This is a genomic window from Photobacterium arenosum, assembly GCF_014841115.1.
GTDB classification, from domain to species: domain Bacteria; phylum Pseudomonadota; class Gammaproteobacteria; order Enterobacterales; family Vibrionaceae; genus Photobacterium; species Photobacterium arenosum.
Map to the genome: position 1 here is coordinate 1 of NZ_JACYTP010000012.1, position 57,671 is coordinate 57,671.

Sequence of the window (57,671 nt, forward strand, 5' to 3'; positions counted from 1 at the left end):
CGCCAATAGAAACATTAGAGGATGGGAAATCAATCTGGGCAGAGAAGAATCTAGCTCAGATATAATCTGACAGGCACCGAGTTGAAAAGTGGGTAACTGTCAGATCAGGTCTGAATTAGTACACGTTATTATGGCAGTTGCGAATGCTTCTATGCTTGTCGCTTCATATAGCCAAACCAATAACGAAGAAACAGCACCTGTTAAAATTACAGATGCAACACCGAGCCATCTTCCAATAGTGTCTCTGCTGTACCCAAATATTGCATAGTCGTGCATTTGCTTGCTCCTATGAATTCATTAATCAATTTGTGATTACGGAAGCCATCCCATCCAATCGTTCTTTAGTCTTTTCCCAATTTGGCATGACTTGGCCCATTAGCCGGTAGAACCGCTCGCTGTGGTTATGCTCCGCAATGTGGCAAAGCTCATGCAGGATCACATAGTCAATACACTCACGAGGCGCTTTAACCAGGTGAGGGTTCAGGGTGATTCGGCCATTGGGTGAACAGCTGCCCCATTGCGTTTGCATGGTCAGTATGCGAAGCGGTGGCCGTTCTTCTACCCAAAGGGCTTGCTCCAGCATGGCATCGAGGCGCTTGGCGAAGGTTTCCTTAGCCCGCGCTTTGTACCAGTCTGTTAGTAGCTCTTTAACCTTGTCAGCGGACTTTGTTCTTACCGAAACTTCCAACTTGCCACGAAGTAGTTTCACGCCTTGAACCTGCTCAGGCGCTTCAATCACTTTCAGTAGGTACTGTTTCCCCAGGTAGTAATGGCTCTCACCGCTTATGTATTGCCGAAGTGTGGTGAATTCAAGCTGTTTACGGAAATCCCGAAGCTGCTCGTATATCCAACGTCCACGCTTTTTCACAGCAGATAACACGGCTTCGCTCTCAGCCCCCTCAGGAGCCGATGCGATTACCCGACAATCGGGATGAACTTTGATTAATACCTTGCCTGTGGCTTGCGGGCGCTTAACTCGCTCAAAAGTAATCTGCTCGTCACCGTAGCGGAAACTCATGGTCTGACTTTGAGGTTTAATCGGTACATTCATCTGGTTATACCCGTTCAAGCACCGTTTAATCCGACCCGAGTGATCTGAACAATCATCTCAACAATCTTCTTGGCCTGATCCATACCGCCACCAATGGCTTTGCACTTCTGGAACATTCGGGGCAGTAGCTTTTTACGAATGTCAGCTTCGATGTTCTGTGGGTTGATGGAGTTTTCCGCGACAGAGGTTTCTACAGCCTGGTCAATTTCAAAGGCAACTTTGACCCACTTATCCTGAACTTGCTGGTCCAACACAGCCAAAGCTTCAGGCAGAACTTTCTTGAAGACGCCAAAGTAAGCCTGGGCATGGCGATTACCGGCAAAAGCATCAGGTATGTCGTTCAGGCGTCTGTCTTGAACTTGCTCTTCGAATTCACGGAATAGCATGTACTGTTTCAGTGGGTGCTCGAATAGCTTTTCCGCATCTTCAATGGCCTGGCGCAGGAGCTTGGAGAACGCTTCCTGAGCATAAGGGTCATCCCGTAGCTCTTGTTCAATCATGCGTGTCACACGGGTTTTGATGATGTCGGTTTCGTTGCGGGTTTTATCTTCGCTCCAATCTTCCGGCTGTTGCTTTTGACCCATCTTACCCACTTCATACACGCCACCGGGTTCTTTAACCTCGACACCCACCACATGCTTATCCAGCAGCTTTTTCACTTGTTCGGCATATTCGTCGTAGTCAATCCTCTCACCGGCATCTTGCTGCACCAGTTGGCGCAGGCTGGAGAATTGCTTCACCGTTTCTTTGTAGTGACGACGATCCTGGTCACTAAAGCTCTTGTCTTCAAAGAAGGTGGCGGATTGCAGCGCTACCTTCAAGCAGCTGGCGAAGGCCGTCAGGGCTTCGTAGAAGTCTTCACGCACCTTTAGATGCACGTCAACCAGCTCTCCGCTCTCTCCCGGCGCTAAAGGCTTTTGCTCTTCAATCTTTGGAACCAGCACCTGGCGCAATTGTTCAATGTCGTTCTTGTTTTTGACGCCATCGAATATGGCCCATAGCTGCTTATAGAGCTGTGGTAGGCGCTTATACTCGGTACTCATTTGGTTGTATAGGCCTGCAATATCATTGATGTCGTAACCGCCCTGAGTGCAGGAGGCCAGATCCTGATATTTTTGGATGGTGGTATCCAGTTCCGCCAGAATGCCGCGATAGTCGATGAGCAGACCAAATTTCTTTTTCGGGTGCAGGCGGTTTACCCGTGCAATCGCCTGGATCAGGTTGTGCTCTTTCAGGGGTTTGTCGATATACAGCACAGCGTTTTTCGGTTCATCAAAGCCGGTGAGCAGCTTATCAACCACGATGAGTATCTTCAGTGAATCATCTTTGTCGAAGCGCTCGATAAGGTGTTTGGTGTAAGCCTGTTCATCCTGGCTGCCCACGTTGTCTTTCCACCACTGGGTCACTTCCGGTGTGGTGGCCTCATCCACAGCAGTGTTACCTTCACGGCTATCGGGTGGGCTCATCACAACGGCCGATTCAAACAAGCCTGCTTCGTCGAGATACTTTTTGTACTTGATGGCAGATGCTTTGCTGTCGCAGGCTAACTGGCCTTTCAAACCTTCGTCGATGTTCTTTACGAAATGGTTGGCAATATCTAGGGCAATCAAACGAATGCGATCATCCGCACCGTATACCTGGCCTTTCTTGGCAAACTTGCGCTTTAGGTCAGCCTTTTGCTCGTCTGAAAGCCCTTCGGTAATACGCTCAAACCAACTGTCGATGGCGCGTTCATTCATATCCAAGTCGGGAATGCGCTCTTCGTACAACAGCGGCGTCACCGTTTGGTCTTCCACAGCACGCTGCATGGTGTAAGCATGCACAATGGGGCCAAACTTATTGGTGGTTTTGTCGTCTTTTAATAGAGGTGTACCAGTGAAGGCGACAAAGGCGGCATTAGGCAGCGCCTGCTTCATACGGATATGGTTTTCACCACCCTGGCTGCGGTGGCCTTCATCAATCAGCACAATGATGTCAGAGCTGTTGTTCACACACTCCGGCATTTTGGTAGCGGTATTAAACTTCTGGATGAGCGAGAAGATAATCCGCTCAGTGCCTTTGCCAATCTGTTCGGCCAAGCGTTTGCCTGAGGTGGCCATCGCTGCTTCTTTGTCTTTCTTCCCGGCTAGCTCGCCGCCAGAGGCGAAGGTTTTGCTCAGCTGGGTTTCCAGGTCTACCCTGTCAGTCACCACCACAATACGGCATTGCTTCAGACTTTCGTGCAGGATCAGCGCCTTACTTAAAAACACCATAGTGAATGACTTACCAGAACCCGTGGTGTGCCAAATCACACCTCCTTCACGCCCCCCGGTGACGCTACGGGTATTGATGCGTTTAATCAGCCGCTTGATACCAAATACCTGCTGATAACGGGCGACGATCTTGCCTGCCTTTTTATCGAACAAGGTGAAGTAACGGGTCATCTCCAGCAACCGGGCAGGGCTTAACAAGCTAATCAGTAATTGATCTTGCCCAGTAACAGCCAGCTCCCCCGCAGCGGTAAGACTTTGGTACCAATCCAGGTCTTTTGCAGGGCGATGGTTGAACAAGTTCGTCAGCTGTTCATCTTTGAGCGTTTTGTTTTTGACGGCGTACATCTCGGCATCGGTGATGTCTTCTTCACGCCAGGCAGCCCAGAACTTAGCGGGTGTGCCACAGGTACCATAGCGGCCTTCGTTGCCGTTTATGGATAACAACATTTGGCTATAGGCGAACAGTAACGGGATTTCGTCATGGCGCTGGTTACGCAGGCTTTGCGAAATGCCTTCGTCAATGGTGGGGCCTTTTTTTGCATTGCCATCCGGGCGCTTGGCCTCTATCACCACTAGAGGAATACCATTCACGAAGCAGACAATGTCGGGTCTACGGCTTTCCACTCTACCAGAGCGAGTAACAGTAAACTCTTCAGTAAATACAAAGCTGTTATTGGTTGGGTTTTGCCAATCAATCAGTGCAACCGTCGGGCTAGCCTTTTTGCCATCCACAAACTCAGTGACCGAAATGCCATACAGCAGGTGGTTGTACAGGCGCTCATTGGCCGTTAACAGGCCTTCATTAAGCGCGGGGCTGCACACCTCGGCAATCAGGTTGTCGATAGCCTTTCCAGACAGCGGGTAGCTCTTACCGGCAAAGGTGAAAGTGCGCTTTTGCAGTTCACCACGCAGCACCTGGCGTAACACCACCTCATCGGCCTTGCCACCACGAGCGGCTAACGCGAGTTCAGGAGAGAGGAACGACCACCCGAGGTTGGTCAATAACGTCAGAGCCGGTAACTTGGCACTGTATTCTTCCTGAAATTTGGGTGTGTATTGTGTCATTCGTTATCTCTCTTCAACCCCTGGTACCCGAGGTGCAGCCTAATTAGCGTTGTTGGTGGTAGCTGCTTAAATCACTGTCTAAAGACCAAACAAAGACCTCTCGCGTTGAGAATCGACGAACGCATTTATTGAATTCTTCAATAATGCTTAAATCGCCAAAGCTAGTACCTTCACCGGTTTTTTGTGGAGACTTGTTTGCTCCTGCTTGATCTGGAAATTTATCTATCCAAGTTAACATCTCAGCGGAATTTGGAAATTCACTTGGTTGATAGGGGGCATCACCACTAAAAGCACCTTTTACAGCTTCGCAAAAACGCTGAGCAGTTTTACGTCTTGTTCCACCGTCACCGTTCTGGGCAATGTGATTACCAGTCTCAATAATTGTGGCCATGGGTAAAATGAAGGTCGCACCAAGTTCTGCATACTCTGCGAAAGATGCAGTAACTGTATCCTTATCCTGATTTTTGCCGGGAACGTTTAGTAGATTCAGGAAAACTGACGTATCTATGATGCAAATCGAACTCATTCATCATCTCCCTGCATTTGGCTCAACCAATCCATGGCATTTTGTTTCTTCTGCTGAGGCGTCATCGGAGACTTCACAAAACGATCTACAACGCCGTTAGTGACTAATTCACCTAGCGGACCTTGAGAAACTAAACCAGGGTAATCGTTTAGATCGGAAAGCCTGATAAGCTGGCTGTCACCAGTGGTTTTGCTGCGGTAGCAAAACACCACATCTCCAAGTGATGAATCTGGCAGGGCATCCATTAGGGCTGGATTGTGTGTTGATAGAAGTAAACGAACATTTCTCGCATCAGCTTGCTGCCTCATGGTTGCTAGCAGCTGTTTTGCCCTTGAAGGATGCACACCATTATCAACTTCTTCAATCACTACCGTTGATCCTTCAGGCGCGGAGAGCAAGGCTGCAGCAATAGCCAAAACTCTTAGGGTGCCGTCGGATAGAAGCTCTACTGACCACTTTCTGTCTTTATTGCCAAAGCTTTCTACCAACTCCAACGAAACCTGGCCCCGGCGATCTTCAAAAAAGTTGATATCCTTAACGTCCTGCTCAGGAAGGCTTTTAATGAAGTCGATAATGACGGGCTTCAGTGCTTCGTCTTTCCACAAGGTGAAAAGCACGCCTGAAAGATTCGCACAATCACCACGTAAGCGTTTTTCAGGGTAGCTGTCACCACGCATTAGTGAAGGCACAGGGTCAAGAAATAGGGTATTTGATAGTAGGTTTTGAAACTTTTCGGTAGTTTTTGGAATTTCTTGCTGCGCTTTCTTATGGCCAGCCTCAAACATAGCTGAAGACGCAAGTTGATTCAGAATAGCAATTTGGTCTGTGCTGCTTACCTGGGGTTTTTTCCCACCTCGTGCGAAGTTGTTATAAGCAACTCTTACATCAGTGCCTAAGCCAGATGATTTTTGTTCAATTTTATATAAAGGGAAATTTTCTTTTGGCGAGGTGATGGTTTCTTGCGAAATATGTAACTCATCGTCACGTAACGACACTTCAACCTCAAAGTGATTCCAGTTGTCGTCATCCGTTGTGCAACCCAAAGAAAACGCGGTTGCGCTCAAATGCCCTAAGTCCCTCACTTGGCCACGAAGGATCTGCTCAGAATCATCAACTCTGTGTTTCAATACAGATAATTTCTGGCCTTGTGCCAGCCAAGCTAAAAAGCGGAAAGCTTCCAGCGCATTACTTTTACCAGAAGCATTTGCCCCAATCATCAGCGTCAGCGGTGATAAGTGTAAAACCTGATCTTGATAGCTCTTGAAGTTTTGAATGTGTATCTGGGTTAGCATTATGCAACCTCCTTATCATCAACTTTTACTCTTCGTTTACCCGTCAACAGCTGCTGCATTAGGGCTTTTTTCTCTTGCTTTAACGCTTCCAGCTTTTGTTGAAGAGCAGAGATTTCCTGATCGGCGGTGGATAGCACAACAGCGATTCTTTGCTGCTCTTCTAGCGGTGGAAGTGGCACATGTATCAAGCTGAACTCTTTCCAACGTAGACTTCCTCGACGATCAACAGATGCATTAGTGGCTGCACCAAATATTTGCCGATAGTGATCAGTCTTTAAAACTGCATAAAGATAGGTGTTTTCTACCTTTTTCGGCTTTGCTCTAAAAATGACATAAATAGGGCTGACAATGCCAGTATCGTAGAGGTTCTGTAGCCCAATAGAGCCCTCTTCAATGTGGTTAGATGGAAAGCCAAAGCAACCACGGTGAATTAGCCTATAGCCAGAGGTATCATCACTGTAAACTTTCTTTTTGAAGTACTTGAGCGAGTCAACAAAGCCATCGTACTTGGAGCATGAGAGGACCGGGTAGTCAGCAGATTCTGTATTTTTCTCAGTCACCTGAGTGCAAACATCCTTTATCGCTGGATATTCCCAATCTTTAGGAATAATACCGTATCGAGTTTTCTTAAAATCGTAACTATTATCAGGCATACCTAAGCGTTTTTTACCGGTGAGTAGTTGCTGCATTAGGGCTTTTTTCTGCTGCTGGCTGTTGGCAAGCAGTTGTTCGGTAGTTGCGATGGCCTTATCCCAGGTGGAAAGGATTTGGGCGATTTTCTTTTGTTCGGGAAGTGGAGGGATATTAACCGGGTACTCCTGAAGCGAATGAGTATCCAGACGTCCAGTACCATGCCCTGCCGTACTCACAAGCTGGAGAATTTTGTGTTTCTCCGCTACCAACAAAAAGGATAAAAAGAGCCCATCCACATTTTTGGCGGGGACTAAGGCCTTCACGTCTTGATTAAAAGCCACTTCTCTTGTTGCGTAGCCAACAGGGAAATCTTTTAAAAGAGTCATACCTCTTACTAGTACTAGAGTTGCCCCTTTCGGCGCTTTTTTTGCTGCTTGAAATCCGGCTTCGGTTAAAGCGTCGATACTTGTTTCTAGGTAATGAGTTTTAAGGTCTTTTCCTGAAATCCACGGTTCAGTGCCACCCCAATAATCTGCATTTTGTTTACTGGGTGTACCGCCAGATGAAAATTTAGCAACATCGCCGATTTGCGATGGAGTCCATCCCTTAGGCACCATATCCCAACTCCTCCAGATACTTGACCATCTCGGTTTCCAGTTCGGTCAGTTGTACTTTGAGTTGTTCACGCTCAGCACGTACGGCCACTAGGTCGATTTCTTCCTCTTCTTCAAAGGTATCGACATAGCGTGGGATGTTCAGGTTGTAGTCGTTATCGACGATCTCTTTCAGGCTAGCAAGATAAGCGTATTTATCGACGTTTTCTCCCAATTTGTAGGTAGCAACGATCTTGGCAATATTCTCTTCACTAAGTTGGTTCTGATTTTTACCGGATTTAAACTCGCGTGATGCATCGATAAACAGGACGTTGTCATCTACTTTTTCTTTTTTGAAGATCAGAATTGCAGCGGGAATGCCTGTACCATAAAACAACTTCTCAGGTAGGCCAATCACCGCATCCAATAGGTTTTCATCAATCAGTTTTTGGCGGATTTTGCCTTCACTGGAGCCACGAAATAATACACCGTGAGGCACAACTACCCCCATGCGACCTGTCTTGGGTTTTAGCGTTTCAATCATATGTAGAATAAACGCATAGTCGCCTTTGGTTTTCGGCGGTACGCCACGGCGAAAGCGGCTGAACTTGTCGTGTTCGGCTTCGTCATGGCCCCATTTATCCAAGCTAAATGGCGGGTTGGCGGTCACGATGTCAAACAGCATAAGGTCGCCATTTTTATCCAGCAACTTGGGGTTGCGTATTGTGTCGCCCCATTCAATTTTGTGGTTGTCTTCGCTGTGCAGGAACATGTTCATTTTGGCCAGCGACCAGGTGGAGCCAATGGCTTCTTGTCCGTACAGGGCGTAGTTTTTACTATCGTGGTTTTTGCGAACTTTGCTGCCACACTTCATTAATAATGAGGCTGAACCACAAGCAGGGTCACAGATGCTGTCGCCCGGCTGCGGGCCTAACAACTCGGCGATCAGGTCACTGACTTCTGGCGGGGTATAAAACTCACCAGCTTTCTGGCCACCACTGGCCGCGAAGTTTTTGATCAGGTATTCGTAGGCGTTACCGATCACATCCAGCGTGCCGACACGGCTGGGCTTAAGGTTCAGTTCTGGCTTGGCAAAGTCTTCCAGCAGGTGACGCAGAATGGTGTTCTTTTGCTTTTCTTCACCCAGTTTGTCGGTGTTAAAGCTGATGTCTTGGAACACACTCTTGCCAGCGTCTTTGAGTTTGGTGCCGTTGGCTTCTTCAATGGCGTGCAATGCCTGGTCGATACGCTCACCATTACCGGGTTCGTGACGGCGTTCGTACAGGGAGTAGAAGCTGGCCGCTTTGGGCAGTACAAAGCGCTCGTTTTTCATCATCTCTTCGATAAGTTCTGGCTCGTCACCGTATTCGGCCTTGTAACCATCGTAGTGATCCTGCCATACGTCTGAGATGTACTTGAGGAACAGCATGGTCAGGATGAAGTCTTTATAGGTGTCGGCGCTGATGGTGCCGCGAAAGGTATCGCAGGCGTTCCAGAGGGCTTTGTTGATGTTGTCTTGGTTGATCTTGTCGTTAGTGCTCATGACTGTGTCGCTCATTATTTCGTGTCCTGATCATTACTGTCGCTCAGTTTCTTTGCTGCCGACTCTAGTTGTTTGATGCTTGTTTCTGGCGTAGGCAGGTTTTCCGGCATAGTACCGCCTAGCTCAGCAATGGTTTGGCGAACCTTCTGGCCGACTTCATAGTGGGTTTGGTTTGCCTGCTGTTTGTTCTGGACGTTATCGCGGCGGAGCTTTTCTTCTGCTTGGGTAGCACGGAATAGATTCGCGGCCAGTTCGGTAGAGCCCATATGGTCGAGAATCTTCTGGCTTTTCTTTAGTCCTTTTCGAGCGTGGATGGCTTTTTGGTCTAATCCACCATATAAGCCTTTGTAACCGTGGTTTTGGAATATTGCGAAATCGAGATTTGTCTCAACGCCAGCCTGTTGGGCCGCTTCGACGAGTTGTTTGTTATGTTCTTTAAGCTCATTACGCAGAAAAATCCGTTTCTGCTCTTCTTTAAGTTGTTGGAATGCCAGGTCGTCGGCCAGCTCTTGTCGGCGGGTCTGCACGGCAAAGTAGGTTTGGCCAGCAGCAATCACAGGTTTTGTTGGGTCACCATTTTGGACAACGAGATAGCAGGCATAGCGAGACAATTTAACATCTGGGACTTCTCGCTGTGCTCCTGAACCAATGGTGACCATTGCGAGGATGTCCTCGAAATGGTCTTCTATAGCGTGTTCGCTATTTAGACAAGCTTCTTTTGCTTTTGTGATGACAGGTTGAAAGTGCCGGTATTCGGAGTAGCCTAATAGTTTATAAATTGACCTGGCTGACCAGAACTCCACACTATTGTTATCAATTTGTTTAATTTGTTCGAATAGTTGATGCTGGTCATTCATGTGCTACCTCCTTGTTTTCGAATAGATCTTTAGCAATGGTATTCATCATACGTTCACCATTGCTGACTAATTTTTGTATTAATCTTTGTTCTTCGCGTAGGGTGTTGGCCACAGCAATAATTGCGCGCTGCTTCGCCAGGGGTGGGATAACCACGGGGGTATCTTCCAATACACTGCGACGAATGCTCTTTGTTAACGTGCCTTCGGCATTCTGCTCAAAATAACGCTGAGCTGGTGCCTGATTCAGTAACCACACGATAAACTCAGGTAGAATGTCTTTCTTTTTCAGGCTGATCACAAAAAAGTGCGGCGCAGCAACGGCCAGCTTGCCGGTGGCTGCTAGTGCCTGATTCACCTGTACGGCATAGTTATGACTACCACGAGCGGCCACTAAAATATCACCTATTGAGAGGTAGTTGGGTTCACGTTTGCCGGTTAGTTCTGTTTCCAAACAATCTGACCAGCGAATTCCTTCGGTTTGCGAAACATCTTTCATCTGAACTGCGACCACAGCAGAGCCTGTCACTTCAGGAATTTTTCCTCGAAATGGATAACCTGCATTGACAGCTGCTATTGCGCTTAGCTTCATAACTTATTCTTATTTCATTGCTGATGATGCAAAATAATCTGTTGTTCTCTGTTAAATGTCAATCTAAAGCGTCATAGGCGATGATGCAAAAAAAGTATTTGAGTGTATAGGGTGAGATTCAATGTGGAGGTCTTGCCGGTTTTCTCAGGCGAGACTGACGATCAAGGGATAAGAGTTATTGAATACCGAAAAGACCTCTTGGTGAATAATTTCCCTCTCATTTGTCCGAACGAACGCCAGTTTGATGCACTGAAATACCGTCAGATTCTAGTTCTGCACCGGGTGCGTCAGTCCACTTCTTGGAGGTCTTCAACATTCCCGCATAGAGCAGCTTCGGTAAGCTGGTTTCGTTGGCGAAGCCACACCTGATTTTGGTCAGCTTGCGGAATAGCCTTCCCTTTAGGCGAGACAGATCAAAACGGGAGGTGTTGATGACAAAAACAAAAAGCCCGCCAGGTCAGGACCTTAGCGGGCTTTGTGATATCCGAAGATGTCTTCGTATACGATTTGGTGGAGCTGGCGGGAGTTGAACCCGCGTCCAAAATCAGTCTAACCAATGGCGCTACATGCTTAGTTTGTCTTTAATCTCGCCAAAGCACTGCGAACAAACACGCTATGCTGAGACACACCTGAATTAAATTTAACGCTTCCGCTCCCAGGTCAAAGCTTCCACGCGATCTCGTTTGGGTTTGACTGCCCTGAATCCCCGTCCTACGAGCTAAGGCTAGGGAGGGCAGGCTCTGAGCAGGTTATTAAGCTGCTAGTGCGTAGTTTTCGTCGTTTGCGACTATTTTTTTGCGGCTTTTTAAAGAGGCAAACCGCACCTCTGCATGCTCCACGGGCCTTCTTGATCCTGTCGAATCCTGAATCAGCCCCAGTGAGGTGTTCAATACTAGCAGAAAATTCTGCCAGGTCAATGACTACCGCGAACTGTGCTTCATGATTCGCGCTTTATCGCGCTGCCAGTCGCGGTCTTTGGCGTCTGAACGTTTATCATGAAGCTTTTTACCTCTCGCGGTCCCTAACTTAAGTTTAACCCATGAACCCTTCCAGTACATGGAAAGTGCCACAATAGTTTCACCGTCGCGGTTCACTGCCCCGGTTAAGCGGTCCAGTTCGCGGCGGTTCAGCAGCAGCTTACGCACACGGGTCGGCTCAGCCACCACGTGGGTCGAGGCCGCATTCAGCGGCGTGAAGGTGGCGCCGGAAAGAAACGCCTCGCCGTTACGGATAAACACGTAGCTTTCGGAAATGTTGGCTTTACCCGCACGCAGGGACTTCACTTCCCAACCCTGGAGCGAAATGCCGGCTTCATATTCATCATGAATTGAAAATTCATGGCGGGCAGACTTATTCAGCGCAATGGTGTTGCTGCCCGGCTTGTTTGGTTTTTTCTTTGCCATAGCTTCTTATTATACGGATTCAAGTTGTTAGGGGAACGTTTTTCCCAGAGGCAATAGGCCATGGAGACACACTATCACTGAATCTTTGGCAGATCGCCGACTAATGGTATCATTACCAGCGATATTGGGTTAAGGAGAAACTATGCCTCAAATCAGTCGCTCTGCACTGGTCCCGTTCAGTGCCAAGCAAATGTTTGACCTGGTGAACGATGTTGAGTCTTATCCGGCATTTTTGCCGGGATGCTCTGGCACCAAAATTCTGGAAAGCTCTACTGAACATATGATGGCGGCAGTAGACGTTTCCAAGGCTGGGATCAAAAAAACCTTTGTGACTCGTAATCAGTTAGAAGGCATTCATAAGATCAGCATGCAACTGGTGGAAGGGCCGTTCCGTAAACTGGTGGGTGGCTGGCACTTTACCGAGCTGGATACCGATGCCTGTAAAGTGGAGCTGAAGCTGGATTTTGAATTCACCAATGCGCTGGTGGAAGCGGTGTTTGGCAAGGTGTTTCATGAGCTGACCAGCAATATGGTGAATGCCTTTACCCAGAGGGCCAGGGAAGTTTATGAGCTCTGAGCAGAATAATCTGATCCATGTTGAGGTGGTGTACGCGCTGCCTAATACTCAGCGGGTGATCAAGCTGGCGATTACCCCGGATACGCCCGTACAGGAGATCATTGAACGCTCCGGGGTGCTGGAAATGTATCCTGAGATCGACCTGAAAAAGAACAAGGTCGGGGTGTTCAGCCGTACGGTGAAGCTGGATGCCCGAGTGCATGAAGGGGATCGGATAGAGATTTATCGCCCCTTGCTGGCCGATCCGAAAGAGATCCGCCGCAAGCGCGCCGAGCAGGCCAAGCAGGAAGCCCTGGCAGCCAAGAAAGCCAAAGGCGACGCTGTACCGGAATCCGATGCGCCAGACGCAACAGACGAGTAGGACAGCAGAGCTGAGCCCTGATGCGGCCTCTTAAAAGCGCTTCATGTGCCGCCACAGTTCAATTTACTGTCGGATTTACAGCCGGATAAGAAAAAGAAAAGCTCGCCTTGGCGAGCTTTTTTGTGTTCTGGCGCTGAATCTGCAGGTTTCACCGCTTAATTTAACGGGTCGTTGAAGTTCGGCCCTGGCTGATAATCCCCTGTCATGCGGGTCAGCAAGCGGTTTTGATCAAAGGTCAAAATCAGATCTTTTTGTTCCGGCTCATCGTGGCCCGGTTTGTGATAGAACACATAATACCAGGTGTTCGGGTATTCAGGCTCTACCAGCATCGGCGAGCCAAGCACATAACGCACCTGTTCCTGATTCATGCCGTATCTGAGGTTATCGATATCTTTTTCATCAAGATAGTTGCCCTGATTGATATCAATACGGTAGACCAAGCGTTCAACCAAAGAGCAGCCGCCCAGCAGGCTGACGCTCAACGCTAACGCGGCAAAAGTTTTCCAGTTCATAGCATCCCGGCAAAATAATCAGTTCTGCTTGTGATGATAAGCAAGTTAGTGGCAGAAGTAAAAGCACTAGGTGGGTAACTCCCGCATAATGCAAAGATTAAGCGGGAGTTCAGACGCTGGAATACTCAGAAAGTTGCATCAGTGTTGCGATTAACCGCCAACTTTCTGCGCCGGATCATGCTGCTACCAGCAATTCCTTGGCATTGGCCAGTGTGCGCTCTGTGATCTCACTGCCGCCCAGCAGGCGGGCCAGCTCGCTGATCCGTGAGCTTTCATCCAGCGCTTTCATCTGGGTTTCGGTCTGGCCTTTGGCGGTCTTTTTAGCAACGAACATCTGCTGATGCCCGCAACCGGCAACCTGTGGCAAGTGGGTCACGCAGATCACCTGCGTCGATGTGCCCAATGTGCGCAGCATACGCCCCACAATCGCAGCCGTCGGGCCACTGATACCGACATCCACTTCATCGAAAATCAGGCTGGGCGTTTCCACTTTCTGGGCTGTGATCACCTGGATGGCCAGAGAGATACGTGACAGCTCACCGCCCGAGGCGACTTTGCCCAGTGGTTGCAGCGGCTGGCCCGGGTTGGTGGAGACCATGAAGGTAATAGTGTCAAAACCCAGCGGGGTCAGCATACGTTCCGGATCGCTGTGGATATCAATCTGGAAAATCGCTTTCTCCATGCTCAGCTCATGCATGCTGTGCGAGATTTTTTTGTTGAGCTCCTTGGCGTAACGCTGGCGGCTTTTGCTCAGTTTTTCCGCGCTGTCGAGAAAGCTCAGGCGCTTGGCTTCCACCGCATCGGCCAGGGCATCGAGTTTTTCGTCGCTGCCGTCCAGGTTTTCAAGCTCCAGCAGCAAATCCTGATGTTTCTGCCACAGTTCCGCAGGCATCACGTAGTGTTTACGGGCCAGCGACATGATTTTCGCCAGACGCTCTTCCAGATAGACCAGACGCTGCGGGTCCATATCCAGATCGTCCATATAGCCGCGCAGCTCCTGGCTGGCTTCCTGTACCTGAATAATGGCTTCTTCCAGCATGGGAGCCAGGGTGCTGAGCTTGCTGTCCATTTCGCCCAGCTCAAGCACTTGCTGACTGGCCTGCTGTAGTAGCTGCAGTGCATTGACCTCATCTCCTTCGTACAGCAAGGCGAGGGCATGCTGGCTGGTGAGCGCGAGATCGCCGGAATTGGACAGGCGCTTGTGCTCTTCTTCGATCTCAGCAAATTCGTCTTCACCCAGTGCCAGATCATTGAGCTCTTTGACCTGATACTGGATCAGCTGTTTTTGCGCTTCGTTATCAGCGCGGCTCTGGCTCAGACGATTCAGCTCATTTTTGGCATGGCGCCAGGCCTGATAATCACTGCTGACTTTTTCCATCAGAGCATGGTGACCGGCATAGTTGTCCAGCATTTCCTGCTGATGTTCCGGGCGCATCAGTAATTGGTGTGCATGCTGACCATGGATGTTGATCAGCAGCTGGCCCAGCGCTTTTTGCTGGGAGGCGGGCACCGGGCTGCCATTGATGAAGCCACGGGAGCGGCCTTCTTTGGTCACCACACGGCGAAGGATACACTCGTCGCCTTCAATCAGCTCGTTGTCTTCCAGCCAGCGGCGGGCCGCCTGATTGTTGCGCAGCGAGAAGGTTGCGTGAATTTCTGCTTTGTCTTCACCGGGACGGACCATGCTGGCTTCAGCACGGTCGCCCAGGCATAAGCCAAGGGCATCAATAGCTATAGATTTACCTGCACCGGTTTCACCTGTGATGGTTGTCATCCCAGATTTCATTTCAAACTCGAGATTTTTGACAATTGCAAAATTAGAGATCGTCATGTGTGCCAGCATCTGTGTTCACCTGTCTAAATCAACACCTGTTTATTTGCACAGTATATACTGTATCTACATACAGTAAAGTGGCGGTGAACGGATTTATGGTGAAAATTGTGATTAAGGTTAAGTTTCTGCTGACATTAAAAAAGCCAGCACAAGGCTGGCTTAACAAAGACGTAGGTTTGATTTCAGAACAGCTTGCTCGACCAGCCTAACTTGCCGCGCAGTATGTTGTAGTAGCTGTAGCTTTTCGGGTGGATCAGCTGCAGGTGATCCGGACTCTGATAGATGTGAATTTCATCGCCCGGGCTTACGGGCAGCGACACCTGTCCGTCGCAGCTCACTTCCAGTGTCCGTCCGTCGTCAGGGACAATCAGCTTGATCCTGCGGTTGCCGTCCACCACCAGCGGGCGGCATGACAGGGTATGGGGAAACATAGGCACCAGGGTGATGGCATTCAGGCTCGGCGAGAGGATCGGGCCGCCGCCGGACAGCGAATAGGCCGTGGAGCCGGTTGGGGTGGCGATGATCAGGCCGTCGGAGCGCTGCGAAAACGCAAAGCTTTCATCGATATAGACCTCGAACTCAATCATATGGGCGATCTTGTCCGGGTGCAGTACGGCTTCATTGAGCGCTGTATTGCGGCTTTTTATCTGGCCATGACGGTGAACTTCGGCTTCCAGCAGGAAACGCTGTTCGGTGACGAACTCGCCGTCCAGCACCTTTTCCAGCTCTTGCTCGAAGTTGTCCGGATCTAAATCAGTCAGGAAGCCCAGATTACCGCGGTTAACGCCGATCACCGAGATATCAAAGCGCGAGAGTACCCGTGCGGCGCCTAACATGTTACCGTCCCCCCCGACGACAATGGCCAGGCTGGCGCGGTCACCTATGGTGAGCAAATCGCACAGCGCTTCAGCGGGCACATCCAGATCATGGGCTAGACGATGATCAACCAGTACCTGGTAGCCTTTGGCGGTCAGCCAGTTGTACAGGCTGGTGTGGGTGTGAAGCGCGTCAGGATTTCTCGGCTTGCCAACCAGGGCGATGATTTCAAAAGGGCGCGTCATGTCCTTGATCCAACGGGTAAGAATGGGGCCAGTATAGCCTTAGCAATAAGGAAATGTCGCCCTTTGTCGTCGATATCGGGTTGAATCGTTGAACTTCATCCCCATAATATGCCCATCACGTTTTAATAGTGGCCGGCAAGTTGCGCCTTACGTAACCTATCGGCCATGCATATCACCCTTTTTGAGCTTAGCGGAGTAGCGAAAGCATGAGCAAGAAAGACGAAGTGTTGAACGAAGAAGAACTGCAGCAGGCGCAGGCGGAAGCAGCAGGCGCTGAAGCGGCCGCAGACAACGCGGAAGAGCTAACGCTGGACGAGTTGGCACTGTCCCGTATTGAAGAACTGGAAGCCGCGCTGGCTGTCAGTGAAGCCAAAGTGAAAGAGCAGCAGGATTCAGTACTGCGTGCCCGCGCTGATATTGAGAATATGCGCCGTCGTACCGAGCAGGAAATCGACAAAGCCCGTAAGTTTGCGCTGGAAAAATTTGCCGGTGAACTGCTGCCTGTGATCGACAACATGGAGCGTGCGCTGGAACTGGCTGATAAAACCGACGAGACATTAAAGCCAATGCTGGAAGGCGTTGAGCTGACCCTGAAAACCATGACGGACACGGTAGAGAAATTCGGTCTGAAAGCCATCAACCCTATGGGTGAAGCGTTCAATCCGGAATTCCACCAGGCGATGTCGATGCAGGAAAGCGCAGAGCATGCGCCTAACACCGTAATGATGGTGCTGCAGAAAGGGTATGAGCTGAACGGCCGTGTGGTTCGTCCGGCTATGGTGATGGTCGCTAAGGCTGCACCTGGCAGCAATGTCGACACTCAGGCCTGATGTGCCTGACGGGCAGGCCGAGTGATGAAAGCCCACTCTGGTGGGTTTTTATTTTTTACATTTTTTTTCGACCTGCCCCTTGAAAAGGTCTCTGATGGCCTTATTTAGTAGTCATACGATAGCGTAATTGAATTAATTGAGGGCCTTGGCCCCCATGCTCGATTCTGCATTACGCAGAACGAAGCCAGTAAACCAACGAATTTCGGAGAAAGCCAAATGGGTAAAATCATTGGTATTGACTTGGGTACAACCAACTCATGTGTAGCTGTACTGGATGGTGATAAGCCACGCGTTATTGAGAACGCAGAGGGTGATCGCACTACGCCTTCTATCATCGCTTATACACAGGATGGCGAAACACTGGTCGGTCAGCCTGCGAAACGTCAGGCGGTGACAAACCCAGAAAATACCCTGTATGCAATCAAGCGTCTGATTGGTCGCCGCTTCGAAGACGAAGAAGTACAGCGCGACATCGAAATCATGCCTTTCAAAATTGTGAAAGCAGACAACGGTGACGCTTGGGTGGAAGCGAAAGGTCAGAAAATGGCCGCGCCTCAGGTTTCAGCAGAAGTGCTGAAGAAAATGAAGAAAACCGCTGAAGACTACCTGGGCGAGAAAGTCACAGGCGCAGTGATTACTGTTCCTGCCTACTTCAACGATGCTCAGCGTCAGGCTACCAAAGATGCCGGCCGCATCGCGGGTCTGGAAGTGAAGCGTATCATCAACGAACCGACTGCTGCTGCTCTGGCTTATGGCCTGGACAAGCAAGGCGGTGACCGCACTATCGCGGTATACGACCTGGGTGGTGGTACCTTCGATATCTCTATCATCGAGATTGATGAAGTTGAAGGCGAGAAGACGTTTGAAGTACTGGCAACCAACGGTGACACACACCTGGGTGGCGAAGACTTTGATAACCGTCTGATCAACTATCTGGTTGACGAATTCAAGAAAGATCAGGCCATCGATCTGCGTAAAGATCCACTGGCGATGCAGCGTCTGAAAGAAGCGGCAGAAAAAGCGAAAATTGAGCTGTCTTCTGCTCAGCAGACTGACGTGAACCTGCCGTACATCACTGCAGATGCGACAGGTCCTAAGCACATGAACATCAAAGTGACCCGTGCCAAGCTGGAGTCACTGGTTGAAGATCTGGTACAGCGTTCTCTGGAGCCAATGAAAGTGGCACTGGCTGACGCCGACCTGTCTGTAGGCGAAATCACTGACGTTATCCTGGTGGGTGGTCAGACGCGTATGCCTATGGTTCAGGCTAAAGTGGCTGAGTTCTTCGGCAAAGAAGCACGTAAAGATGTCAACCCTGACGAAGCCGTTGCCGTAGGTGCTGCGGTTCAGGGTGGTGTACTGGCCGGTGAAGTTAAAGACGTTCTGCTGCTGGACGTGACCCCGCTGTCTCTGGGTATCGAAACCATGGGCGGTGTGATGACCAAGCTGATCGAGAAGAACACCACGATTCCGACCAAAGCGGAGCAAGTGTTCTCGACAGCAGAAGACAACCAGAACGCGGTAACTATCCATGTTCTGCAGGGTGAGCGTAAGCAGGCGAACTTTAACAAGTCCCTGGGTCAGTTCAACCTGGAAGGTATTCAGGCAGCACCTCGCGGTATGCCTCAGATTGAAGTTATCTTTGACCTGGATGCTGACGGTATCCTGCACGTGTCTGCAAAAGACAAGAGCACAGGTAAAGAGCAGAAGATCACTATCCAGGCATCTGGCGGTCTGAGCGACGACGAAATCGAGAAAATGGTACAGGAAGCAGAAGCTAACAAAGAAGCGGACAAGAAGTTCGAAGAGTTAGTCTCTGCCCGTAACCAGGCTGACCAGCTGGTACACGGTACCCGTAAGCAAATCGAAGAAGCGGGCGACGCACTGCCTGCGGATGAGAAAGAGAAGATCGAAGCCGCGGTTTCTGAACTGGAAGAAGCACGTAAAGGCGAAGATAAAGAAGCGATTGATGCCAAAGTACAGGCGCTGATCGCGGCTTCTCAGAAGCTGATGGAAATTGCCCAGCAGCAAGCTCAGGCCCAGCAAGCGGACAGCGGTGAGCAGACTCAGTCGAAAGACGACGATGTTGTAGACGCCGAGTTCGAAGAAGTAAAAGACGATAAAAAATAAGAGTGTGATCTCATAATCTTATTTGGGCACGGGCGTTTGGGGTTACTCTTACGCCCGTAGCTGTATAAGCAGGTGACAGTTTAATTATGTCAAAACGTGATTTTTACGAAGTGTTAGGCGTAGGCCGTGACGCCAATGAGCGTGACATCAAAAAGGCTTATAAACGTCTGGCGATGAAGTACCACCCGGACCGTAATCCGGGCGATGAAACAGCGGCGGACAAGTTCAAAGAAGTGAAAACCGCCTATGAAATTCTGACCGATCCTCAGAAGAAAGCGGCCTACGACCAGTATGGCCATGCAGCCTTTGAACAAGGCGGTATGGGCGGTGGCGGCGGCTTCGGCGGCGGTGCAGATTTCAGCGACATCTTTGGTGATGTGTTCGGCGATATCTTTGGTGGCGGTGGCCGTCGTGGTGGTGGTCAGCATCGTGCTCAGCGCGGCGCCGATTTACGCTACAACATGGAGCTGACGCTGGAGGAAGCGGTACGCGGCTGCAGCAAGGAAATTCGCGTTCCAACCCTGGTAAACTGTGATACCTGCGAAGGTTCAGGGGCGAAGAAAGGTTCCTCGCCAACGACCTGCGGAACGTGTCACGGTGCTGGCCAGGTGCAGATGCGTCAGGGCTTCTTCGCGGTACAGCAAACCTGTCCTCACTGTCATGGCCGCGGCAAGATCATTTCTGATCCTTGCGGTAAGTGTCATGGTCAGGGCCGGGTTCAGGAAACCAAAACCTTGTCGGTGAAGATTCCTGCCGGTGTGGATACGGGCGATCGTATTCGCCTGACCGGTGAAGGTGAAGCCGGAGAATTCGGCGCACCAGCCGGGGATCTCTACGTACAGGTGCATGTGCAGCAGCACGCGATTTTCGAGCGCGATGGCAACAACCTGTACTGCGAAGTGCCGGTCAGCTTTACCATGGCGGCACTGGGCGGCGAAGTGGAAGTACCGACACTCGACGGTCGTGTCAGCCTGAAAGTACCGACGGAAACGCAGACCGGACGCATGTTCCGTATGCGCGGTAAAGGCGTGAAGTCTGTCCGTGGCGGTGCAGTTGGCGATCTGATCTGTAAGCTGGTGGTTGAAACACCGGTGAACCTGAGCACTCGCCAGAAAGAACTGTTGCAGGAGTTTGAGAACACGCTGGCGGGCTCTGATGCCAAAAAGCACAAGCCACGTTCGGAAGGTTTCTTCGACGGCGTGAAAAAGTTCTTTGATGATCTGACCGGTTAACCTCTGAGTCATATACCTTAAAGGCCAGCATTATGCTGGCCTTTGTCGTTTCTGCCGCTGCCAGCTTGTGCCAGCCGCTTTACCAGCACTCAGACGGGACAGTGGTGCCATTGTGTAACAGCGCAATAGAGCCGCATTCCTGCGCCCCATCTTTGCTTTCGGCCCACAGCCGGTATGTGCCACTCTCCAGTGCAATCCGGTAGGAATAGAAGGGGTTGTCATAACGGCAGGCAGGACAGAGCGCGGCGGACAACTGCGCCGGATATGCCTGACCCTGAGAGCGCTGCTGTTCAATGGCGAGCTGCAACATAATGAGATCGGCCTGGGCCTGACGCAGATAGGCTTTTTGCTGGTGTGCCTGATAGGCCGGCAGGGCTGACATCGCCAGTATGCCAGCCAGGGTAACGACAATCAGCAGTTCGATCAGCGTCACTCCTTGCTGGTTTCTTGATTTCCTCATCTTTTTTTCCTTTCGATTCATGTCACTAAGTCGGTGCTTTGCAGCTGCGTCTTGCCGTTGTTTTGCCATCCTATTGCGCGGTGAAAAAGGTTCGGGAGCAGGTCAGGTGAGAAGTTGGGAGTCAGCGACAGAAAACATGCCACTCAGGCAAATGCGGTTACATTGTGTTGCGAGCGTCAGAGGGATGACGCTGATTGAAGCCATAGTGGTGTTATCTGTCATCATGTTGATAGCTACCGTGGCCACGCCTTCATTTTCCGACGTCTTTGCCACTCAGCGCCTGCACCGTTTGGTCAGTGAGCTGGAATGGTTGCTGGTCCTGGCCAAATCGGAAGCTGTGATGCGCGGCGAAGATGTATCGATTGGTTTAGAGACCGTCCCGCACCATACCGTTCTGCACCATACTATGACGACGTCGCAGCCCGGGTCTGACGACTGGATAATCCTTGCCAGGCTGGCAGATGGCGAGCCTGTGCTAAAACCGCTGTCCGCCACTGATTTTCCGCACCTGACACTGTCGCGGAGCTTTGCCAGTGATGTTCTGACAGTGGACAGCCTGACAGGACGCCCTCACGCCGCAGGCAGCTTTTTTGTCGGCCGGGACGGCAAGTCGCAGGTCAGGATCACTTTCAGCAATGTCACCGGCAGAATCTATGTCTGCAGCCTGAGCGCGGAGGCCGGTTATGCCCAGTGCTGAAAATCTTAGCAGGCAGGGCGGGTTCAGCCTGATAGAGCTGACGGTTGCGACAGCATTGAGCCTGATGGTGCTGTCATTACTGGTGCACTTGCTGATGGCCGGAAAACAGGCGGCACTGAGCCGTTCGTTGCAGCTGATCCTGGCTCAGGATGTGCAGGATGCGTGGCGCATGCTCTCGGGGGATGTGCGTCGGGCCGGTTTTCAGACCGCAGAGTCCGGGACACCGCTTTTACTGCCGGGGGCGGTTCTCACGGTACATGTTACGGCCGGACACTGCCTGGTGATGAGTTACGAGCTGGAAGGTCGTACTGTGGTGAAGGCCTACTACCGGCAAGACGGTGAATTAAGAGTGCGTTCGTCGCACGACACTTTTTCTACCCCGGAGCAGGCATGTCAGGGCGGGCAGGCACTGCTGGATTCGCGCTGGATGACAGTGACCGGCTGGCAGGTTCAGTCTGACACTTCTCCGGCGGCAGGTATTCAGGGTCAGCTACTGTCTGTCCGTCTTTCTGTCTCATCGCTGGATAGCTCCGCGCAGCTTGATGAAACGATGGCACTGAGGGTCAGGAATCCGTGATGAAATTTCAGCGAGCCGCTGTCAGGACTCAGCAAGGCATGAGCACTTTACTGATCAGCAGCCTGATGCTGTCCGTGGCCATGGTCTTTGTGATGACCAGCTACAGCACCAGCTTTTATCAGGTTAAACGCGCTCAGAATACCGTATTTTCACGTCAGGCATTCTGGCTGGCAGAAGGCGCTCTGGCTTGCGGGCTTGGCCTGATAGCTGAGCATTTTCAGCGCCAGCCGGTCAGTACCGATCCTCTGGCATTTTCTGACAGCGGGTCTGCGGTTTGCCTGTCAGCACAAGGCGACGGACATATAGCGGTGCGGATCGCACTTTTGGCAAACGGAAGCTATCGGGTGAGCGCCGAAGCCAGAGTGGATGGCAGGGCTAGGGTGAGGCTTCAGCAGATTGCTGTGGTGAGGGTGTGCAACTCAGGTGCTGAGCCGTTATCGGCCAGCGAAGAGCCAGAGTGCGTGGCTCTGGGCTCCTTGCCGCAAGCGCAAGAGCTGCTGGTTTATCAGATTCGCTGGCTGCGCGGGTCCTGGCGTGATGTCTGATGCCATAAAGCCGGTAGCGGACAAACAGCGGGGGTTCAGTTTGGTGGAAGTACTGGTGTCGCTGCTGCTGGTCAGTGTCGGTCTGGCCGGGCTGATGAAGCTGCACGCTTATCTCAACCTACAGGCAGATAATGCTCTGGTCATGCTTACTGCGGTGAATCTGGCGGAATCGCACTTAGAACATCTGCACCTTGAGAGCCTGCACTTAGCAAGTCTGCGCGCTGATCCGCAGCCGGGACAGCATACGCACACAGAGCAGCATGCTTTGCATAGTGTCACTATCCTTTTGGAGGCTGAGGTTGGTCATGACACTCAGCCCGGTGGCATCTCAACGGTGACAGTACAGGCAAGCTGGCAAGATCGCTGGCACCGGGAACATCAGGTGACTCTGGAGACCAGAATGCTGCTTGCCCTGCATTAAGTTTCAGCGGTAATTTTCTGCTGTGACTGAGTCTTGTCTGTCAGTGCGGACGGGCAGAATTTGCCGGTACGCGGTTAAGGTTATAGAAGGGTAGAATACGCAGGAATGAGCTTTGGGGTTATAATGCTCTAAAAGCTGTACAAGCTGAACATTCATTAAATATCAAGGCGTTATATTTATTTGGCTTGCCATGATCCTTTCGTGTGAAATGCTGTACAAGACAGAGCTGACAGCTAACTGAAAAGCTGTACATGGTAGTTTGTTACATCTGACACTGAAGCGGCCACAGCACGCCAGTCTCAATATTGAACAGCAAATAAAGTCAGTCTCATGGTGTATGCTTATGTGACTATGATCGCAAATTTATTACAAGGTGGCGTCCGGTGCTGAGCGTAAATAGTCAACTTGCCCTCTGGCAGTGTTTTGGTGGTGTACGGCATGCTTGTCTGGCGGCTGACAGGCGAGCGGCTTTGCTTGCCTGCCTGCTGTGCTTTGGTGGCGGACTGGGCCTGAGCACAGAGGCGGCTGCGACGCCCTGGGAGCAGTTTCGTGCCCCGACTGCAGGCAGTCCGCAGTCGATCGGCAGTTACAGCAATGGCTGTCTGGCCGGTGCGAAAGTCCTGCCCGAACAGGGAGAAGGCTATCAGAGGGTCAGATCGGAGCGCGGGCGCTTTTACGGTCATGAGAGCATGATTACTTTTTTGGAGCAATTGTCGGCGAAGGCGAAAAAATTGCAGTTGGGTAATTTGCTGGTCAGTGATATCGCCATGCCGCGCGGCGGTCGGTTTCGCTCAGGGCATGCCAGTCATCAGACCGGACTTGATGCCGATATCTGGCTGACGACATTAGAGCAACCGGCCTCTCAGCAGGCACTGCCTGAGCTGCAACCTTTACCTATGGTTGATCTCAAGGCATACCGCATTATCAAAGACAATTGGTCGGCCAGCCAGGCGAACCTGATCCAGCTGGCAGCGTCAGATGCTAACGTGGCGCGCATATTCGTCCACCCTGTTATAAAAGAACAGCTGTGTGACGCGCAATGGACAGATCGCAGCTGGCTGCGCAAGGTAAGACCCTGGTGGGGACATTACTACCATTTTCATGTCCGTCTGCATTGCCCGCAGGGAAGTCAGCAATGCAAGGAACAGTTACCGCCGCCTCCGGGCGATGGCTGCGGGGCAGAGTTGCTTTCCTGGCAACCCAAACCTGCAGCGGAAAAGAAAACGGCCAGCGCCAAGCCGGTTAAGAAACGGCCTGTGCTGAAACCGCTTCCGCCTGCGGGTTGCATGGCGATGCTGAATGCCCCTGCTCAGGATGCGGACAGAGACAAATACGCCAAAGAGCAGCGCGCACTCAGGGAGCAGTCTCAGTAGCGCAGTTACGCCATTCCCTGCAACACCACAAACTTCTCAAGCAATTGCTCCTCGGTCTCGACATGTGCGGGATCGAGGATAATGCAGTTATTGATCGGGCAGACTGACTGGCAGGTCGGTTTGTCGTAATGGCCTTGGCATTCAGTGCAGCGGTCAGGATCAATCTCATAGATCTCTGCCCCCATGCTGATGGCATCGTTCGGACATTCGGGATCGCACATGTCGCAGTTGATGCATTTGTCTGTAATCAATAAAGCCATAATTTTTTACGTCCGAGGAGGTTCTTGTCACAGGGTAAAGCGGGTGTGCGATCCTTTGCCGGTTAACTGCGCTTTGTGATGTTTCCCCAAAAAATGAAAGGAGTTAAAGCGGCAAAAAGTGTAGCACAGAAGTCAGGAACGCCCAATAAATTGGGGGAAACGGGTTTGTTATCGCCAAGAACGGGCTAATTTAGTGATTTAACGTTGTTTCTTCCTCAGCCGCAAATCAATAGTGTTCTGGCAATGTTGGTTTTTTATGCCATGGCTGACAAAGCGGCATCCGACATTATTGTTGAAATTGAGTGCATTATATCAATGGCCATTGTGAACAGTGGCTCCTGGATTGTGCGGGGGAGTGGTAAATGAAGGTGCGATTAGACCCCATAGCGTTGATTGTTGTTTCTATCTTACTGGGCTGGGGATGGACGGAGGTAACGACAGAGCCTGTATGCCAGCAGGAAATGGTGCAGCAGGGTGTGCGGTACACTATTCCTATCAAATGCTCAGATATTCCCAATGTGACGGTGAGTAGTTAGTCTGCCACCGTATTGCAGAGGAACAGCAATACGGTGGCGAACAGAAGCCTGTCAGACCGCGTTAGGGTTACGGGTGGTAGCGCCAGCGTTGAGATTGCGCATCAGTAACGCGAACGGTAGCGCCAGATCTTCCGGAACCGGAATAAACACAAAATGTCCGCTGCCTTTGGCATCTTCAATGGTTTCGGATTTACGGTTTTCCATGTGTTCCAGCGTAAAGGTGACATTACCGTTCGGTGTCATCAGCTCCAGGCTGTCACCCACCAGAAATTTATTTCTGACTTCGACTTCCGCCAGTGCACCGCGGCGCTTGCCGGTAAATTCACCCACGAACTGCTGGTTATCCGAAATAGAGTAACCATAGTCGTAATTCTGGTAAGCATCATGGGTGTGACGACGCAGGAAGCCTTCGGTGTAGCCACGGTGAGCCAGACTTTCCAGTGTCGACATCAGGCTTTCGTCAAACGGCTTGCCGGCCGCGGCATCATCAATCGCTTTACGGTACACCTGTGCCGTGCGGGCGCAGTAGTAGAAAGACTTGGTACGGCCTTCAATTTTCAGCGAATGTACGCCCATTTTGCTCAGGCGCTCAACATGCTGAACCGCGCGAAGATCTTTGGAGTTCATGATATAGGTGCCGTGCTCATCTTCAAACGCGGCCATTTTTTCATCCGGTTTGTGGCTTTCGCTCAGCAAAATGACCTGATCAGTCGGCTTGCCTTCACCCAGTGTGGGCGCGACGTCCTGCATTTGTACCGCGGAAGCGGCTTGTTGCACTTCTACAATCTGGCCGGCATCGTCTTCTTTGGCGGCTTCCGCCTTGTATTCCCAGCGGCAGGCGTTGGTACAGGTGCCCTGATTGGGATCCCGCTTATTCATATAGCCAGACAGCAGGCAGCGACCTGAGTAGGCCATGCAAAGTGCGCCGTGAACAAAGATCTCCAGTTCGGTTTGCGGGCATTTTTCACGGATTTCTTCGATTTCTTCCAGCGACAGCTCGCGGGAAAGAATCACCCGTTCAATCCCTTGCGTTGACCAGAATTTTACCGTCGCCCAGTTAACTGCATTGGCTTGCACCGACAAGTGGATAGGCATGTCAGGGAAGCTTTCTCTGACCATCATGATCAGGCCGGGATCAGACATGATTAAGGCGTCAGGGCCCATGTCGACAATCGGGGTCAGATCGCGGATAAAGGTTTTAAGCTTGGAGTTATGCGGCTGAATGTTGCACACCACGTAGAACTTTTTACCCTGGGCATGGGCTTCGTCGATACCTATCTTCAGGTTGTCGTGGTTGAACTCATTGTTGCGTACACGCAGGCTGTAACGGGGCTGGCCTGCATACACGGCATCGGCACCGTAGGCGAAGGCATAGCGCATGTTCTTCAGGCTGCCGGCAGGCGATAACAATTCAGGTTTAAACATAACTCGGGTTTCCCTTTTGGGTCAAAGTCTGATGTCAGATCAGGCCGCACTCCTGCTCACCGACAGGGCGAATTCATGGGAGGCGGAAAACAGAGGGCGAATTTTACTGTGAAGGCGGGGATCTGGCAAATATCCTGAATCTTGATAAGGGTATTAAGTAGCACAAAAGATGACAGCTGCTTAAAATGGATGTGAGCCATGTCTCATACTTTTTATGTTAGCGGTAAGAGTATTAGGGGTCTTAGCCGTTTAAGTTTACTTATTAACGGTGTTTTCTTATTGCATTGAGTTGGATATAAAAAAATGGATATAGCGTCGATCATTTCGTCTGTGTTTAGTATTTGGGTGGTGATGGCAATACTGGTAATTGTCATACTGCGTTCTTCTATTAAGTTTGTTCCGCAAAATACTGCTGTGGTCGTTGAACGATTCGGTAAATACCACAAAACCATGGAAGCGGGTCTGAATTTTATCGTGCCTATGATTGACCGGGTTGCCTACACCCAGACCCTGAAAGAGCAGGCGTACGATGTCCCGAGCCAGTCGGCCATTACCAAAGATAACATTTCCCTGATTGTTGACGGGGTGCTCTATATCAAGCTGATCGACCCTTACAAAGCCAGCTATGGCGTCGACAACTATATTTTCTCTGTCACCCAGCTGGCGCAGACCACCATGCGCAGTGAAGTGGGGAAAATGGACCTGGATAAGACGTTCGAAGAGCGTGAGAATCTCAATACGGCGATTGTGTCTGCCATCAACGATGCCGCCTTGCCATGGGGTGTTCAGGTACTGCGATATGAAATCAAAGATATTGAGCCGCCACGTTCAGTACTGGACGCCATGGAGCGCCAGATGAAAGCTGAGCGTGAAAAGCGGGCGGTTATTCTTGAATCTGAAGGTAAGCGCCAGAGCGAGATCAATATTGCCGAGGGTATGAAGCAGGCCCGGGTACTGGCAGCAGAAGCGGAAAGATCCGAGCAGGTTCTCAAAGCCGAAGGTGAAGCCCAGGCTATTCTGGCGGTCTCGAAAGCCGAAGCCGATGCGCTGGCGATTATCGGCCGGGTGGCATCTACCGAAGAAGGCCAGAAGGCAATCCAGCTGGATCTGGCGGGCAAGGCCATTCAGGCCAAAGAAGCGATTGCGAAAGAATCCTCTGTTGTTCTGCTGCCTGATGCTTCTTCTTCTGCGTCAAACATCGTGGCAGAAGCCATGACCATTATTCACCAGCTCAACCGTCAGCAGGGCAATTCGGCTAAAAGAACCGACCCGCAAGAGGAACAGTAATGATGACGGATTTTTTTGGACTGAGCCCGGCTCAGCTGACCATAGTGATCGGCCTTATCCTGCTGGCCGTCGAGGTCTGGATGCTGGGGCTGTCGACTATTGTTTTGCTGGCCCTTGGTGTGTCAGCCATCCTGACCGGTACGCTGGCACTGGTGGGTGTGGTACCTGAAACCATGACAGCCCTGGTGGCGGTCAGCGGTATCGGCGCGGGCGTATTGACGCTGCTGTTGTGGAAACCGCTGAAACGCTCGCAGAAAGCGGAAAAACCGAAACAAAATATCAGCAGTGATTTTATCGGCCTGACGTTCCGGCTTGATACCGCACTCAGCCATGAACAGCCGGGGACAGTAAAGTATTCCGGCATCAGCTGGAAACTGGTACTCAGCAGCGATTACACCGGTGAGCAGGTAGAAAAAGGCCGGGAAGTGGAAGTGGTGGCGGTGGATGTCGGTCGCTTTACTGTCAAGCCGGTGAATCACGCTTAAGCGAGTGTTTGTGAGGATTTCTTCCCTTGAAAAGGGGGAGGGACTGAACCGATTGCAGGAATCACAATGATTCCCTCCCTTTGGCAAGGGGAGGGTTAGGGTGGGGTTCGTGAAATGTGCACAGATTTGGCATTTGTGCTCGGTAACCCCCGCCTGGCCGCCCCCTTGAAAAGGCAATGCGTTGTCAGACGCGTTCTTCCATACCGCCCAGTTCTTCAAACAGGTTAGGCAGTATGGCGGACAGCTCACCGCACATTAATGACAGATCAGCATCCAGACGCTGCGCCATGTCTTCACGGTCGATGTCGTCATTTTGCTCTCTCAGCTCATCGGAAAATTTCAGGCGCTTGAGTGACAGATCGTCGCCCAGCACAAAATCGATGCGCTCCTGCCAGTTGATAGCCAGTTTGGTTACCACTTTATCGGCTTCGATATGGGCCAGAATTTCATCACAGCTCAGGTCCTGCTGCTTACAGCGGATCACGCCGCCGTCTTCCAGAATGGCTTTCAGCTCGGCTTCTTCACCTATGGTAAAACCGTTAGGGGACTCGCCGGAGCGCACCCATTCTGTCAGTGTCTGCGCGGCTGGTTTGGCCACAGTCACAGGCACAACCGGCAGGCTGCCGATGGATTTACGTAGCAAGCCAAGCAGATCTTCGGCTTTTTTGAAGCTGCCGGCATCAACCAGCAACAATCCCTGCGCAGGCATGATCAGCGCATAGGTGTGGCTCTGACGGCTGAAAGCGCGAGGCAGCAGATCCATCACGATCTCATCTTTCAGGGTGTCTTTTTCATTTTTCTTTAGTTTACGGCCCTGTTCTTTCTCCTGCATCTCCACTTTGGCATTCAGTGATTCTTTGATCACAGAGGCGGGTAGCATTTTTTCTTCTTTGCGGGCACAGATCAGAATGTTGTCCCCGGCAAGGTGAGTATACATATCACCGTGTTTGCCCAGTGCTGAAACCCAGCCGAATTTTTGAATATCCTGGCTACCACAAGGGGTAAAGCGGAATTCTTCCAGTTGCTTCTCAAGCTCTTCCGGTTTGAAGTCAATCTCGCGACTGAAGCGATAGGTAAGCAGGTTTTTAAACCACAGCATAGTTGTGACTGATCCTAGGTGTGTGCATTGGGCCGACAATCTTATACCCAAGTTGCCTCACTTTGCTAGGTTCAGTGAGGTTTGCAAGCAGCACGGACAGAGGCTGCCGTCGGTATTCCCGTGGCCTGGCGGTAGAAAATCGTGTCTGGCAGTCGCAATTTTTTCTGTTGATCTGACCGTGATAGCACTTGGCTGAGGTACAATCGGCCCTTATCTTTTCTCTGGATCTCTCAGTATTTACACTAACGGCATGAAAATACTTCACACCTCAGACTGGCACCTCGGGCATCAATTACATGGCTATCAGCGCGATTATGAGCACCAGCAGTTTCTAGACTGGCTGGCCGATACGCTGGAACGCGAACAGGTCGATGCCCTGCTGGTGGCCGGCGATATTTTCGACAGCGCCAATCCGCCAGCCAGTGCCTGGCGTATGCTGTACCGTTTTCTGGCCCGGTTAGCGAAAACCCTGCCAGAGCTGAACGTGGTGATGACGGGCGGCAATCATGATTCGCCCAGCAAGCTGGATGCGCCTCATGAACTGTTAAAAGCCTTTGACCTGCATCTGGTCGGTGGTATCAGCCGCGATGATCAGGGCCGGCTGGAGATGGACAGATTGCTGGTGCCGCTGACCAACCGCAGCGGCGCTACGACAGCCTGGGTGCTGGCGGTGCCGTTTCTGCGCAGCAGTGATCTGCGTACTGACGATCTCAGCGAAGATGACGATCGCCTGATCAAAGGTGTCGAAACGCTCTACCAGCAGGTGACCGACGCCGCCCGGAAGGTTCAGCAGCCAGGTCAGGCACTGATTGGCATGGGGCATGTCTATATGGCTTCCGGCCAGTTATCTGAAATGTCTGAGCGCCGGGTGCTGGGCGGTAACCAGCATGCATTGCCAGCCTCTGTCTTCCCTGATGATCTCTGCTATGCCGCGCTGGGCCATCTTCATCTTGCCCAGCGGGTCGCGAAAAAAGAGCACATACGGTATTGCGGCTCGCCGCTGCCTTTGTCGATGTCTGAACGCCACTACAAGCACCAGGTGGTATTGCTGGAGCTTGACGGGGAAAGCCTGTCGGGTATTACCCCGATCCCGGTACCCAGAGTGGTTGATATGCTCAGAGTTCCGGCTGAACCTCAGCCGCTGGATCAGGCTCTGAACGCCCTGAAAGCGTTAGCAAGCGGGGATGGTCCGAGGGAAACCCATCCTTATCTGGAAGTGCCGGTGCTGCTTGATAAACCTCAGGCGATGCTGCGGGAGAAAGTGCTGCAGGCGCTGGAGGGGAAAGCAGTCCGGCTGGCGAAGATAACCACCCATTATCGTCAGCAGCAAGACGCGCCTTCGCTTGAACATCAGCGCTTGTCTGAAGTGAGTCCGCAGCAGGTTTTTGCCCTGAGCTGGCAACAGAAATATGACGGACAGCCACCCAGTGCGATGTGTGAGGCATTCGAGACATTACTCACGCGCATTGACGACGAAGAAGATAAATAACGGCAGACAGAGACGATGAAAATTCTGGCTTTGAGGGGCGAAAATCTCGCCAGCTTACAAACACAGTTTGAGATTGATTTTGCCAACGGGCGTCTGGGCGAGGCCGGTTTGTTTGCCATTACCGGCAAAACCGGGGCAGGCAAATCAAGCTTACTGGATGCGATTTGTCTGGCGTTATACGACCGCATTCCGCGTTTACAGTCGAACAAAAAAAATGATGCGGAAATCGGACGCGGCGACGACGAGAACCGTATCAGAGCCAACGATGTCCGCAGTATTCTGTCGCGGGGCAAAGCGGAAGCGTTTTCCGAGGTCGACTTTCAGGCCAATGACGGCTCCCGCTGGCGGGCACACTGGCAGGTCCGCCGGGCCAGAGGCAATGCGGAAGGGCGTGTGCAGCCTTCTGAGCAATGGCTGGAAAACCTGGAGTCCGGGCAGCGGTTTGCGGGTAAAAAACAAGAAGTGCAGCTGGAAATCGAGCGTCTGATCGGCCTGACCTTTGAGCAGTTCCGCCGGGCCGTGATGTTGCCGCAGGGCGAGTTCGCGGCATTTCTGAAAGCGGCTTCTGATGAGCGCGCGTCTTTGCTCGAGCGCATGACAGGCGGTGAAATTTACGGCCGGCTGTCGGTGGCCGCTTACGAAAGAGCCAGAGAAGAGAAACTGAAACTGCAACAGCTGCAGGAAAAGCTGGGTGATATTGCCTTGCTCAGTGACGATGAAAAACTGGTATTGAACGCGCAGATCACTGCCCTGAAAACCCAGCTGGCCGAGCTTGATGCGCGGCTGGCGGCGCTGAGCCAGCATCAGCAGACGCTGAGCACAGAGAAAACGCTGCAGGAGCGGGTGGCGCAGAGTCAGCAGGCGCTGACTGAGGCGATCGCACACAGTACGCAGGCCACTCCCCGCACTGAATATCTGGCTAAGCTTGATACAGCCCAGCCGGCGCGGGCAGACTTTACTTTGCTGACCCAGTCTGTGCAGCAAATCGGCCGTTTGCAGGCCTCACTGAACGACGCTCAGCAAGCGTTAGCGCAGGATCAGCAGCAGCGACTGGATGCCGATCAGGCCGTAGTGCAAGCCCGGCAGTCACTCGAACAGGCACAGCAAGACTGGCTGCTGCTGGAGCCCAGGCTGAAACAGGCACAGATGCTGGATCAACAGCGACAGGGGCTGGAGCAGCAACATCAGCTGCTGGTGCAGGATGCTCAGGCGCTGCAACAGCAACTGGAGCAGGAAGACAGGGAATACCGGCACCAGCAGAGTGCACAGCAGCAGTTGCAGGCGCAGGGCCAGCAGTTGTCCAAGCAACTGGAAGACAATCGTACTCTGGCTGCGGTAGCCGAACAGTTCCAGCCTGTGCTGGATAACCTGAAACAATATCTGACCGCCCACCGTTCCTTGTCCCGGCTCAGGAAAGACATGCAGCAAGGGTTGCAGGAGCAGCAGGCATACCGGCTCAATGACAGCAAGCTGAAACAAGAGAGTGAGCACCTGCTGACACAGCGGCAACAGCTGGAAAAACAGCGGACTGAGCTGAATGTCGACGAGGTGAGCGCGGCGCAGGAGCAGAGTCAGCAGGCTTACCGCCGCCATCAGCAACGTCTTGATGATCTGCGTCAGGCGATGGCCGCCACACAGGAATGGTGTGGCTTGCTGGATCAGCAAGGCCGGCTGATGCAGGAGCGACAGGATCTGGAGTCAGCCCGTCTGCAGACAGAGCAGAAATTGCAGGCATTAGTGCCCGAGTTGAGTCTGCTCAGTGCACGGGCGGAAGAATCTGAATATCAGTTTCAGCAAAGTCAGGCCGTGCTGCAGCTGAGCGATTACCGTAGCCTGCTGAAACAGGATGAGCCATGTCCTTTGTGCGGCGGGCTTGATCATCCTTATGCCGCCAGTCATCCGGCAGTCGATAGCGTGCTGGAACAGCATAATCAACGCCGGCAGGCACTGGCGAAGCAGTTACAAGCGCTGGAAGGTGAACGCCATCATCTGGCGCAGCTGGTACCGCAATACACTCAACGCCTGGCGGTGATCAATGACGAGCTGGCCAGTATCGCTGCGGTAGCTGCGAAGATGGCGGTTCAGGCAGCCGATTGCGCCAAGGCATTGCACATTGAGTTTACTGAACAGATGCCCCTGGCCTCACTGCGTGAACAGCTGACTGCCTGGCAACATGAAGCCGGGCAATTATCCCCGCAACTGCGTCAGCTTCAGCAGCAGTATGAAAGCGGTCAGTTACACTTGCGGCAGGCCAGAGAACTGGAGCAGCAGTATCAGCAAGTGGTACAGGCTGAAAACAAACTCGCGCATGACATCCACCAGTTAGCTCAGGCAGAAGCAGGCCGGCAAGCCAGACTGACCTCGCTGGAAGAGCAGTGCGTTGAACAGCAGACCCTGCTCGGTCAGCGAGCCGAGACCCTGAACAAACAGTTCGGCAGCGAGGTCTGGCTGGAGGGCTTGCGTCAGCAGGGAGAAGAGCAATATACCCTGCAGTTAACCCGGCAGGCGGAGGATTACCTTAAGTGCCAGCAGGATCTGATCACCACAGACAAACAGCTGCATGCGTTGGCCCCGGAGCTGGCGCAGCGCCTGACCCGTATTCAGAATCTGCAGACACAACTGGCAGAAGCGAAGAACAAACAAGCGGCACTCAAGAGCCAGCTTGAGCAGCTATGGCAGGAAAGAAAAGCACTGGTGGGTGAGCAGGCACTCACTCCTATAGAATCGCAGCATAAAGCCGTAGTGGAAGCGGCCCGTCAGTCACTCAGCACCAGCGAGCAGCAGCAGCGGCAGGCCGGTGAGCGCCATGCCGCCACTCAGTCGGCCTTAAACAGCACGCAGCAACAATTACAAGAGGCCCAAACAGCGCACAGTTCAGTGCTGCAGCGCTGGCAGAGCTGGCATCAGAAGCTGGGGATGTCGGAGCAGGAACTGATGACCTTGCTAAGCAAGGATGAGGCGTGGCTGGCTGAGGAAAAAGCGGCGCTGCGAGTGATTGAGCAGGCACAGGCCGCCGCCCAGACCCGGTTGTCCGAGCGGGAGCAGTCGCTGAAAGATCATCAGCCCAGTGTGGATGCCGCCAAAGCCTGGCTGACCGCGCAGGGTATGGCGCCGGAGGCTGAACGCCAGAGTGAGCATCAGGCTCAGTGGCAAGCGGACAAGCAGGCACTGGAAGAGCAGCATTTTACCCAGCGACAGCGTGTGGTGCAGGCGGAGCAGGCCGAACAACTGGCCGGTACTCTGACTCAGCAGTTGCAACAGCAGCAAGCGAGTACTGAACTCTGGCTGGAAATGAGTGAGCTGATAGGTTCTGCCAATGGGAATAAATTCAGAACGCTGGCGCAGGGACTGACATTACAGCAACTGGTACTTCTGGCCAATGAGCATTTGCAGGATCTGGCGCCGCGCTATGCCCTTCAGCCTGTGCCGGGCAGCCCGCTGGCGTTGCAGGTTGTCGACCATGATATGGGCGATGAAGTGCGCAGTGTTGAGTCATTATCCGGCGGGGAGAGCTTTCTGGTATCGCTGGCACTGGCGCTGGCGCTGGCTTCACTGGCGGCTGATACCCGCCAGCTGGGTTCGCTGTTTATCGATGAAGGGTTCGGCACCCTGGATCCTGACAGCCTGGAAATGGCACTGGCCTGTCTGGACGCCTTACAGGCCGATGGCCGCCAGATTGGGGTGATCTCCCATGTCGGCACACTGGTGGAACGCATTGGTGTCCAGGTGGCGGTCGAAGCCATGGGCGGTGGCCGCAGTCGGGTACGGATCCTGGGCTAAGCGGGATAAATCGCGGATATCATGACAGTTTGATAGCAATCGGGTGAAGCTTTTCGCCTCTTGGTCACAAAAGTGTCATACTTTATTCGGATAATGGCGCCAGACAGAGAGCTATGACTTAGGTATCGAGATTATGGTTAGACGGATTCTAGTGGTTGAGGATGAAGCACCGATCCGCGAAATGCTGTGCTTTGTGCTGGAACAAAAAGGTTATCAGACAATTGAAGCAGAAGACTATGATTCTGCGCTGGAGAAGATCTGTGAACCTTTTCCTGAGCTGATTCTGCTCGACTGGATGTTGCCGGGCGGGTCAGGGATCAATCTGATTAAACACCTCAAGCGCGATGAGGTCACCCGCAGCATTCCCGTTGTGATGCTGACAGCGCGTGGTGAGGAAGAAGATAAAGTACGTGGGCTGGAAGTGGGCGCGGATGACTACATCACCAAACCTTTCTCTCCCAAAGAGCTGATGGCTCGTCTGAAAGCCGTGATGCGCCGTGTGTCACCGACGTCACTGGATGATGTGATAGACGTGCAGGGACTGAAACTGGACCCTGTCTCACACCGTGTGACTTCCAATGATGACCCGCTGGATATGGGGCCGACAGAGTTCAAGATGCTGCATTTCTTTATGACGCATCAGGAGCGGGTATACAGCCGCGAACAACTGCTGAACAATGTCTGGGGCACCAATGTCTATGTTGAAGACAGAACGGTTGATGTGCATATCCGTCGCTTGCGCAAGGCACTGGAGTGCGGCGGACACGATAAAATGGTACAGACGGTGCGTGGTGCCGGATACCGTTTTTCAACAAGGGTGTAATGACCACACAAAAGGACGATGAGTCAGTAGCTGGTTGTACGGCCGGGTTAAGCCGCAGTTACTGGCGGGAGAGGTGAATGGTAGAACGCTTGTCATGGAAAAAGCTGGTCCGGGAACTGGCTTTTTTTTATTTCCCCTGGGTTATCCTCGGGCTGATTGTTGGTTATATGCCCTGGTTTTTGCTGGCGGCCAGCTGGATTCTGCTGGGCTGGCACTGTCATCATCAACTTAAAATGTCCCGCTGGCTGTGGACGGATCGCAGCCTGACTCCGCCATCCGGTTCGGGCAGCTGGGAGCCGCTGTTTAACGGTATTTACCGCCTGCAGCAAAGAAACCGCCGCCGCCGCCGCGAACTGGCGACCTTAATCCGCCGCTTTCGCAATGGCGCTGAATCTCTGCCGGATGCGGTGGTGGTTTTTCGCAGCGAGGGCAATATCGTCTGGTGCAACAAACTGGCGCAGAATCTGTTGGGCCTTCGCTGGCCGGACGATGCCGGCCAGCCGGTCAGTAACCTGCTGCGCAGCCCGGATTTTGTCCGCTATCTGGCCAAACAGGATTTTGAAGATCCGCTGGAAATCACCTCGCCGCTCAATTACGACCGCACGCTGGAGTTACGTATCATGCGTTATACCGAAGGTGAATACCTGATGGTGGTGCGTGATATCTCGCAGCTCAAGCAACTGGAAGGGATGCGTCGCAACTTTTTTGCCAATGTTTCGCACGAACTGCGCACCCCTATGACAGTACTGCAGGGCTATCTGGAAATGTCCCGGGACCCGGATATGCTGGTTGGCCCGATGTGGGAAAAAGCCCACGGCGTGATGACAGAGCAGCTGACGCGGATGAATTCGCTGGTGGAGCAATTACTGACCCTGTCCAAAATCGAAGCGGCTCCTCATCTGGAGCTGGAAGACAGAGTCGATGTACCCGCCATGCTGGATGTGCTCGAAAAAGAGGCCATCTCGCTCAGTGGCGATAAAAATCAACTCTTTGAATTTAATGTCGATGAGTCACTTCAGGTATTTGGCGATGCCGATCAACTGCGTAGCGCCATTTCGAATCTGGTCTATAACGCAGTTAAGCACACGCCGCCTGAATGCAAAGTGACGGTACGCTGGTTCCTGTCGCCTAAAGGTCCGCGACTGGAGGTCACAGATACCGGCAGTGGCATTGAGCCGCAGCATATCCACCGGCTGACCGAACGTTTCTACCGGGTTGATAAGGCACGCTCGCGTGAAACGGGCGGCAGCGGCCTGGGGCTGGCAATCGTGAAACATGCCCTGAGTCACCATGATGCGTTTCTCGAAATTGAAAGTGTGGTTGACGAGGGAAGTACTTTCTCGTTTACGCTGCCGCAGCGCCTGATTGCGAAGGCAGCCTGATTCAGGTTGGGATGATATACAGCCGGCCCTGGGGGCCGGCAGAGGAGAAGAGCGGTAAATGAAACACAAAGGCTGGGTGGCGACATTGAAGTGGGGCTGGCTGGGCGCGATGAGCCTGTTGAGTGGTGGCCATGCTCTTGCACAAGATGCGCCGGCGCCTGCTCCTTATCAGAACGTCGAAGGCGTAGCCGGTGTGCTGACGTCTGTCGGCTCCGATACCTTTGCCAACCTGGTGACTTACTGGTCGGAAGCGTTTATGCAGCGCTATCCTAATGTGAACGTTCAGGTGCAGGCGGCGGGCTCATCCACCGCGCCGACCGCACTGATCGAAGCCACAGCCCAGCTTGGCCCGATGAGCCGCCCGATGAAGAGCCGGGAAATGACTGCTTTTGAACAGAATTACGGGTATAAGCCTACGGCGGTTCGGGTTGCGATTGATGCACTTGCCGTCTTTGTGCATGAAGATAATCCCTTGCAGGGGCTGCGATACCGGGAACTGGATGCGGTGTTCTCCCGTACTTTGCGTTGCGGTGCCAATTCGCCAATCACACATTGGGGGCAGCTGGGGTTAACCGGCCGCTGGGCGCAGCGTGATATCCAGCGCTTTGGCCGTAACTCCGTCTCAGGCACTTATGGTTATTTCAAGCAAAAAGCCTTGTGCAACGGCGATTTCCGCAATGATGTCAACGAGCAACCGGGTTCGGCTTCTGTGGTGCAGTCGGTATCGACCTCGCTCAATGCCATAGGGTATTCGGGCATTGGCTATCGGACCTCAGGGATCCGGGCATTACCTATCGCTCAGGGGGATGGTCCTTTTATTGCGGCCACCAAAGCCAATGCGGCCAACGGCAGCTACCCGCTAGCGCGTTATCTGCTGATTTACGTTAATAAAGCGCCCGGCAAACCCTTACCTAAACTGGATGCGGAATTCCTGCGGTTCATTTTATCCAGTGACGGTCAGCAACTGGTGGATAAGGACGGCTACGTGCCTTTACCCGCGGCTGTGATCGCCAGAGAGCTGGCGGCGCTGGGGCTGGCAGATGCTGAGTAAGTCTCAGTATCTGTTAAAGGCTCAAACGATAATTCCCGCCAAAGCGGGGATTGGGTAGGTTACTAAGACTGCGATGGTTTTCGCTTGACCTGTCTATTCACATTCTTCTTCCGGCGAAATTGACAGCTCCCAACCGGTTTTTTGCCAGTAATCCCGCTCTTTCGCCAGATCGGCCGCCAGTAAACGGTTATTACCCTGCCAGCCATCAGGCAGGGTGAGCTGCCATTTTTCTTTATCAGCGCTCAGGGTAAGTGCTGGCAGCGGCTCATCAGAGCGCTGTCCATGCAGGGCGACGGCCAGTCGCAAGGCGCGGATCATCGGATAGATGTGTTTGCGGTTGTAAATGGTCAGCTCTGGCATTTCATCGAGCTTGAGTGGTTTGCGCTGAAAGCGCACTAAGGTCGCCAGTACTGTCTGTTGCTCAAGATTGAAGCCTGGCATAGTACTGTGGCGCAACAGATACGCGGAATGGCGGTGAAAGCCGGGATAGCTGATACTCAGCCCGACCTCATGCAGTAATGCGCCCCAGCTGAGCAGCGATGCCAGCTCAGGCGTATGACTGGCGGACGGATCAGCAATCTGGCTGTACAAGTGCTCTGCTGTGTTTTTTACCCGGTTGGCCTGATCGATATCCACGTTATACTGCGCTGCCATCGCAGTGGCCGTCCGGCTTCTGATATCACTTTGACGGAACCTGTCTTCCATTTCATACAGCAGCCCTTCACGCAGCGCGCCATCGGAAAAAATCATAGTGTCGATTTTCAGTGCGCTGAATACCGCGCTTAAGATGGCGACACCTGCCGCAAAAACCGGTTTTCGATCTTCGGTCAGTCCGGGCAGGTTTAACTCAGAACTCTGTTTGCAGGCGGAAACCTGTTTGACCACCTCGTCCAGCCGCTCTCTGGTGATCACCCCGTCGGCATGTCCCTGGGCGATGACCACTTCCCGAATGGCTTTGATGGTACCCGAGGAACCAATGGCCGTATCCCAGCCCATTTTGCGATACTTGCTGGCGATGCTTTCCATTTTCTGTAGCGCTGCCATCTGGGCTTTGGTGATGGCTTTGGCGGAAATTTTGCCGTTGGGGAAAAAGTGCTGGTTATAACTCACACAGCCCATGTGTTTGCTGTACTGAAGCTGGGGATCAAAGCCTTCGCCGATAATCAGTTCGGTACTGCCGCCGCCAATATCGACCACCAGTTTGCGGCCCGGTTCGTGCTGTGTATGGGCGACCCCCAGATAAATCAGACGCGCTTCCTCTGTGCCGGGAATGATTTCAATGGGATAGGGAAGTACGCGTTCAGCCCGTTTTAGGAAAACATGGGCATTCCTTGCTTGCCTGAGGGTATAGGTCGCCGCGATGCGGACGTTTTCCGGCGCAAAACCCTGCAAGCGTTCGGCAAACATTGTCAGACAACTCAGGCCGCGCTGAATGGCAGCCTGATCCAGATCCATATTGTCGTTGAGTCCTTCAGCCAGATGCACACGCTGTTTATGCCGGCTGACAATCTGCAGGCTATGGCCCACTACCCGGGCGACCACCATATGGAAGCTGTTTGAGCCCATATCTATTGCTGCTATTTCGCGGGGACGCTCAATTTCTATCATGCTGCGTTTTCATTATTCTCTTCGGAGGCCATCGTTTCAGCTATCTGGCTGGCTTGTTTTTGCATCTTTTTTTCAGACTGTTTCAGGTAGTCGTAGATGGCAATCTGCGATCTGATTTTCCGCTTGTTACCGCGCGGTACGTAATTGTTGCTCATCGACTTATCCAGAATTCTTGCTTTGACTGTGTCTGAGAACTGGATGTTAAGTATGTCGATGATTTTCTGCTTCAGCTCAGGTTGCCTTATCGGGCAGCCAACTTCAATACGGTTGTCGATATTGCGTGTCATCCAGTCTGCGGACGAGATGAACACTTCGGGCTCGCCATTATTTTCGAACACCATGACTCTGGGGTGTTCCAGGAACCTGTCAACGATACTGATGATCCGTATGTTGTCGCTGATACCGGTAATACCCGGCACCAGAGAACACATGCCACGAATGATCATATCAATGCGAACACCAGCGCTGCTGGCCTGATAGAGGCGGTTAATCAGTCCCTTATCAACCAGATTGTTTACCTTGAGTGTAATGGCTGCCGGCAGTTTTTGCTTGGCGTTGGCAATTTCTCTGTCGATGAGTTCATACAGACGGCTGCGCGAGTTGCGCGGCGAGACTATCAGCTGATTGAACTTTACCGGCCGGTACGGGTTCTGAATAAAGCTAAATACCTGACGCACTTCGTTGGTCAGCTCAGGATCGGCGGTGAACAGCGAGAAATCGGTATAAATCCGTGCTGTTTTCTCATGGAAGTTGCCTGTGCCTATGTGTGCGTAGCGGACGATGGCATCGTCTTCCTGGCGTGTGATCAGGCACAGTTTAGAGTGAATTTTCAGTCCAGGTACGCTGAACACGACACGCACACCCGATTCGGTCAGGCGTCTGGCCCATTCGATATTGGCTTCTTCGTCAAAACGCGCCTGCAGTTCAACCACCACAGTGACCTGTTTGCCGTTATTGGCGGCATCTATCATAGAATCTATGATGCGCGAGTTTTTGGCGACCCGGTAAATATTGATATGGATGCTGCGGACTTTAGGATCGAACGCGGCCTGACGGACAAATTCCGTCATGTGGTTGAATTTGTGGTACGGGTAGTACAGCAGGATATCTTGCGCCTTGATGGCTTCAAACGCATTTCTGGCGCTGACAAAATGGTAACTGTCCAGAGCCGGTAAGGGTTTGTTTTCCAGGTAGCTTCGGCCAATGTTCGGAAAACTGATGAAATCTTTGAAGTTGTGATAGCGGCCGCCGGGAATAATGCTGTCGTAGCTGGACACTTTCAGCAAGCCGCACAGTTTTTCTATCAGTTCCCCCGGCATATCGCGCTGATAGACAAAACGTACCGGCATAGCCGTCAGGCGTTGATTCAGCCCTTCTGACATCAGTTCCAAGATACCGTGGTCAACTTCCTGGCTGAGATCGTACTCGGCATCCCGGGTCATCTTCATCGAATAGGCCGCCAGACTGTCGTAATCGAAAAAAGCCTTGAAAATATCATCCAGGCACAGCCGGATAATATTATCTAACAGAATCAGTGTTTTTCTGTTTTTACCTTTGGACTCAGGAACTTTAATAAAGCGCGGTAGCTGGTCGGTCGGAATTTCCAGCAAGGCATACTGGCTGTTGTCCCCCTGCTTCATGTCGATCGCCAGATAGGTATATTCATCCTTGAGAAACTGCAGCAGATCGATATCGTCAGTCAGTAAAATCGGTGTCACGTGAGGCAAAATGGTGTGGCGGAAATACCGTTTCAGCCACTCAACCTGGTTGTCATCGACCTGTTGTTCGTTGATGAGGAAAATATGGCGGCGGGCCATTTCAAGCAGGATTTCGTTATACAGGGTATCGAAGTCCTGATTCATTTTCAGAACCCGGCTCTGGATCTTGCTCAGCAGGTGCTTGGCATTGGTGTTGCCGCTCTGCTCCTGGGTGATCAGAATACGTCGTTTGACATCGGCAAAGCGGACTTTATAAAACTCATCGGTATTGCTGGAAAAAATACCCAGGAAACGGACTCGTTCAATCAGCGGTACTGATTTGTCCGCCGCTTCCTGGAGGACTCGTTCATTAAAAGACAGCCAGCTAAGTTCTTTGTCAATATACAGCGGTTCAGTACTCATGGTTTTCCTAACATCAGAATCAACAGCAGAGAGAGCGGCCTGTCTTTCAGTTTTGAAAGGACAACAGCCCTTTAGTGCGCTTCACTACTTTCGGGTTCTTCGAAATCTATTGTCAGATCATCGGCCAGACTTTCCAGCTGCTGCTGTACGGTCGAGACAGCCACTTCTGCCGGGATTTCAAGTTCAAACCAGGCAGTGAAGATGGGGTAGCCCCAGTTGGGTGCACTGTGTGTGTCGGTTTTTAGCTTGTGAATATTGATCCCCAGCTCGCCAAGGCGAGTGGTGACTTCTTTGACGATGCCTGAGCGGTCGTTGCCTGTGACTGTGAGCTGCTGCAGTTGAGCGGGAGGCGCCGTGATCTTGGTATCCTCGGCGATATGAATGTTCAGACCATCAAGCTTGGACATAGCCTGCCGTAAGGGCTTGACGGACTCTTCCGGGATATCGACCTGAAGAATACCGGCAAACTGACCTGCCAATTTGCTCATACTGCTGCCCAGCCAGTTGCCTTTATGCTGATAAACAGTATCTGATAATGCCCCCACTAATCCCGGGCGATCCTGACCAATGACTGTAATGACAAGGTGTTTCATGTCGCGTCTCCTTCTGGTAGCGGTTAAATTCATTATCTGACCACGATCAGATTATGTCCAGACAGGATACCTACTGAGTCACCGGAATTCGGCTACCGTCATAAATCATTAAGAATACGGAAATTTTGTTGCAAATTGATGTCAGTCATTCCATCAGTCTCTCACAATAAAAAGGGCAGCAATAAACCGCAAGTCGCTGTAATATTACTGTCATCTAACAGACATATACTTTGTCAGTTTGTAACTTACATGGGGTGAGAATGGCAGATGCCGGTGCATTTTTGACTGACAATAACCGTAACCGTCAACGAAAAGACAGGTTTGCGCGTTATGGAGTGATTGCCGGTGGAATATCTGTCCTTCTGACTCTTGTCCTGATCTTTTTCTATCTGCTTTATGTGATCGTGCCTGTGTTTGCACCGGCCAGGATCACGCCTGTTCAGTCGTTTTCTATTCCGCTGACACAAACCGCTGCAGTGCGTGTCAATGAACAGAACACCCATGCTTTTCACTTCTCCTCTGAGGGGCAGATCAGCCTGGTCGCACTCAGTGCCCGTGAGGGACAGCAAGCGGTTACACAGCAGCAGGCTGTGATGGCTAACCCGACCAGCTTCGCTGCGGCTTTGCCTAACGAGCACGTGTTTGCCTATGGTGATCAGTCAGGTGGCGTCACTGTGGTGAAGCCGCTGATCAGACAGGGTAAGCTGATGATGAGCAAGCCCCTGACATCCTCTTATATTCAGCTTGATACTCAGGGGCAGCCTCTGGTTCAGCTGGCGGTTTCAGTGCGTCGCCAGGTCGCGGCTTTGGTTGGTGTCACACAGGATCAGCGGCTTGTTGCCAAGGTTTTCCATCGTGGCAGTGGTCTGGATACCGGTGAACAGGCGTGGCAGGAAACCCAGCTTGCTATGCCGGCAATCGGGCATCCGGTAACGGATATGGTGGTGACGCCGGATGGCCGCACTGTGTATGTGCTTAATGGCCGACAAGTTACTGTGATTGATCTGCGGCATACCGTAGGGCGGATTCGCCAACAAACAGATGTCAGTCAGGGGGCGGGGGATCCGGTCGCCATGACGGCACTTTCTGGTGCTAATTCGCTGTTAATTACCGGTAATGACGGCAAAGTCACGCAATGGTTTGAAGTGGTGAGTACGGGGCAACGCCAGCTGATACCTGCTCGCACCTTTTCAGCCGATTCAGGTGCTCTGCATCTGGTGGTGCCTGAGTATTACCGCAAAGGCTTTCTCGCTGTTCAGGATGGCGGCAGGCTTACGGGATATTACATGGCGGATTCACCTGCTCCTGTACTGGAATCCCGGCTGTTCAGTCAAACGCCCGATCTGATGGCTGTCTCGCCCCGTGCCGACAGGTTGCTGGCGATCTCAGAGCAGCAGTGGCAGTTATTTAAGGTCTCCAACCCTTACCCGGAAGTGAGTTTCAGCAGCCTGTGGCAGAAAGTCTGGTATGAAGGTTACCCGGAACCGGATTATGTCTGGCAGTCCACTTCTGGTACTGACGAGAGTGAGCCTAAGCTGAGCCTGATACCTGTTGTTTTCGGCACCCTGAAGGCGGCTTTTTACGCTTTGTGTTTTGCGATTCCTCTGGCACTGGCTGGTGCTATCTATACCGCCTATTTTATGTCTTCTTCGATGCGTAAAGTGGTGAAACCGACGATAGAGATCATGGAAGCCCTGCCGACTGTCATTCTGGGGTTTCTGGCTGGTATCTGGCTGGCGCCTATCGTTGAAAATAATTTGATAGGCATAGTGCTCAGCGTGCTGGTGCTGCCTCTGGTGATGGTGGCTGTCGGTCTGGGTTGGGCTATGCTCCCAGGCGGCTGGCAGCGAAAAATGCCAACCGGGCTGCATATTTTATTGCTGATGCCAACGCTGGTGCTGGCCGGATACCTTTGTTTCTCGCTAAGCCCTGTGGTTGAACAAGCTTACTTTGGCGGGGATATACGCAGTTATCTGACCAATAACTGGGGGATTGGTTATGATCAGAGAAATGCGCTGGTGGTGGGGATCGCCATGGCCTTTGCGGTGATCCCGACCATTTTCACCATTGCCGAAGATGCCATTTATTCGGTACCGTCGCATCTGAGCAGCGGCTCGCTGGCACTGGGGGCAACCCCCTGGCAGACCCTGACCCGGGTTGTCCTGCTAACCGCCAGCCCGGGGATCTTCTCCGCTGTGATGATGGGGCTGGGACGGGCGGTGGGAGAAACCATGATAGTGCTGATGGCTACAGGCAATACGCCCATTATGGACTGGAACATACTGGAAGGTTTGCGTACGCTGTCGGCAACCATTGCTATAGAAATGCCGGAATCGGAAGTCGGCAGTGCGCATTACCGTGTCCTGTTTCTGGCGGCATTTGTTCTGTTTGTTTTTACCTTTTTCTTCAATACCCTGGCTGAAATTGTGCGTCAGCGACTGCGTGAAAAATACAAGTCGCTATGATCACCGGGGCAGAGGCTGTGTGACTGATTAGATGTTGAAATGGATGCGTTCCGGCTCCCCCTGGATCTGGCTGACGGCTGGTACTGTCAGCCTGAGTTTGCTGGCGGTGCTGGGTTTGTTACTCATGATAGGCTGGAAAGGATTGAGTTACTTCTGGCCGGCACAGGTGTATCGGTTTGACGTCAGTCTGGCTGATCATCAGCAAGTGATCGTGGGTGAAATTTATGAAACCAAACAGGTGCCCCGCCAGCAGTTACTGGAAGCCGGGTATGAGCTGGCGGGCAATGATAATACGACCATTGCCCGCTATCTGATCAAAACCGGCAACCGTGAATTAGCCGATTTAGACTTTGTGACCCTGCTCGATACACAAATCCGGTCAAAGGAAGTGGCGCATGGGGTTGCAGTGATTGACAGGCTGCGTAACGGCAAGTTTTACGGTTATCCGCAGGCAGTGATGGTTAATGGCAGCAGTCACAGTGCTGCTTTATTACCTGACTGGCTGAGCCAGGCTGAGGCCGCCAAAGAAGCTATACTGGAATTACAGCAAAATCAGTATATTCCGCTGAATCGTCAACTGGCGTCGCTGGCAGCTAGCAGTGATAAAACGTCCGAGTCGCGACGGGGGGAGTTGCTGGCTCGTCTGCGTGAGGTTGAGCACGAGCTCGGACAAGTCCGTCAGGTACTGGATGGTCAGTCGCTGCTGATGAAGGACGCTGAAGGGCGTGAGGTACAGATACCGCTGGCGGATATACTGGACGTCTGGTACCCCAACGATATGTCATTCTCTGAAAAAGTGGCACACTGGGGACGTCAGCTCGGTCACTTTGTCACTGATGCGCCTCGTGAAGCGAACACCGAAGGGGGCGTGTTTCCGGCCATTTTCGGCACTGTGCTGATGGTACTGCTGATGAGCGTGATTGTGACGCCTTTGGGAGTACTGGCCGCGATTTACCTTCATGAATATGCCAAACAGAACCGCTTTACCCGTTTAATTCGCGTGGCTGTGATCAATTTGGCGGGTGTGCCGTCTATCGTGTATGGCGTATTTGGTCTGGGCTTTTTTGTTTATATGGTGGGCGGCACCATTGACGAGCTGTTTTTTTCGGATCAGTTACCCGCGCCGACTTTTGGTACGCCGGGTATTCTCTGGTCTGCGCTGACACTGGCGATTCTGACCTTGCCTGTGGTGATAGTCTCAACCGAAGAGGGCTTGGCCCGTATACCGCCCGCCATTCGTCACGGCTCGCTGGCATTGGGCGCGACACAAGCCGAAACCTTATGGCGGATTGTGATCCCCATGGCCAGCCCGGCTATCATGACGGGGTTAATCCTCGCGGTGGCCAGAGCGGCGGGAGAAGTGGCACCACTGATGTTAGTCGGTGTTGTGAAAATGGCGCCATCGTTACCGATAGATGCACAGTTTCCGTATTTGCATTTAGACCGAAAGTTCATGCATCTTGGCTACCATATCTATGATGTCGGCTTTCAGAGTCCGAACGTAGAAGCGGCGCGCCCTCTGGTTTATGCGACCTCTTTGCTGCTGGTCACTGTCATTATTGGTCTGAATCTGACCGCCATTGGTATTCGTAATCATTTGCGGGAGAAATTCCGCGATCTGGAACAATAACGAGAAGGACGTAGATGTTTTCATTCAACGCCAGTATGGACTGGCTTAAGCCAGTCGATCTGACCGCACTGCCAGAAGAAAAAACCGCCCTGACAATAGACGGGCTGGATCTGTATTATGGTCAGAAGCAGGCGCTGTTTACTATCAACATGAAGATTGCCAAAGGCCAGGTCACGGCCTTTATCGGTCCGTCCGGTTGTGGGAAATCCACCCTGCTGCGCTGTATTAACCGGATGAACGAGCTGGTGGAAGGCTGTCGGGTTGAAGGGCAGATCATGCTGCATGGCAGAAACATCTATGATCAGAATGTGGATGTGGCGGCCCTGCGCCGTCGCGTCGGCATGGTCTTTCAGCGGCCCAATCCGTTTCCTAAATCCATTTATGAAAACGTGGTTTACGGTTTACGTCTGCAAGGGGTGAAAAATACCCGGGTGCTGGATGACGCGGTAGAAAATTCACTGCGCGGCGCCGCGCTGTGGGATGAAGTGAAAGATCGTTTGCATGAGAATGCATTTGGTTTATCCGGCGGCCAGCAGCAGCGTTTGGTGATTGCCCGCGCCATTGCGATTGAGCCGGAAGTCATCTTGCTAGATGAACCGACCTCCGCCTTGGATCCGATCTCCACGCTGACCATTGAAGAGCTGATCAATGACCTGAAGAAAAAGTACACGGTTATTATTGTTACCCATAATATGCAGCAGGCCGCCCGCGTTTCAGACAACACGGCTTTTATGCACATGGGCGAGCTGGTGGAGTACGCATCAACCAATGACATCTTCACCACCCCTAAAGAAAAACGCACGGAAGATTACATCACCGGCAGATACGGATAAGGAGTAGAGACAATGTTAGACAATATGAGCCTTAGCCGTCATATCTCCGGCCAGTTCAATGCCGAGCTTGAGAGTATACGCACCCATGTCCTGGCTATGGGCGGACTGGTTGAGCAACAGCTGACAGATGCGCTCAAGGCAATGCACAGGCAGGATGTCGATCTGGCTCGCCGGGTCATTAAAGATGATCATAAAGTCAATGCGATGGAAGTGGCGATTGATGAAGCCTGCACCCGGATTATTGCCAAACGTCAGCCGACCGCCAGTGACTTGCGTCTGGTGATTGCCATTATCAAAACCATTACTGATCTCGAACGCATTGGTGATGTGGCAGAAAGCATTGCTAAAGTGGCGCTGGAAAACTTCACCAATAAGCAATACAACCTGCTGGTGTCGCTGGAAGCCCTTGGTCAGCATGCTGCCCGTATGCTGCATGAAGTACTGGATGCCTTTGCCAGAATGGATGTCAAAGCGGCGATTCGGGTGTATCAGGAAGATGACCGGATTGACAGAGAGTACGAGGCGATCATCCGGCAATTAATGACCTATATGATGGAAGATCCGCGATCTATCCCGAATGTGCTGCAAGTGATGTGGTCGGCGCGTTCCATTGAGCGGGTGGGGGATCGCTGCCAGAATATCTGCGAATACATCATTTACTTCGTTAAAGGCAAAGATATTCGCCATACCAGTCCACAGGAAATGGAAATTTTCATGGATAATAACCGCTGAAGGTTATCGGGGGAGTCATACGGCTCCCCGGTTTGCTCTTAATCGTCGCTTTTATCAAAGCGATCCGGCACAAAAGTTTGCTCGTCCATGGGCGGTCGCGTGTAACCACTCTTGTTGATCTCGGGCAGGATCACTTCCGGATACTGGATGTCCTGATAGGGGATCTGGCTCAGGAAATGCGAAATACAGTTGATTCTGGCTTGTTTCTTATCGTCACTTTCAACCACCCACCACGGGCTCTGTTTAGTATCTGTGTGGGCAAACATCTTGTCTTTTGCCGCCGAATATTCCGCCCAGCGTGAGCGTGATTCCAAATCCATCGGACTGAATTTCCATCGCTTGATCGGGGTATTGATGCGTTCCAGAAAACGCTTTTCCTGCTCTTCGTCTGATACCGAGAACCAGTATTTGATCAGTATGATGCCGGATCGCTGCAGCATGCGTTCGAATTCCGGGCAGGCCAGCAGAAACTCTTCGTATTCTTCTTCGCTGCAAAAGCCCATCACCTTCTCGACCCCGGCACGGTTATACCAGCTTCTGTCAAACAGTACGATTTCGCCGGCAGAGGGAAGCTGTTCCACATAGCGCTGAAAATACCACTGGGTTTTCTCTTTCTCTGTCGGTTTTGGTAAGGCGACCACCCGACAGACACGGGGGTTGAGCTTCTCGGTGATCCGCTTAATGGTGCCGCCTTTGCCGGCCGCATCCCGGCCTTCAAAAATCACCAGCACTCTCAGGCCTTCCTGTTTGACCCACTCCTGGCACTTCACTAGTTCAATTTGCAGACGCTCAAGCTCTTTCTCATAGTTTTTCTTCTTGAGCTTGCTTTGTAACGGCTTGTCAGACATAAGTAAATCACATTCCTGTTTACTGGACTCTGCGCTAATAATAGCCTGTTTGAGTCATGTGTTATGTGATCGGTTGACTATAGGGATGAAAAGTTTGACGACTCGCTCCCTGAAAAGGAGCGAGTATGTGCTCAGTACTTGAGTGCTGTGATGACTGCGGCGATCTTATCACTGCTGGTCACGGGAATGGTGTAGTCATCGACCTCTTGACTGCCCATGTGGGCGCCAGCGGCGATATGCTCCATCAGGCTTGGCCGTGTCGTTTTACCCGACAGGTGCAACTCTTTCACTCCGGTTTGCGCGACAATCTTAGCGGCGTTGCTGGCGGTAATCCCAGCGCCGGCCATGATGCTCAGGCGATCACCGCAATAGCGTACCATGTCTGCCAGTGTCTCAGCCCCTTCCAGCGCCGTGGACTGCAGCCCGGAAGACAGAACGCGTTCGCAACCTGCGCGCATAATGGCATCAAGTGCTTCTGTGTAGTTGTCGCATTGATCAATAGCCCGGTGGAAAGTCACGCCCAGCCCTGTAGCCGCTTTCATCAGCTCGGTCAGCTGTGCGGTGTCCACTTTGCCTTGCGCCGTCAGCACGCCTATCACAATGCCCTGAAGGCCTATTTGCTTGGCGGCATGTATATCTGCCAGCATGACTTCCATATCTTCGCCGGAGAATAGAAAGTCGCCCTGGCGGGGGCGGATCATGGCATAGACGGGCACCTTAGCGATACGGGCAGCCTGATGCATTAAACCGACGCTGGGTGTCAGGCCACCCAAGGCCAGTGACGAGCATAATTCTATACGGCTTGCCCCGCCTAGTTGGGCGGCATGCAGGGATTCAATACTGTCAATACAGACTTCAAGATGAGTCAGGGGAAATGCGGACATGAGGGTGCCTTGTTCAGTAAACCTTGGCAGAGTGTAAACGGAGAGGGGAAGGCTGTCGAAGTGTCTGATCAATCTCAGTGATGAAAATGAGATAAAAATAAGCCCGGCACTATGGCCGGGCTATGCATTCAGCGCAAGGCTGTATTACAGGTCTGCAGTGTGCTCAGACAGGTAAGCAGCAACACCTTCTGGAGAACCAGTCATGCCTGCTTTGCCTTCTTCCCACTGTGCCGGGCAAACTTCACCGTTTTTCTGGTGGAAGTTCAGCGCGTCAACCATACGCAGCATCTCGTCGATGTTACGGCCCAGAGGCAGGTCGTTAACCACTTGGTGACGAACAACACCTTCTTCGTCGATCAGGAAAGAACCACGGAAAGCAACGCCAGCTTCTGGGTGCTCAACGTCGTAAGCTTTACAGATTTCGTGCTTAACGTCAGCAATCAGAGGGTATTTAACCTGGCCGATACCGCCGTTTTCAACAGCAGTGTTACGCCATGCGTTGTGAGAGAACTGAGAATCGATCGATACACCGATAACTTCAACGCCTTTCGCTTGGAAATCAGCAAAACGCTTGTCAAAAGCGATTAGCTCAGATGGGCAAACAAAAGTGAAGTCCAGCGGGTAGAAGAAAACAACCGCTTTTTTGCCTTCAGTGAATTGCTTGAAGTTGAAGTTATCAACGATTTCACCGTTACCCAGAACTGCAGCAGCTGTGAAATCAGGTGCTTGACGACCTACTAGTACCATATTGGTGCTCCTAATATTGGAATGTGTACCACCCCGTAAGGGCAGTTCCTTCATAAATCAGGACACACTATAGCGAAAGTGCTACATTGAAAAAAGTGGAATAAATAGATTATTACAATCGAAAAATACGATGAGCAAATTTCCTTCTCTGAAACAACTCCATTATCTGGTGACACTTTATGAAACCCGCCATTTTGGTGAAGCGGCCAAGCAGTGTTTTGTCAGTCAATCCACATTAAGCTCTGGGATTCAGAATCTTGAGGATCTGGTTGGCTGCCAGCTGATTGAGCGGGACAACAAAGCCCTGGTCTTTACCACCACAGGTGAAGAAGTCGTGGTACGCAGCCGTGAACTGCTGGCAAGAACGCAAGATATGATGGAACTGTCGAAAAGCGGTGAAGACCAGATGGCTGGTCAGGTCAGGCTGGGGTGTATTCCGACCATTGCCCCTTTCTTGCTGGGCGATTTAGTGCAGGCGGTGAATCGCAGGCACCCGCAACTCCATCTTTTATTGCGCGAAGATACAACGGACAATCTGTTGAGCGCGTTACGCAATGGTGACATGGATGTGCTGATACTGGCACTCCCGGTTGAAATCAGCGGTATGCACAGCCAGGTAGTGGGGCGCGATCCCTTCAAAATGGTGATCAGTAAAAATCAGGCCGACAAGGTGAATGTTCCGCTGCGCTATGCCGATTTACCGGATGAATCTGTCTTTTTGCTGGAGAAAGAACATTGCCTCACCGGCCATGCGGTGTCTGCGTGCCAGCTAACCAGTAAAGAAAAGATTAACCCGTTTGCGGCGACCAGCTTACATACCCTGGTACAGATGGTATCGAATGGTCTTGGCTCTACCTTTATTCCGCACATGGCGATCAAGCATGGCTTGGTCGATAGCCCGGATCTGGTGATCTTAGATCCGCCAGGGCAGGCCGCTTATCGTGAAATAGGTCTGGTCTGGCGACCGACATCCAGTCGTGTACCCACTTTTCAATGCCTGGCAGAGATAGTCACAGAGCTGCTTTAACAACATTCAGGACGCTCAGTAGACATGTTTTTATTTTTTGGTGAAATATTCTGCTGAGTTCGGAAATGTTTGATACTTTATTCTGTTTGGTCATTTTTCCAAGTGCTTCATTTTGTAGGTTTTTTCTGTTTCGTTCTGTAAAACAATTCCCCGCCATACACGCAAAATTATTCCTCCAATGTATGACTCTGCCAAATCTTGTCTATAAATGTATGTAGATTGAGTGCGTTACAGTCCATCTTGCTATTTTGTCTTGTTTAAAACGGCATATTTCCAATTGTTAATTTAGTGTTAATTAGTAATTTAATTACGTAATAATTTACATTTTTGGTTGAGAAACAGACTGGAGGTTAAAAACCGAATATATCGCCTTAAAGTGTTTTAATTTAGTGTTTTGAGTAATAACTCTATTTTTTGTAAATTATTGATTTTGTTGTGTTTGTTTGGTTTTTGTGATTCTGTTGCTTTTGGGGAGGGTTTGCCTTTTCCGATTTGTTAAGGCAACGTAATAGCCATGTTGAGGCCGAAAGTGGTCTATGATGGAAATCAGCCGATGCATAGTTTAAGTCGTGATTTAGTTACACTTGGCTGATTTGGGTAAATGGGGAGTCATAAATGAGTATGGAAAATCACCACCAGTTTGGTCAGCTGACGTTGGTCGCACCGCTTTCAGAGTCACAGCGAGACATCCTGAGTGATGACGCAATGGCTTTTGTTGAGCAACTGGTCAGTCGATTTGCTTCCCGTGTGCCGGAACTGCTGGCAGCACGTGAAGTTCGTCAGCAGTCTATTGATGCCGGGCAGTTACCTGACTTCCTGCCTGGCACCCGGGATATCCGCGAAGGTAACTGGACCATTCAGAACATTCCGTCTGATCTGCAGGATCGCCGTGTGGAAATCACAGGTCCCGTTGATCGCAAAATGGTGATTAATGCGCTGAATGCCAATGTAAAAGTATTCATGGCGGATTTCGAAGACTCCTTTGCCCCCGCCTGGAGTGCAGTGATTGACGGCCAGCGTAACCTTAGGGATGCGGTGAAGCGCACTATTTCTTACACCCACCCTGACACAGGGAAAGTGTATGAATTGAAAGAGGACCCAGCAGTACTGATCTGTCGCGTCCGCGGCTTGCACCTGCCGGAAAAACACCTCTTCTGGAATGGTCAGCCGATTCCGGGTGCGCTGCTGGATTTTGGCTTGTATTTCTTCCACAACCATAAGCAATTGCTGGAAAACGGCAGCGGGCCGTACTTCTATGTTCCCAAGCTGCAGGCTTACCAGGAAGCGGCCTGGTGGAGTGATGTGTTCAGTTTTGCCGAAGATCAGGCTGGCCTGGCGCGAGGCACGATTAAGGCCACTGTGCTGATTGAAACTCTGCCGGCAGTGTTTGAAATGAATGAAATTCTTTTCAGCCTGAAAGAGCACATTGTGGGTCTGAACTGTGGCCGTTGGGATTACATCTTCAGTTATATCAAGACACTGCGTAACCACCCGGATCGTATCTTGCCGGATCGGCAGGTGGTGACCATGGAAAAACCTTTCCTCAACGCTTACTCACGTTTGCTGGTGAGAACCTGCCACCGTCGCGGAGCGTTTGCAATGGGAGGCATGGCAGCCTTTATTCCTTCTAAGGATGCCGAGCGTAATGCCTGGGTACTGGACAAGATCCAGACCGATAAAGCGCTGGAAGCCAATAACGGCCATGACGGCACCTGGGTTGCCCACCCGGGGCTGGCGGATACCGCCCGCGACGTTTTTGATAAGTGCCTGGGTGCACGTTCAAATCAACTGGATGTGACGCGTGATTCGGATGCACCGATCACGGCGGCTGAGCTGTTGGCACCCTGCGACGGCGAACGAACAGAAGACGGTATGCGTCATAACATTCGTGTTGCTGTGCAGTACATCGAAGCCTGGATCTCTGGCAACGGATGTGTGCCGATTTACGGCATGATGGAAGATGCTGCCACCGCTGAAATCTCTCGTGCTTCCATCTGGCAATGGATGAAGCACGGAAAGTCGCTGAGTAACGGCCAGATAGTTACCAAAGCACTGTTTGAACAACTGCTGGATGAAGAAATGCAAGTCCTGGAGCAGGAAATCGGTACTGAGCGTTTCAGCAAAGGACAATTCCAGGAAGCGGCTGCCATGATGGCGCGCCTGACCACCAGTGATGAGTTGGTCACCTTCCTGACACTGCCTGGTTATGAATACCTGGAATAACAGTGAAGCAAGCATTCAAACCGGAACTGTACACATAACAAAAAGCACATAGTGCAACAAGTACTGCCCGGCTTAGTCCGGGCAGAGGAAGCCCAAGAAAACTGAGTAGAACTGAAGCGCAGAACGTCCAGATTTTGCGAAATATCGCCACATAATACGAGGGATTTATTATGACACTGACTCGCCAGCAACAGATCGAAGCCATTGAAAAGGATTGGGCGGAGAACCCACGTTGGAAACATGTTAAGCGTACTTATACTGCGGAAGAAGTGGTTAATCTGCGTGGTTCGGTCGTACCGGCGAACACACTGGCACAGCGCGGTGCTGATAAGTTGTGGGATTTAGTTAACGGCTCTGCCAAGAAAGGCTATGTGAACTGTCTTGGCGCTCTGACCGGCGGCCAGGCTGTTCAGCAGGCGAAAGCGGGAATTGAAGCTATTTATTTGTCAGGCTGGCAGGTAGCTGCTGATAACAACACGGCATCATCCATGTACCCAGACCAGTCCCTGTACCCGGTCGATTCAGTGCCAGCGGTTGTAAAGCGCATCAATAACTCTTTCCGCCGTGCTGATCAGATTCAGTGGGCAAACGGCAACAGCCCGGAAGAAGGTGGCATTGATTACTTCCTGCCTATCGTTGCAGATGCGGAAGCCGGCTTTGGCGGGGTACTGAATGCTTACGAGCTGATGCGCAGCATGATTGATGCAGGAGCTGCCGGCGTACACTTCGAAGATCAACTGGCTTCGGTGAAAAAATGCGGCCACATGGGCGGTAAAGTTCTGGTACCTACGCAAGAAGCGGTACAAAAACTGATTGCTGCCCGTCTGGCGGCGGACGTTTCCGGCACAACGACGCTAGTGATTGCCCGTACCGACGCCAACGCTGCCGATTTGCTGACCTCAGACTGCGATCCGTATGATGCCGATTTCATTACCGGTGAGCGTACACAGGAAGGTTTCTACCGCGTTCGTGCCGGTATCGATCAGGCTATCGCCCGTGGTCTGGCTTATGCTCCGTATGCCGACCTGATCTGGTGTGAAACAGCGACGCCTTGTCTGGAAGAAGCGCGTAAGTTTGCTGAAGCTATCCATGCTAAATACCCGGATCAGCTGCTGGCGTATAACTGCTCACCTTCTTTCAACTGGGAGAAGAACCTGGATGCCGATACGATTGCCAAATTCCAGCAAGAGCTGTCTGACATGGGCTACAAGTACCAGTTCATCACACTGGCGGGCATCCACAACATGTGGTTCAACATGTTCGAGCTGGCACACGCTTATGCTCAGGGTGAAGGTATGCGCCATTATGTTGAGAAAGTACAGCGCCCTGAGTTTGCGGCAGCAGAGAAGGGTTATACCTTTGTTGCTCACCAGCAGGAAGTGGGTACTGGTTACTTCGACAAAATGACGAACGTCATTCAGGGCGGAAACTCATCTGTGACTGCGCTGACAGGTTCAACTGAAGAAGATCAATTCTGATTGAATTGACCGGCAATAAGCAATCTATCCTAGTAAGACCGTTTCGCAGCTGTTACCCGAGAGGGGATTGCGATTAACGTTATCGACTGTGATCAGGCTTGTTCACGTCAAGCCTAGTCTGATAACGCTTTCTCTTAACGAATTGTTATCGCCTTGGGAGCCTCTGGCTCCCCTTTTTCTTTTCTGATTTTTCTAATCAGTATTTTCGACTTATCTCTGCTTTTTGCCTTCGCTTACTTTTCCGGGCGTAGCAGCACCTCTTTGTGCGTCAGCCAGAATGCTTGGGATGCATCCATCAGCCTTGGATAGAGAATGAAGAAGCTCTGTTCCAGCTCCTGATAATGCCCGGCCAGAAAAGGCGGACATTCAGCCAGCGAGCTTAACTTCGGGCGGCGAATTGCCATGCGTTCCAATGCCTGATGAATACTGGCAACCTGCTGATACTGAATCAGCCATTCTTGCTGCCACATACGTTGCGTCATTTGCCGGTAATGGTCCGGTTCATTTCCCTCAAAGCCTTCAACGTTTTTACGCGCCTGTTCAACAAATGCGGCCAAGGGTAAGGCATGGAAAGTCTGCCAGTGGCGGGCGAGGTAATGATCCCAGATCATATCCAGAGCGATACCGCTTACCCGGCGGATGTCCGGCGGAAACGCTCTGCGCCAGGCTCTGACTTCAGGCTGGCTGTCGATATAGCTATCGACAAAGCGGTGAAGCTTGATACCTGCTGCCACATCAGAAGAATAATCGCGGTAGGGATCGCCGCGAACAAAATCGGCCAGCAAGTTGCCCGCCAGATGACTCTGACAATGATCAGCCAAGTGAAGGTGTGCCAGGAAGTTCATAGTAGTGAATTCAACATCTATTGCTGCCGTTAGATAAGAGTGAGCCTGACACTGTAGCAGCAATACCGGGCTGCGGTGCAGTGACTGCGTGCAGTATCAGATACAGTGTAGAGTGAAACATAATGATGCTGTCATTCTGAGGCACTGGTAAAACTTTTTGGATCTCTTTTCGCAGTTGCGGACTTTATTGCGAAAAAACGCCACTATCCTTAGTTAAAGCAAGCAGTTTGGTCGCCTTAGTTTAGTCGCATTGCCTGAGTCATATTAATAGACTCATGAGTTCCTATGTAACCCTTTTGCTGCGATGCTTTGCCCAGGGAGTGAGGGAATACTATGAACGCCTTTTCATTCATGCCGTTAGCCGCAGTACTGGCCTTGCCACTGATTTCAGGCACTGTGTTGGCCGAACAGCAAGTGCAGCAAGCCAGTGCCTCAGCCCGTACTGAACCGGTAGCCAGGATCATTGGCGGCAACCCGACATATCAGGAAAACATTCCGTGGCAGGCGCTGGTATATATTGACGCCGGCAACGACGGCCATGATGTCTTTCAGTGCGGTGGTGTCATCATAGATAAGAATACAGTACTGACAGCCGCACATTGCATTATCAAAAACTCAGTCGCAGCGCAGCAAGATGAGATATTTGTCTGGGCGGGTATTACCTCGACGGACTCTGTGACTGCTTTCAATGCCCTGCGAGTGACAGCGGTTGATCTACATCCGGGTTTTAATGAAGAGACTTTTATCAATGATATTGCTTTGCTGCGCCTGGGCAAGGATATTCCGGCAGGTGCCCAGCCCATCCAACTGGCCACTGTGAGTGAACAGCAACAGGCCGATACGGCATTTGACAATACTTTTGTGCCCGACAGCCAGCGCGGTCAGAATTTACTGGTGTCCGGGTGGGGCCGGACCTCAACTGAACCCGGGGCCACCTCGGCCCGGCAGCTGCAGCATGCGTTGCTTGCTGGCGTGCCGGACGATTATTGCGAACAGGTATGGGGCTCAGTGGTTGAACCGTCTCAGAGTGCAATGTTTGTGTGTGCGATGTCGCCAGATCCTGCGGTTAAGCGTGACACTTGTCAGGGCGATTCCGGCGGTCCATTGGTGTGGCAGAACCCCCAGGCCAGCGCCGATAGTGATCTGGGTTTTCGGCTGGTGGGCTTAGTCAGCTTTGGGGCGGAATGCGGAGCGGATTTCCCTGCTGTTTATACTGAGGTTTCTCATTATCGTGATTGGATTGCTTTGATAGCGGGAGACGGTTTTAACTTTTACCCGGACTCTGTTTTTGCATTTAATCCGTTTGCCCTCAATGCCGAAAATACCTCAGTGACGTCTGAGACAGACACTCAGAACAGCCAAGACAGTGCTATCAGTGCATTGAGTAGCGCTATGGCGAGTCGATCGGGGGGGAGCGTAACGGCAGGAGGCATGCTTGCACTGCTGGGGATGCTCTGGTGGCGCAGAAGTCAGGGCGGTGAAAGCTGAACAAGGGCAGTTCAGTATGCTCAGTATCTGAGAGGCGTATTAACAACTGCCCCGTAAAATTATTTTTATTATCAACGGTATTGAATGCTTGTCCCTCCAGAGCCTGATGCCACTCTGTC

The 57,671-nt window shown here is 51.8% G+C and carries 49 protein-coding genes and 1 other RNA gene; 26 read left to right on the plus strand and 24 right to left on the minus strand.

The genetic code is table 11. The features are described from left to right. Positions 1-301: 301 nt before the first annotated feature. The 10 genes from IFO68_RS16470 to smpB form a co-directional block, all read right to left on the minus strand. On the minus strand, positions 302-1,051 hold the full coding sequence (locus IFO68_RS16470; protein ID WP_192016935.1) for a M48 family metallopeptidase: 750 nt from the start codon (positions 1,049-1,051) through the stop codon (positions 302-304). A gap of 14 nt (positions 1,052-1,065) precedes the next feature. Then, positions 1,066-4,368 (minus strand): type I restriction endonuclease subunit R, encoded by a 3,303-nt coding sequence (locus IFO68_RS16475; protein ID WP_192016936.1) that lies wholly within the window; start codon positions 4,366-4,368, stop codon positions 1,066-1,068. A gap of 43 nt (positions 4,369-4,411) precedes the next feature. Next, positions 4,412-4,894 (minus strand): hypothetical protein, encoded by a 483-nt coding sequence (locus IFO68_RS16480; RefSeq protein ID WP_192016937.1) that lies wholly within the window; start codon positions 4,892-4,894, stop codon positions 4,412-4,414. Continuing rightward, entirely contained in the window at positions 4,891-6,186 is a 1,296-nt protein-coding gene (locus IFO68_RS16485) for an AAA family ATPase (protein ID WP_192016938.1), read from the minus strand. Before IFO68_RS16485 ends, IFO68_RS16480 begins: the two co-directional genes overlap by 4 nt. Beyond that, the gene (locus tag IFO68_RS16490) at positions 6,186-7,436 is read right to left on the minus strand and encodes a restriction endonuclease subunit S (protein ID WP_192016939.1); all 1,251 of its coding nucleotides are present in this window, start codon (positions 7,434-7,436) and stop codon (positions 6,186-6,188) included. Before IFO68_RS16490 ends, IFO68_RS16485 begins: the two co-directional genes overlap by 1 nt. Beyond that, positions 7,426-8,970, minus strand: coding sequence for a type I restriction-modification system subunit M (locus IFO68_RS16495; protein ID WP_225445295.1), 1,545 nt, complete (start codon positions 8,968-8,970; stop codon positions 7,426-7,428). Before IFO68_RS16495 ends, IFO68_RS16490 begins: the two co-directional genes overlap by 11 nt. Continuing rightward, positions 8,970-9,812 carry a DNA damage-inducible protein D gene (gene dinD, locus IFO68_RS16500; RefSeq protein ID WP_192016940.1) on the minus strand — a complete coding sequence of 281 codons (843 nt, stop codon included), beginning with the start codon at positions 9,810-9,812 and terminating at the stop codon, positions 8,970-8,972. The genes IFO68_RS16495 and dinD overlap by 1 nt, the downstream gene beginning before the upstream one ends. Beyond that, on the minus strand, positions 9,805-10,401 hold the full coding sequence (locus tag IFO68_RS16505) for a restriction endonuclease subunit S (RefSeq protein ID WP_192016941.1): 597 nt from the start codon (positions 10,399-10,401) through the stop codon (positions 9,805-9,807). Before IFO68_RS16505 ends, dinD begins: the two co-directional genes overlap by 8 nt. 508 nt (positions 10,402-10,909) lie before the next feature. After that, positions 10,910-11,277: a transfer-messenger RNA gene (gene ssrA, locus IFO68_RS16510) on the minus strand. Positions 11,278-11,321: 44 nt separating this feature from the next. After that, positions 11,322-11,804 (minus strand): SsrA-binding protein SmpB, encoded by a 483-nt coding sequence (smpB, locus tag IFO68_RS16515; protein WP_192016942.1) that lies wholly within the window; start codon positions 11,802-11,804, stop codon positions 11,322-11,324. 142 nt (positions 11,805-11,946) lie between these two features. On the opposite strand from smpB, the gene IFO68_RS16520 reads away from it, so the two are divergent. Together IFO68_RS16520 and IFO68_RS16525 are read left to right on the plus strand one after the other, a co-directional pair. Beyond that, positions 11,947-12,381, plus strand: a complete 435-nt coding sequence (locus tag IFO68_RS16520) for an SRPBCC family protein (RefSeq protein WP_192016943.1) — start codon at positions 11,947-11,949, stop codon at positions 12,379-12,381. Beyond that, on the plus strand, positions 12,371-12,742 hold the full coding sequence (locus IFO68_RS16525; RefSeq protein WP_192016944.1) for an RnfH family protein: 372 nt from the start codon (positions 12,371-12,373) through the stop codon (positions 12,740-12,742). Before IFO68_RS16520 ends, IFO68_RS16525 begins: the two co-directional genes overlap by 11 nt. Positions 12,743-12,897: 155 nt before the next feature. On the opposite strand, the gene bamE is transcribed toward IFO68_RS16525, so the two are convergent. The 3 genes from bamE to nadK form a co-directional block, all read right to left on the minus strand. Then, on the minus strand, positions 12,898-13,254 hold the full coding sequence (bamE, locus tag IFO68_RS16530; protein ID WP_161455316.1) for an outer membrane protein assembly factor BamE: 357 nt from the start codon (positions 13,252-13,254) through the stop codon (positions 12,898-12,900). Positions 13,255-13,429: 175 nt separating this feature from the next. Continuing rightward, positions 13,430-15,097 (minus strand): DNA repair protein RecN, encoded by a 1,668-nt coding sequence (gene recN / locus IFO68_RS16535; RefSeq protein ID WP_161443790.1) that lies wholly within the window; start codon positions 15,095-15,097, stop codon positions 13,430-13,432. Positions 15,098-15,270: 173 nt separating this feature from the next. Further along, positions 15,271-16,149, minus strand: a complete 879-nt coding sequence (nadK, locus tag IFO68_RS16540) for an NAD(+) kinase (RefSeq protein ID WP_046218905.1) — start codon at positions 16,147-16,149, stop codon at positions 15,271-15,273. Between the two features lie 206 nt (positions 16,150-16,355). Here nadK and grpE point away from each other — a divergent pair, with 206 nt between their 5' ends. The 3 genes from grpE (at position 16,356) to dnaJ (ending at position 20,341) form a co-directional block, all read left to right on the plus strand. Next, positions 16,356-16,979 (plus strand): nucleotide exchange factor GrpE, encoded by a 624-nt coding sequence (gene grpE / locus IFO68_RS16545; protein ID WP_192016945.1) that lies wholly within the window; start codon positions 16,356-16,358, stop codon positions 16,977-16,979. Positions 16,980-17,195: 216 nt separating this feature from the next. Next, positions 17,196-19,109, plus strand: coding sequence for a molecular chaperone DnaK (gene dnaK / locus IFO68_RS16550; RefSeq protein ID WP_192016946.1), 1,914 nt, complete (start codon positions 17,196-17,198; stop codon positions 19,107-19,109). A gap of 86 nt (positions 19,110-19,195) precedes the next feature. After that, positions 19,196-20,341, plus strand: coding sequence for a molecular chaperone DnaJ (dnaJ, locus tag IFO68_RS16555; protein WP_192016947.1), 1,146 nt, complete (start codon positions 19,196-19,198; stop codon positions 20,339-20,341). 79 nt (positions 20,342-20,420) lie between these two features. Here dnaJ and IFO68_RS22015 read toward each other — a convergent pair whose 3' ends face one another. Beyond that, entirely contained in the window at positions 20,421-20,801 is a 381-nt protein-coding gene (locus tag IFO68_RS22015) for a type IV pilin protein (protein WP_192016948.1), read from the minus strand. 106 nt (positions 20,802-20,907) lie between these two features. On the opposite strand from IFO68_RS22015, the gene IFO68_RS16565 reads away from it, so the two are divergent. From IFO68_RS16565 to mepA, 5 genes are all read left to right on the plus strand, one after another. Further along, positions 20,908-21,498, plus strand: a complete 591-nt coding sequence (locus IFO68_RS16565; protein WP_192016949.1) for a GspH/FimT family pseudopilin — start codon at positions 20,908-20,910, stop codon at positions 21,496-21,498. Continuing rightward, the gene (locus tag IFO68_RS16570; protein WP_192016950.1) at positions 21,485-22,075 is read left to right on the plus strand and encodes a prepilin-type N-terminal cleavage/methylation domain-containing protein; all 591 of its coding nucleotides are present in this window, start codon (positions 21,485-21,487) and stop codon (positions 22,073-22,075) included. Before IFO68_RS16565 ends, IFO68_RS16570 begins: the two co-directional genes overlap by 14 nt. After that, positions 22,075-22,620, plus strand: a complete 546-nt coding sequence (locus IFO68_RS16575; protein ID WP_192016951.1) for a hypothetical protein — start codon at positions 22,075-22,077, stop codon at positions 22,618-22,620. The genes IFO68_RS16570 and IFO68_RS16575 overlap by 1 nt, the downstream gene beginning before the upstream one ends. After that, positions 22,613-23,041 (plus strand): prepilin-type N-terminal cleavage/methylation domain-containing protein, encoded by a 429-nt coding sequence (locus IFO68_RS16580; RefSeq protein WP_192016952.1) that lies wholly within the window; start codon positions 22,613-22,615, stop codon positions 23,039-23,041. The genes IFO68_RS16575 and IFO68_RS16580 overlap by 8 nt, the downstream gene beginning before the upstream one ends. 470 nt (positions 23,042-23,511) lie before the next feature. Further along, complete coding sequence (gene mepA / locus IFO68_RS16585; RefSeq protein ID WP_375713944.1) at positions 23,512-24,414, plus strand: penicillin-insensitive murein endopeptidase; 903 nt, start codon at positions 23,512-23,514, stop codon at positions 24,412-24,414. Between the two features lie 5 nt (positions 24,415-24,419). Here mepA and IFO68_RS16590 read toward each other — a convergent pair whose 3' ends face one another. After that, entirely contained in the window at positions 24,420-24,674 is a 255-nt protein-coding gene (locus tag IFO68_RS16590; protein ID WP_192016953.1) for a YfhL family 4Fe-4S dicluster ferredoxin, read from the minus strand. A 362-nt stretch (positions 24,675-25,036) separates the two neighbouring features. On the opposite strand from IFO68_RS16590, the gene IFO68_RS16595 reads away from it, so the two are divergent. Then, positions 25,037-25,210 (plus strand): hypothetical protein, encoded by a 174-nt coding sequence (locus IFO68_RS16595; RefSeq protein ID WP_155804892.1) that lies wholly within the window; start codon positions 25,037-25,039, stop codon positions 25,208-25,210. Positions 25,211-25,261: 51 nt separating this feature from the next. Here IFO68_RS16595 and trhP read toward each other — a convergent pair whose 3' ends face one another. Next, positions 25,262-26,635: a prephenate-dependent tRNA uridine(34) hydroxylase TrhP gene (trhP, locus tag IFO68_RS16600; RefSeq protein WP_192016954.1), complete on the minus strand. Its 1,374-nt coding sequence runs from the start codon at positions 26,633-26,635 to the stop codon at positions 25,262-25,264. A gap of 303 nt (positions 26,636-26,938) precedes the next feature. Here trhP and IFO68_RS16605 point away from each other — a divergent pair, with 303 nt between their 5' ends. Next, positions 26,939-27,922 carry an SPFH domain-containing protein gene (locus tag IFO68_RS16605; RefSeq protein ID WP_192016955.1) on the plus strand — a complete coding sequence of 328 codons (984 nt, stop codon included), beginning with the start codon at positions 26,939-26,941 and terminating at the stop codon, positions 27,920-27,922. Continuing rightward, positions 27,922-28,407 carry an NfeD family protein gene (locus IFO68_RS16610; RefSeq protein WP_192016956.1) on the plus strand — a complete coding sequence of 162 codons (486 nt, stop codon included), beginning with the start codon at positions 27,922-27,924 and terminating at the stop codon, positions 28,405-28,407. Before IFO68_RS16605 ends, IFO68_RS16610 begins: the two co-directional genes overlap by 1 nt. A gap of 184 nt (positions 28,408-28,591) precedes the next feature. Here the strand turns inward: IFO68_RS16610 and rdgC are convergent, their stop codons facing one another. After that, positions 28,592-29,503, minus strand: a complete 912-nt coding sequence (gene rdgC, locus IFO68_RS16615) for a recombination-associated protein RdgC (protein ID WP_192017055.1) — start codon at positions 29,501-29,503, stop codon at positions 28,592-28,594. Positions 29,504-29,756: 253 nt separating this feature from the next. Here rdgC and IFO68_RS16620 point away from each other — a divergent pair, with 253 nt between their 5' ends. The 5 genes from IFO68_RS16620 to IFO68_RS16640 all read left to right on the plus strand — a co-directional run bounded on the left by IFO68_RS16620 (position 29,757) and on the right by IFO68_RS16640 (position 38,031). After that, the gene (locus IFO68_RS16620) at positions 29,757-30,995 is read left to right on the plus strand and encodes an exonuclease SbcCD subunit D C-terminal domain-containing protein (protein ID WP_192016957.1); all 1,239 of its coding nucleotides are present in this window, start codon (positions 29,757-29,759) and stop codon (positions 30,993-30,995) included. Between the two features lie 15 nt (positions 30,996-31,010). Further along, positions 31,011-34,775, plus strand: a complete 3,765-nt coding sequence (locus tag IFO68_RS16625; RefSeq protein ID WP_192016958.1) for an AAA family ATPase — start codon at positions 31,011-31,013, stop codon at positions 34,773-34,775. A gap of 133 nt (positions 34,776-34,908) precedes the next feature. Further along, positions 34,909-35,598, plus strand: coding sequence for a phosphate regulon transcriptional regulator PhoB (gene phoB, locus IFO68_RS16630; protein WP_046218890.1), 690 nt, complete (start codon positions 34,909-34,911; stop codon positions 35,596-35,598). A 77-nt stretch (positions 35,599-35,675) separates the two neighbouring features. Then, entirely contained in the window at positions 35,676-36,980 is a 1,305-nt protein-coding gene (phoR, locus tag IFO68_RS16635; RefSeq protein WP_192016959.1) for a phosphate regulon sensor histidine kinase PhoR, read from the plus strand. A gap of 109 nt (positions 36,981-37,089) precedes the next feature. Then, positions 37,090-38,031 carry a PstS family phosphate ABC transporter substrate-binding protein gene (locus IFO68_RS16640; RefSeq protein ID WP_272872735.1) on the plus strand — a complete coding sequence of 314 codons (942 nt, stop codon included), beginning with the start codon at positions 37,090-37,092 and terminating at the stop codon, positions 38,029-38,031. Between the two features lie 93 nt (positions 38,032-38,124). Here the strand turns inward: IFO68_RS16640 and ppx are convergent, their stop codons facing one another. The 3 genes from ppx to IFO68_RS16655 all read right to left on the minus strand — a co-directional run bounded on the left by ppx (position 38,125) and on the right by IFO68_RS16655 (position 42,352). After that, entirely contained in the window at positions 38,125-39,639 is a 1,515-nt protein-coding gene (ppx, locus tag IFO68_RS16645) for an exopolyphosphatase (protein WP_192016961.1), read from the minus strand. Further along, on the minus strand, positions 39,636-41,759 hold the full coding sequence (gene ppk1, locus IFO68_RS16650) for a polyphosphate kinase 1 (protein ID WP_192016962.1): 2,124 nt from the start codon (positions 41,757-41,759) through the stop codon (positions 39,636-39,638). Before ppk1 ends, ppx begins: the two co-directional genes overlap by 4 nt. A 71-nt stretch (positions 41,760-41,830) precedes the next feature. After that, positions 41,831-42,352 (minus strand): glycine cleavage system transcriptional repressor, encoded by a 522-nt coding sequence (locus IFO68_RS16655; protein ID WP_192016963.1) that lies wholly within the window; start codon positions 42,350-42,352, stop codon positions 41,831-41,833. A 260-nt stretch (positions 42,353-42,612) separates the two neighbouring features. Between IFO68_RS16655 and IFO68_RS16660 the strand changes: the two genes are divergently transcribed. Genes IFO68_RS16660 through phoU form a run of 4 tightly spaced genes read left to right on the plus strand, consistent with a single transcriptional unit; the run spans position 42,613 to position 48,012 of the window. Then, positions 42,613-44,817 carry an ABC transporter permease subunit gene (locus IFO68_RS16660; RefSeq protein ID WP_192016964.1) on the plus strand — a complete coding sequence of 735 codons (2,205 nt, stop codon included), beginning with the start codon at positions 42,613-42,615 and terminating at the stop codon, positions 44,815-44,817. 31 nt (positions 44,818-44,848) lie between these two features. Next, a complete protein-coding gene (gene pstA / locus IFO68_RS16665; protein WP_192016965.1) occupies positions 44,849-46,447 on the plus strand; it encodes a phosphate ABC transporter permease PstA in 1,599 nt (532 codons plus the stop codon). 14 nt (positions 46,448-46,461) lie between these two features. Further along, positions 46,462-47,280 carry a phosphate ABC transporter ATP-binding protein PstB gene (gene pstB, locus IFO68_RS16670; protein WP_192016966.1) on the plus strand — a complete coding sequence of 273 codons (819 nt, stop codon included), beginning with the start codon at positions 46,462-46,464 and terminating at the stop codon, positions 47,278-47,280. A gap of 12 nt (positions 47,281-47,292) precedes the next feature. Continuing rightward, positions 47,293-48,012: a phosphate signaling complex protein PhoU gene (phoU, locus tag IFO68_RS16675; protein ID WP_027252979.1), complete on the plus strand. Its 720-nt coding sequence runs from the start codon at positions 47,293-47,295 to the stop codon at positions 48,010-48,012. 38 nt (positions 48,013-48,050) lie between these two features. On the opposite strand, the gene ppk2 is transcribed toward phoU, so the two are convergent. The 3 genes from ppk2 to IFO68_RS16690 all read right to left on the minus strand — a co-directional run bounded on the left by ppk2 (position 48,051) and on the right by IFO68_RS16690 (position 50,491). Next, entirely contained in the window at positions 48,051-48,860 is an 810-nt protein-coding gene (gene ppk2 / locus IFO68_RS16680; RefSeq protein ID WP_192016967.1) for a polyphosphate kinase 2, read from the minus strand. Between the two features lie 131 nt (positions 48,861-48,991). Then, a complete protein-coding gene (locus IFO68_RS16685) occupies positions 48,992-49,744 on the minus strand; it encodes a copper homeostasis protein CutC (RefSeq protein ID WP_192016968.1) in 753 nt (250 codons plus the stop codon). Positions 49,745-49,888: 144 nt separating this feature from the next. Further along, complete coding sequence (locus IFO68_RS16690; protein WP_027252976.1) at positions 49,889-50,491, minus strand: peroxiredoxin C; 603 nt, start codon at positions 50,489-50,491, stop codon at positions 49,889-49,891. 130 nt (positions 50,492-50,621) lie between these two features. On the opposite strand from IFO68_RS16690, the gene IFO68_RS16695 reads away from it, so the two are divergent. The 3 genes from IFO68_RS16695 (at position 50,622) to aceA (ending at position 55,219) form a co-directional block, all read left to right on the plus strand. Next, a complete protein-coding gene (locus IFO68_RS16695; RefSeq protein ID WP_192016969.1) occupies positions 50,622-51,518 on the plus strand; it encodes a hydrogen peroxide-inducible genes activator in 897 nt (298 codons plus the stop codon). Positions 51,519-52,139: 621 nt separating this feature from the next. Then, the gene (gene aceB / locus IFO68_RS16700; RefSeq protein ID WP_419555451.1) at positions 52,140-53,741 is read left to right on the plus strand and encodes a malate synthase A; all 1,602 of its coding nucleotides are present in this window, start codon (positions 52,140-52,142) and stop codon (positions 53,739-53,741) included. Between the two features lie 170 nt (positions 53,742-53,911). Beyond that, positions 53,912-55,219, plus strand: coding sequence for an isocitrate lyase (gene aceA, locus IFO68_RS16705; RefSeq protein WP_192016971.1), 1,308 nt, complete (start codon positions 53,912-53,914; stop codon positions 55,217-55,219). Positions 55,220-55,452: 233 nt separating this feature from the next. On the opposite strand, the gene IFO68_RS16710 is transcribed toward aceA, so the two are convergent. Beyond that, complete coding sequence (locus tag IFO68_RS16710) at positions 55,453-56,064, minus strand: acyl carrier protein phosphodiesterase (protein WP_192016972.1); 612 nt, start codon at positions 56,062-56,064, stop codon at positions 55,453-55,455. A 333-nt stretch (positions 56,065-56,397) separates the two neighbouring features. On the opposite strand from IFO68_RS16710, the gene IFO68_RS16715 reads away from it, so the two are divergent. Continuing rightward, positions 56,398-57,552 carry a S1 family serine peptidase gene (locus tag IFO68_RS16715; RefSeq protein WP_192016973.1) on the plus strand — a complete coding sequence of 385 codons (1,155 nt, stop codon included), beginning with the start codon at positions 56,398-56,400 and terminating at the stop codon, positions 57,550-57,552. Positions 57,553-57,671 lie beyond the last annotated feature (119 nt).

What these genes read in the sequence shown, in the direction of transcription:
- IFO68_RS16640 (WP_272872735.1), top strand. Translation starts at nt 37,090, where the DNA reads ATGAGCCTGTTGAGTGGTGGCCATGCTCTTGCACAAGATGCGCCGGCG.
- IFO68_RS16695 (WP_192016969.1), top strand. Translation starts at nt 50,622, where the DNA reads ATGAGCAAATTTCCTTCTCTGAAACAACTCCATTATCTGGTGACACTT.
- recN (WP_161443790.1), bottom strand. Translation starts at nt 15,097, where the DNA reads ATGCTGGCACACATGACGATCTCTAATTTTGCAATTGTCAAAAATCTC.
- IFO68_RS16525 (WP_192016944.1), top strand. Translation starts at nt 12,371, where the DNA reads ATGAGCTCTGAGCAGAATAATCTGATCCATGTTGAGGTGGTGTACGCG.
- IFO68_RS16475 (WP_192016936.1), bottom strand. Translation starts at nt 4,368, where the DNA reads ATGACACAATACACACCCAAATTTCAGGAAGAATACAGTGCCAAGTTA.
- IFO68_RS16490 (WP_192016939.1), bottom strand. Translation starts at nt 7,436, where the DNA reads ATGGTGCCTAAGGGATGGACTCCATCGCAAATCGGCGATGTTGCTAAA.
- dnaK (WP_192016946.1), top strand. Translation starts at nt 17,196, where the DNA reads ATGGGTAAAATCATTGGTATTGACTTGGGTACAACCAACTCATGTGTA.
- IFO68_RS16690 (WP_027252976.1), bottom strand. Translation starts at nt 50,491, where the DNA reads ATGGTACTAGTAGGTCGTCAAGCACCTGATTTCACAGCTGCTGCAGTT.
- pstB (WP_192016966.1), top strand. Translation starts at nt 46,462, where the DNA reads ATGTTTTCATTCAACGCCAGTATGGACTGGCTTAAGCCAGTCGATCTG.
- IFO68_RS16485 (WP_192016938.1), bottom strand. Translation starts at nt 6,186, where the DNA reads ATGCTAACCCAGATACACATTCAAAACTTCAAGAGCTATCAAGATCAG.
- IFO68_RS16595 (WP_155804892.1), top strand. Translation starts at nt 25,037, where the DNA reads ATGAAGGTGCGATTAGACCCCATAGCGTTGATTGTTGTTTCTATCTTA.
- ppx (WP_192016961.1), bottom strand. Translation starts at nt 39,639, where the DNA reads ATGATAGAAATTGAGCGTCCCCGCGAAATAGCAGCAATAGATATGGGC.
- IFO68_RS22015 (WP_192016948.1), bottom strand. Translation starts at nt 20,801, where the DNA reads ATGAGGAAATCAAGAAACCAGCAAGGAGTGACGCTGATCGAACTGCTG.
- bamE (WP_161455316.1), bottom strand. Translation starts at nt 13,254, where the DNA reads ATGAACTGGAAAACTTTTGCCGCGTTAGCGTTGAGCGTCAGCCTGCTG.
- IFO68_RS16470 (WP_192016935.1), bottom strand. Translation starts at nt 1,051, where the DNA reads ATGAATGTACCGATTAAACCTCAAAGTCAGACCATGAGTTTCCGCTAC.
- IFO68_RS16655 (WP_192016963.1), bottom strand. Translation starts at nt 42,352, where the DNA reads ATGAAACACCTTGTCATTACAGTCATTGGTCAGGATCGCCCGGGATTA.
- IFO68_RS16570 (WP_192016950.1), top strand. Translation starts at nt 21,485, where the DNA reads ATGCCCAGTGCTGAAAATCTTAGCAGGCAGGGCGGGTTCAGCCTGATA.
- IFO68_RS16580 (WP_192016952.1), top strand. Translation starts at nt 22,613, where the DNA reads ATGTCTGATGCCATAAAGCCGGTAGCGGACAAACAGCGGGGGTTCAGT.
- IFO68_RS16590 (WP_192016953.1), bottom strand. Translation starts at nt 24,674, where the DNA reads ATGGCTTTATTGATTACAGACAAATGCATCAACTGCGACATGTGCGAT.
- IFO68_RS16715 (WP_192016973.1), top strand. Translation starts at nt 56,398, where the DNA reads ATGAACGCCTTTTCATTCATGCCGTTAGCCGCAGTACTGGCCTTGCCA.
- grpE (WP_192016945.1), top strand. Translation starts at nt 16,356, where the DNA reads ATGAGCAAGAAAGACGAAGTGTTGAACGAAGAAGAACTGCAGCAGGCG.
- aceB (WP_419555451.1), top strand. Translation starts at nt 52,140, where the DNA reads ATGGAAAATCACCACCAGTTTGGTCAGCTGACGTTGGTCGCACCGCTT.
- IFO68_RS16505 (WP_192016941.1), bottom strand. Translation starts at nt 10,401, where the DNA reads ATGAAGCTAAGCGCAATAGCAGCTGTCAATGCAGGTTATCCATTTCGA.
- IFO68_RS16685 (WP_192016968.1), bottom strand. Translation starts at nt 49,744, where the DNA reads ATGTCCGCATTTCCCCTGACTCATCTTGAAGTCTGTATTGACAGTATT.
- IFO68_RS16495 (WP_225445295.1), bottom strand. Translation starts at nt 8,970, where the DNA reads ATGAGCGACACAGTCATGAGCACTAACGACAAGATCAACCAAGACAAC.
- IFO68_RS16480 (WP_192016937.1), bottom strand. Translation starts at nt 4,894, where the DNA reads ATGAGTTCGATTTGCATCATAGATACGTCAGTTTTCCTGAATCTACTA.
- dnaJ (WP_192016947.1), top strand. Translation starts at nt 19,196, where the DNA reads ATGTCAAAACGTGATTTTTACGAAGTGTTAGGCGTAGGCCGTGACGCC.
- IFO68_RS16610 (WP_192016956.1), top strand. Translation starts at nt 27,922, where the DNA reads ATGATGACGGATTTTTTTGGACTGAGCCCGGCTCAGCTGACCATAGTG.
- ppk2 (WP_192016967.1), bottom strand. Translation starts at nt 48,860, where the DNA reads ATGTCTGACAAGCCGTTACAAAGCAAGCTCAAGAAGAAAAACTATGAG.
- dinD (WP_192016940.1), bottom strand. Translation starts at nt 9,812, where the DNA reads ATGAATGACCAGCATCAACTATTCGAACAAATTAAACAAATTGATAAC.
- phoU (WP_027252979.1), top strand. Translation starts at nt 47,293, where the DNA reads ATGTTAGACAATATGAGCCTTAGCCGTCATATCTCCGGCCAGTTCAAT.
- aceA (WP_192016971.1), top strand. Translation starts at nt 53,912, where the DNA reads ATGACACTGACTCGCCAGCAACAGATCGAAGCCATTGAAAAGGATTGG.
- IFO68_RS16660 (WP_192016964.1), top strand. Translation starts at nt 42,613, where the DNA reads ATGGCAGATGCCGGTGCATTTTTGACTGACAATAACCGTAACCGTCAA.
- IFO68_RS16575 (WP_192016951.1), top strand. Translation starts at nt 22,075, where the DNA reads ATGAAATTTCAGCGAGCCGCTGTCAGGACTCAGCAAGGCATGAGCACT.
- trhP (WP_192016954.1), bottom strand. Translation starts at nt 26,635, where the DNA reads ATGTTTAAACCTGAATTGTTATCGCCTGCCGGCAGCCTGAAGAACATG.
- IFO68_RS16620 (WP_192016957.1), top strand. Translation starts at nt 29,757, where the DNA reads ATGAAAATACTTCACACCTCAGACTGGCACCTCGGGCATCAATTACAT.
- smpB (WP_192016942.1), bottom strand. Translation starts at nt 11,804, where the DNA reads ATGGCAAAGAAAAAACCAAACAAGCCGGGCAGCAACACCATTGCGCTG.
- nadK (WP_046218905.1), bottom strand. Translation starts at nt 16,149, where the DNA reads ATGACGCGCCCTTTTGAAATCATCGCCCTGGTTGGCAAGCCGAGAAAT.
- phoB (WP_046218890.1), top strand. Translation starts at nt 34,909, where the DNA reads ATGGTTAGACGGATTCTAGTGGTTGAGGATGAAGCACCGATCCGCGAA.
- IFO68_RS16625 (WP_192016958.1), top strand. Translation starts at nt 31,011, where the DNA reads ATGAAAATTCTGGCTTTGAGGGGCGAAAATCTCGCCAGCTTACAAACA.
- IFO68_RS16520 (WP_192016943.1), top strand. Translation starts at nt 11,947, where the DNA reads ATGCCTCAAATCAGTCGCTCTGCACTGGTCCCGTTCAGTGCCAAGCAA.
- IFO68_RS16605 (WP_192016955.1), top strand. Translation starts at nt 26,939, where the DNA reads ATGGATATAGCGTCGATCATTTCGTCTGTGTTTAGTATTTGGGTGGTG.
- IFO68_RS16710 (WP_192016972.1), bottom strand. Translation starts at nt 56,064, where the DNA reads ATGAACTTCCTGGCACACCTTCACTTGGCTGATCATTGTCAGAGTCAT.
- ppk1 (WP_192016962.1), bottom strand. Translation starts at nt 41,759, where the DNA reads ATGAGTACTGAACCGCTGTATATTGACAAAGAACTTAGCTGGCTGTCT.
- pstA (WP_192016965.1), top strand. Translation starts at nt 44,849, where the DNA reads ATGTTGAAATGGATGCGTTCCGGCTCCCCCTGGATCTGGCTGACGGCT.
- phoR (WP_192016959.1), top strand. Translation starts at nt 35,676, where the DNA reads ATGGTAGAACGCTTGTCATGGAAAAAGCTGGTCCGGGAACTGGCTTTT.